Source organism: Sinorhizobium garamanticum (genome assembly GCF_029892065.1).
In the GTDB taxonomy this organism is placed as follows: domain Bacteria; phylum Pseudomonadota; class Alphaproteobacteria; order Rhizobiales; family Rhizobiaceae; genus Sinorhizobium; species Sinorhizobium garamanticum.
In genome coordinates this window covers 3,635,978-3,690,610 of record NZ_CP120373.1, presented here as the reverse complement: position 1 = coordinate 3,690,610, position 54,633 = coordinate 3,635,978, and the positions used below count along the sequence as shown (strand labels likewise).

Genomic DNA, 54,633 nt, shown 5'->3' with positions numbered 1-54,633 from the left:
CCCGAGCGCCGCATCGAGCCTGTCGACGATCTCATCGGTGCGCTCGGCGGGAATCGTCACCGTCTGTATCGGCTTTCGCCCGGCCGGCTTCTCCGTAAGCTTGGAGACATCCATGTCCCCGAATGCGGCGAGCACGAGCGTGCGCGGAATAGGTGTCGCCGTCATGACGAGCATGTGTGGGGAAATGCCTTTGGCGGTGAGCCGCAGTCGTTGGTGGACGCCGAAACGATGCTGTTCGTCGACGATGGCGAGCACGAGTTGATGATAGTTCACGGCCTCCTGGAACAGGGCGTGCGTTCCGATCACCATCTGCGTTTCGCCGGAAGCGATCCGTTCCAGGATCGCGTCGCGCTGCTTGCCCTTCGTGCGGCCGGTCAGGACATCGATCCCGATACCGGCCGGCGCGGCCATTTTCGAAAGCGTGGCATGATGCTGCCGGGCAAGGATTTCGGTTGGCGCCATCAGCACCGCTTGGCCGCCGGATTCGATCGCCGCGAGCATGGCCATCAGCGCCACCGCCGTCTTGCCGGAACCGACGTCGCCTTGCAGCAGGCGCAGCATGCGATCGCTGCCGGACATGTCGGCAAGTATGTCGCGGATCGCGGCCGACTGGCTCGCCGTGAGCGAGAAAGGCAGCGCACGGATGACCGGTTCACTCAGTTTGCCGGTCGGATGAACAGGGGTTCCGGCGACCTTGCGTAGCCGTTGGCGCACGAGCGAAAGCGATAACTGCCCCGCAAGGAATTCGTCATAAGCGAGCCGCCGCCGCGCTGGGGCCTGTGCGTCGATGTCTGTTTCATCCCGAGGCTCGTGCAGGCGGTGGAAGCTTTCCCTTGCGCTTTGAAAGCCTTGCTGACGGAGCAGCGCCTCGTCGAGCCACTCGGGCAGATCCGGCACGCGCGCCACCGCCGCCTCGATCGAGCGCCGCAACGTTCGCGGGGAGAGGCCGGCAGTCAGCCCGTAGACGGGCTCGACGAGCGGCAGATTTTCCGCCTCAGCGAGCCTGACCATATAGTCGGGATGCACCATCGACGCTCGGCCGTTGAACCAATCAACCTTGCCGCTGACGACAACGGTCTCATTGATCGGCAGTGCCTTTTCCAGCCAGTTTCCCTTGACGCGAAAGAAGGTGAGCGCCAGTTCGCCGGTGTCATCGTGCAGGAACACCCGGTAGGGTACGTTAGGTCTGCCGCGAGGCGATGGCTGGTGCCGGTCGACGCGGCCGGTGATGGTGACGACCGACCCTTGCGGCGCGTAGGCAATGCCCGGCTGCTGGCGCCGATCAATCAGCGAATGGGGCGGATGGAAGACAAGATCGATCACCCGGCAATCGTCGATCGTTTCGCGACCAAGCAGACGCGCATAGAGTTCACCGGTTTTCGGACCAATGCCGGGCAACGTATCGAGAGGCGAAAACAGCGGGTCGAGGAGAGCAGGGCGCATGATGATGAAATTGCGACGATAATTCCGGCTTTGGCAAGGCTGACAACCCGCCTTCCAGCGTTTATAGAGCCCAATGACCAAAACCCGCCGCGTCGGCAGCGGGCGGCAGGAAGGATTTTCCATGACCGGCATCACGCGTACCAGCGCCGATCTCGACCCGCGTCGGCGCAGAATCCTCTTTCGTTCCTGGCATCGCGGCATTCGCGAGATGGATTTGATTCTCGGGCAATTTGCCGAAACGGAGCTGGCGAGCCTGTCCGATGCAGAACTCGATGAACTGGAAACGATCATGCGCGAGGAAGATAACGATCTCGTGCGGTGGATCACCGGCGAACAGCCCCTGCCGGAGCGTTATGCGACGCCGTTGTTCAGCCGGATCGCCGCTTATCGCCCCGACTTCGACAAGCTTAGTCAGGAATAGATACAAGCATGATATCTGGCCTTGACCCGAAGAAGATCCTTTCCGCCACACAAGAGGTGACGATCGGCCCGGTGCCGTCCGGTGCCGAGGCACTGATACTTGCCGAGTTGGCGCGCGCGGGGAGCCCCGTCGCCTATATCCTTTCCGACGGGCAGCGGATTGCGGACCTTGAGCAGATTCTCGGCTTCGTGGCCCCGGACATTCCGGTACTGACTCTGCCGGGCTGGGATTGCCTGCCCTACGACCGCGTCTCCCCGAGCGCTGACACATCTGCGCGGAGGCTTGCTGCCTTGAGTGCGTTGATAGCGCACCGGGCGAAGCCGCATCCGGCGATCGTGCTTGTCACCGTCAATGCGGCCCTTCAGAAGATTTCTCCGCAGGATGTGATCGAAAGCCTCGCCTTTTCGGCAAGGCCAGGCAACCAGGTCCGCATGGACGATATTGCCGCGCGGCTGGAGCGAAACGGTTTCGAGCGCGTGCCGACGGTGCGCGAGGTCGGCGAGTTCGCCGTCCGAGGCGGCATTCTCGACGTCTATGTGCCCGGCAGCGGCGAACCATTGCGCCTGGATTTCTTCGGCGACACGCTTGAGACGATCCGCTCCTTCGATCCGGCGAGCCAGCGCACGACCGGTCAGGTGCGCTCGCTCGATCTCAACCCGATGAGCGAAGTGTCGCTGACGCCCGAGACCATCAGCCACTTCCGCAAGCAATACTTGTCACTCTTCGGTGCCACGACTCGGGACGATGCGCTTTATCAGGCAGTATCGGAAGGGCGCCGCTACGCCGGCATGGAGCATTGGCTGCCGCTCTTCTACGACGGCCTGGAGACGGTCTTCGATTACCTCGATGGTTTCCGTATCGTCACGGACCATCTGGTGCGCGAAGCGGCGGCGGAGCGCGCGAAGCTCATCCTCGACTATTATGACGCGCGCCTTGCCTCCGCATCGCCGGGCAAAAGTCAGATCTCCCAAGGCACGCCCTACAAGCCCGTGCCTCCGGAACTGCTTTACCTCAGCGCCAAGAGTTTTGGCGCGATGCTCTCTGAACTTAACGCCGTCCGCCTGTCGCCATTTAACGAGCACGAAGGTGAAGCGCGCCAAGTCGTCGCCATCGAGGCGCGACAGGGACTTCGCTGGGCAAAGGCGGCGGGCGAGGTCGAAAGTGACGGCGAACGCGCGAATGTCTTCGACCAAGCCGTGAAGCACATCGCCGAAAAGCGGGCGAGGGGCGCGAAGGTCGTCATTTCGGGGTGGACGGAGGGATCGCTCGATCGCCTTCTGCAGGTTCTCGCCGAGCACGGGCTTGCCAATATTCGTCCGATCAAGGCCTTGTCCGATGTGCGCTCGCTGAAGCCGGGCGAGGCCGCCTCTGCGGTCCTCAGTCTCGAAGCCGGCTTCGAGACCAGCGACCTCGTGGTTATCGGCGAGCAGGACATTCTTGGCGACCGGATGGTGCGCCGGTCGAAGCGTCGCAAGCGTGGTGCCGACTTCATCGCCGAGGTGACCGGCCTCGATGAGGGTAGCTATGTCGTCCATGCCGAACACGGTATCGGCCGTTTTGTGGGCTTGCGCACGATCGAGGCGGCCGGCGCGCCGCATGATTGTCTCGAACTTGTCTATGCAGAGAATGCCAAGCTCTTTCTGCCGGTCGAGAATATCGAGCTTCTGTCGCGCTATGGCTCCGAGGGCACGGATGCGATCCTTGACAAGCTCGGCGGCGTCGCATGGCAGGCGCGCAAGGCCAAGCTCAAGAAACGGCTGCTCGATATGGCGGGTGGCCTTATCCGCATTGCGGCCGAACGACATACCCGCCACGCGCCTGCTCTGGTGGCCCACGACGGGGTCTATGACGAGTTCGCCGCGCGCTTCCCGTACGATGAAACCGAAGATCAGATGAACTCGATCGACGCCGTGCGCGACGATCTTGGAAGCGGCCGTCCGATGGATCGCCTGGTTTGCGGTGATGTCGGCTTCGGTAAGACGGAAGTGGCGCTGCGCGCCGCCTTCATCGCCGCGATGAATGGTGTTCAAGTGGCCGTCGTCGTTCCGACGACGTTGCTTGCCCGGCAGCATTTCAGGACCTTCGCCGAGCGGTTCCGTGGCCTGCCGATCCGCATCCAGCAGGCCTCGCGGCTCGTTGGGTCAAAGGAACTCGCGTTAACGAAGAAGGAAGTGGCCGACGGCAAGACCGACATCGTCGTCGGCACGCATGCGCTGCTCGGCTCGTCGGTCAAGTTTGCCAATCTGGGGCTATTGATCATCGACGAGGAGCAGCACTTCGGCGTCAAGCACAAGGAGCGACTAAAAGAGCTGAAAACAGACGTGCATGTGCTGACGCTGTCGGCAACGCCTATTCCGCGCACGCTGCAGCTTGCCTTGACCGGCGTTCGCGAATTGTCGCTGATCACGACGCCGCCGGTCGACCGCATGGCGGTGCGCACCTTCATCTCGCCCTTCGACGCGCTGGTGATCCGCGAGACGCTGATGCGCGAGCACTATCGCGGCGGCCAAAGCTTCTATGTCTGCCCGCGCTTGAGCGACCTTTCGGAGATCCACGAATTCCTGCAATCCGATGTTCCGGAACTGAAGGTCGCGGTGGCACACGGCCAGATGCCGGCAACCGAGCTCGAGGATATCATGAACGCCTTCTACGAAGGGCGTTATGACGTGCTTCTCTCGACGACGATCGTCGAATCGGGCCTCGATGTGCCGACCGCCAATACCCTGATCGTGCACCGCGCCGACATGTTCGGACTCGCTCAGCTCTACCAGCTTCGCGGCCGGGTGGGTCGATCCAAGGTTCGCGCCTTTGCGCTCTTCACCTTGCCGGTCAACAAGACTTTGACAGGGCCGGCAGAGCGCCGCCTGAAAGTGTTGCAATCGCTCGACACGCTGGGTGCCGGCTTCCAGCTCGCCAGCCACGATCTCGACATCCGCGGCGCCGGCAACTTGCTCGGCGAGGAACAGTCCGGCCACATCAAGGAAGTGGGATTCGAGCTTTACCAGCAGATGTTGGAAGAGGCCGTCGCCGAGCTCAAGGGCGAGGAGGAAATCCACGACACCGGCTGGTCGCCGCAGATATCGGTCGGAACGCCGGTCATGATTCCGGAGGAGTATGTGCCGGATCTGAACCTGAGGCTCGGGCTTTACCGCCGCCTCGGCGAATTGACAGACCTCAAGGAGATCGACGGTTTCGGCGCGGAATTGATCGATCGCTTCGGGCCGCTGCCGACCGAGGTTCAGCACCTGCTGAAGATCGTCTACATCAAGTCGCTTTGCCGCACGGCAAATGTCGAAAAACTCGATGCCGGGCCGAAAGGCGTGGTTGTTCAGTTCCGCAACAAGGAGTTTCCGAACCCCGCGGCTCTCGTCGGTTACATCGCCAAACACGGAACGCTGGCGAAGATCCGCCCGGACCAGAGCATCTTCTTCCAACGCGAACTCGTGACGCCGGACAAGAGGCTTTCCGGCGCCGCAATGGTGATGACGCAGCTCGCCGGCCTCGCAAAGCCTGCCTGAAAACGAAGATGCCGCCGCGGTTTGCGCAGCGGCATCGTAATCGGGCCTGCGCGGGATGAGGAAAAGTGTGCGGTTTTCCGCCCGCATCCCGCGTCTTACCTTATTAGCGCGATCTAGTGCACAGGGCCGCTGGCTTTCATCTGCGCGATCTCGCGCAATGCATTCGTCAGCACATCGACCGATTGGGCGCCCATAACCGCATATTGCTGGTCGATGATGAAGCAGGGGACGCCACTGACGCCCATCTCACGGGCAACGTCGATTTCCTGCTTCACCGAATCCTTGTCCGCGTCGGAGGTGAGAAGGGCGGCGATGACCGGAACGTCGAGGCCTGCCTGCTCGGCAATCTCCAGAAGCACTGCGTGATCGCCGACATTTCGACCTTCTTCGAAATTGGCCTTGAACAGCAGGCGCACGACCTCCGCCTGGGTATGCTCGCCATTGGTTGCTGCCCAGCGGATCAGTCGATGGGCGTCGAGCGTGTTTGGGCTGATTTTCACGGCCTCGAAGTTGAACTCGATGCCATCTTCTCGGCCAAGCCCTTCGAGCGTCTTGTGGGCCCTGTCGACGGCGTCCTGGCCGCCGAGTTTTGCGGCAAGGTGTCGCTTGTGATCGACGCCTTCTGCCGGCAGGTCCGGGTTGAGCTGGTAGGGGCGCCATTGGATCATCACATGGACGTCGCCGGCGACATTGGCAACGGCTTGATCGAGGCGCCTCTTTCCGAGGTAACACCACGGGCAGACGACATCCGAGACGATATCGATTTTGACGGTTTCCATCGCTCCAGCCTTTCTTGCTTCCTAAACCTGCGACATAGGCCGGTACGGCGACAGTTTCAATGCGTTACCAAATGGGAACCTACTGCATGTTTCCTTAAATCGAATCCGATTCAAGGACAAAAACATGCAGCAATTCAAAGTGCGACGGCGACCTTTGTGCGTCTGAAAAGACGCACGGCGCTATGGTTACTGCGCGCGCTCGTCCCACCAGGTCGGCAGCTGATAGCCGTAAAGCGGAACCGTGGCCGGGCGACCGATATGCTTCCATCGCGCGACCCATTGGGCGTCGAGATGGTAGAGCGGCACCACATAGGCATTGGATACCAGCAGCCGGTCGTGGGAGCGGACCGCAGCTGTGAAGTCTTCCGTCGTCCGCGCCTGCAGGATGTTACTGATCAGCTTGTCGACATCCTTGTCGGCGACGCCGGCAAAATTCTCGCTCCCTTGCCTGTCCCGCGATTGCGATCCCCAGCGCCCGACTTGCTCAACGCCCGGAGAGAGCGAGGACGGGAATGACTTTATGATCACGTCGTAGTCGAAGGATTGGCTGCGCTGCTGGTACTGGGAATCGTCGACCGTGCGCACGGTTGCGACGATTCCCAGCGGCGCGAGGAACCGCGCGTAGGCGAGGGCGATCTTTTCCTGCCCGGCGTTCTGGCTCATGATCTCGAAGGCAAGCGGCGTGCCTTTGGCGTCGACCATCTTGCCGTCCTTGATGGCGTACCCGGCTTCGCGAAGCAGCGTCACCGCCTCGCGCAGCACATTGCGATCACGACCGGAGCCATCGGTCACGGGCAGACGATAGCTCCCATCGAGAATAGTCGGATTGATCCTCTCTCTAACGTCGCCCATGAGTCCAAGCTCACGGTCGTCTGCGGCGGCACCGAGAAACGAAAGCGACGAGTTCTGCCAGTAGCTCTGGGTTCGCGTGTAGGCACTATCGAAAAGATTCTTGTTCACCCATTCGAAGTCGAAAACGAGCGCGAGGCCCTGGCGCAGCTTGATGTTGTCGAACATCGGCCTGCGCGTGTTGAAGACGAAGCCGAGCATGCCGGAGGGGGTTCTCGGCGTGAAGCTGTCCTTGATCACGTCGCCGGAGCGCACTGCCGGAAAATCATAGCCGCGTGCCCATTTGGTTGCGCTGCCTTCCGGATAGACATCAACCTCGCCCTTCTTGAACGCCTCGAAGAGGGAGTTCTCCTGGAGGAAATACTCGACGGAGATCTCGTCGTAATTGTCGATGCCGATCTTTGAGGGCAGGTCCTTGCCCCAGTAGTCGGGATTCCGGCGATAGACGATGCGTTCGCCAGCCCTCACCTCGGCAACTCGATAGGGGCCGGAGCCGAGCGGCGGCTCCAGCGTGGTCCTGTCGAACGTGTCGACGTTGATCGCATGTTTCGGCAATACGGGTGAAAGCGCGAGCAGCATCGGGAATTCGCGGTCGACATCGTCGTTGAAGGTAAAACGGACACTGCGGTCGCCGACCTTCTCCATCTTCGAGACCTTGGAGAGGCGGTTGCTGAAGGGGGCACGCCCCTTGTCACGCATCAACTCGAAAGTGAACATGACGTCTTCGGCGGTCACGGGCCGGCCGTCGGCCCAGCGCGCCTTGGGGTTCAGGTTGAATTGGATGAAGGTGCGGTCGTCGTCCCACTCGACGGTTTCGGCGAGCAGTCCGTACATTGTGAACGGCTCGTCCTGGGAGCGCTGCATCAGCGATTCATAGACGAGGTTGCCGAAAGCCGGGTCCCACATCCCTCGCGCGGTTGTCCGCATGCTCTTCAGGATGAAGGGATTGAGACTGTCGAACGTGCCGACGACGCCATAGGAAATCTTTCCGCCCTTCTTCACGTTGGGGTTGACGTAAGGGAAGTGCTTGAAGTCGGCGGGCAGGGCAGGCTCGCCGTGCATGGAAATGGCATGCACCGGCGCGGCCAGGGCTCCATTGCCGAATGTGCTGGCGGCCACAAGCATGGCAAGGCCGGAAAGAACTGCGCGCAACTTCACCTCCCGAGGGATTTCTACAGGCCGATTCCCGTCAGGTTACCAATGCGTGCTCACATTTCCAACCTTCGCCGGAGCGGGGATCAGGAAAAGTGTGAAGCGGTTTTCCGCCCGGATCCGGCGCTGACTTCTGGAAAAGCTGTCCAGGGAGAAGAGGTTTTTCTGACCATTGGCCATCCCCTCTTTCCTGCGACTACAAGACGTGGATGTTATCGACTTCTATATCAAGGGTACCATTATCGATGACAATGGTGCATTCGAGCGATAGATCGGATCGCCCCTCTTCATGGGTCCAGAGATCGAACCGAACGGACCAAACTCGCGCGTCGGAATTTGTTAAGGCGATGGCATCAATGTCCAAGAACGCGTCATCAGGAGGCATGACCGGTGTCCGGCCGTACTCCTCAATTGCTTGTCGCATCTGCTCAGCAGATAGTCGAACACCTCTTGAGCGAGCCTCAACAGCAACGAAATCTCGAGCGACAAGCCATGCGACTACTTGCCTGAGAAGCGCAACGACGCGATAGTCCAATGTACTCAACGTCTGTTCCCCGAGGATGCGCGTTATCGTGTCCAGCGCAAGGCTTTGTACCCGATTCTTCGTTCTGCGATGCATCTTCCTTCACCCACCTGTCGTTGCGCAGCCATTGAGAGACTGTCAGCTGTCCCCAGAATCGATAAGCAAAAGTGTGAAGCGGTTTTCCGCTGGAATCTCGCTTCGATATCCAGGAAACGGCCGCCGTGATTCTTGATCAGCTCCATTCTGAAAAGATCGTGAAGCCTGGGTATTTCCGCCTTCGGCGGTTGCAAAAAATGCAACGAAACACTGGATAAACGCCGCGAGCCAATGTAACAGGTGTTTCCGGAAACGGGGCCATGCAAATGCCTCATTTGGCCAACAGGACAACGGCGGCTGACGATATTCACCATCGGAACAGTTTGTTCCGGAACCGGATTTCAGGAGACGGAATCACAATGATCTTCAAGTCGAACTTCACCAATCGCGCGGCAATGGCGGCGCTGGCGCTCTCTGTTGCAGCCGCCGGTGCGCCAAGCGCTGCTTTCGCGCAGGCAGGCAAGCCGCCGCAGGGTTGGTTCAAGGTTTGCACCAAGCAGGAAGATAACGACGTCTGCATCGTTCAGAACCTGCTCACCGCCAACAATGGTCAGCTTGTCACAGCTGTTGGCCTCATCACCGTCTCCGGTAAGATCAACCGCAAGGTTGTCCAGGTTTCCGTACCTTCCGCTCGGATGATTCCGCCGGGTGTTCAGATGCAGATCGATGGTGGCAAGGGTGTGAAGCTCGACTATGCGATCTGCATGCCCGATAAGTGTGTTGCCGAAGCACAGCTTTCCGATGCGCTGATTGCTAACCTGAAGAAGGGCAACGAAGTCGTCTTCACGTCGGTCAACTTCCAGCGCGCCCCGAACCCGATCAAGATGTCGCTGGAAGGTTTCACTGGCGTCTTTGACGGCGAGCCGATCGAACAGTCGCAGTTGGAAGAACGCCAGCGCCTGTTGCAGGAAGAAATGCAGAAGAAGGCGGAAGACGCCCGCAAGAAGCTCGAAGAGGCCCAGAAGGCCGCTAAGCAACAATAATCGCGCTCGTTTCTTGGATCAAAAGACGCCCGGTATTTGCCGGGCGTTTTTTTGTTGGGTGACCGGCGCAACAAAACGCTCCGGGACCGGGGTGCCGGAGCGTGCTCGTTGGCGATCGAGGAAACGCCCCAGCGCCCTTAGTGCTTGTAGGTGGCCTTCGGCTTGTAGTGCCCGACGGTTTCCTTCTCGAACAAGGCACTCACCTGGGGGTGGCGGATCGGTCTATCGCTCTCATCGGAAACGAGGTTCTGTTCGGAAACATATGCGACATATTCGGTGTCGTCGTTCTCGGCGAAGAGATGATAGAAGGGCTGGTCCTTGTTTGGCCGAATTTCCGGCGGGATGGCATTCCACCATTCGTCGGTGTTCGCATATTCCGGATCGACGTCGAAGATGACGCCGCGGAACGGAAAGACCCGGTGGCGAACCACCTGTCCGATCTCAAATTTCGCGCTTCTTTGTTTCATGACGCAACACATCCTTTCAGACAATAATCTGGGTTGCCGCGTGCCGAACATCAATAGGTCTGCGGTGAACCGTTCTTGGGGCACTGCTCATGAAAAAGGCGGGCTCTGAACGAGGCCCGCCTTCTTCCATTGTCGTAAGCGGACCGGACGTCTTTGCCGACCGGTCCATTTCTTTAGACCGAGTAGTACATGTCGTATTCGACCGGATGCGGCGTCATTTCGAAGCGCATGACCTCCTGCATCTTCAATTCGATGAACGAATCGATCTGGTCGTCGTCGAAGACGCCGCCGGCCGTCAAGAACTTGCGATCCTTGTCGAGGCTTTCAAGCGCTTCGCGCAGGCTGCCGCAAACGGTCGGGATCTTCTTGAGTTCCTTCGGCGGCAAGTCATAGAGGTCCTTGTCCATCGCCTTGCCCGGATGAAGCTTGTTCTTGATGCCGTCGAGGCCTGCCATCAGCATCGCCGCGAAAGCGAGGTAGGGGTTCGCGCTCGGGTCGGGGAAGCGGACTTCGACGCGCTTTGCCTTCGGGTTGCTGCCGAACGGAATGCGGCAGGAAGCCGAGCGGTTGCGGGCCGAATAGGCGAGCAGAACCGGCGCCTCATAGCCCGGAACGAGACGCTTGTAGGAGTTCGTCGAGGGGTTGGTGAAGGCATTGAGGGCTTTGGCGTGCTTGATGATGCCGCCGATGAAATAGAGGCAGGTTTCCGAAAGCCCGGCATATTCGTCGCCAGCGAAGGTCGGCTTGCCGTCCTTCCAGATCGAGAGGTGGACGTGCATGCCGGAACCGTTGTCGCCGAACACCGGCTTTGGCATGAAGGTCGCGGTCTTGCCGTAGGCGTTGGCAACCTGGTGCACAACGTATTTGTAGATCTGCATCTTGTCGGCGTTGCGAACAAGCGCATCGAACTTGACGCCAAGCTCGTGCTGCGCTGCGGCCACTTCGTGGTGATGCTTTTCAACCGTGACGCCCATTTCGGCAAGCACGGTCAGCATTTCGGAGCGCATGTCCTGGCAGCTATCGATCGGGGGTACCGGGAAGTAGCCGCCCTTGATGCGCGGACGGTGACCGAGGTTGCCGGTCTCGTAATCGGTATCGTCGTTGGACGGCAGTTCGGAGGAATCAAGCTTGAAGCCGGTGTTGTACGGGTCGGCCTTGTACTTCACGTCATCGAACACGAAGAATTCCGCTTCCGGACCAACGAAGACCGTATCGCCGATGCCGGAGGCCTTGAGATAGGCTTCCGCCTTCTTCGCGGTGCCGCGCGGGTCGCGATTGTAGGCCTCGCCCGAAACCGGATCGAGAATGTCGCAGAGGATGACCATGGTCGACTGGGCGAAGAACGGGTCCATGTGAGCCGTTTCCGGGTCAGGCATCAGCACCATGTCGGACTCGTTGATCGCCTTCCAGCCGGAAATCGAGGAGCCGTCGAACATGACGCCATCGGCGAACATATCTTCGTCGACGCAGACGACATCCATCGTCACGTGCTGCAGCTTGCCCTTCGGGTCGGTAAAGCGCAGGTCGACGAACTTGACGTCGTTGTCCTTGATTTGCTTCAGAACTTCACTCGCAGTCGTCATTTTTTGTAAGTCCCTGTTTTGAGATGACGAGGTTTGAAAAATTGGGGCCGGACGGCCCCACAGGATTTGATGGCGTGATTACGTGATTAGATGGCGTCGAGGCCAGTTTCGCCGGTGCGGATTCGGATGACTTCTTCCACGTTGGACACGAAAATCTTTCCATCACCGATGCGCCCGGTCTGCGCGGCATTGCGAATGGCCTCGATGACGGCCTCTGCGTTTTCGTCTGCCAGCACGACTTCGACTTTTACCTTCGGCAGGAAGTCCACGACATATTCGGCGCCTCGGTAAAGCTCCGTATGTCCCTTCTGTCGCCCGAAGCCCTTTGCTTCCGTGACGGTGATCCCCTGCAAGCCGACTTCCTGAAGGGCTTCCTTCACTTCGTCCAGCTTGAAGGGTTTTATGATCGCTTCGATCTTTTTCATGAGAAAATGTCTCTCCGCTTCTCCCTTTAAAGCAGGTTCATGCCCGCTCGGCCTCCAATATGCACGTAGCGTGCCAGTTTTGTCGCAGAATGAAACCCCGGATGGTGAATTTTCACAGCTTGATCGGAGACCGTGCGGGATTGCGCTCCGCCTCCTCGGTCATTTTGCCTATTTTTTATGAAAGATGACCATCTGATGCTGGCAAAATTGCTGCGACGGGCTCCATAAGCACGTTATTTAAGCACCAATAATGTGCAATTGCATAAAAAATGCTCATTTTGTTTGGTGGCGGACCTTCTTGCCTTGAGGCGTTCTGCGCGGTTAGATCTAGTTCATGCTTGACTCGCTCCGAGACGTTCTGGTGACTCCGGCCGAAATGACGGCGATCGACGATGCGGCCGCCGCTTCGGGCATCGATAGCTTCGCGTTGATGCGTTCAGCCGGAATGGCGGTGTCGGCGGCCGCATTGCGGCTCTTTCCGGAAGCGCTTCGTTTCGTCGTGCTTTGCGGGCCCGGCAACAACGGCGGTGATGGTTACGTCGCAGCTTCCGCACTCGTGGACGGAGGTGCCGACGTGGCGGTGTTCGCGCTCGGTAATCCGGAGACGCTGAAAGGCGACGCAGCGCGAGCACAAGGTGCTTGCCCACTGGCGGTGCAACCGCTTGCCGCCTACGAGCCTCAGCTTGGTGACGTTGTTATCGATGCCTTGTTCGGGGCAGGGCTTACGCGCGATCTTCCGGCACAGGCGCAAGGAACCATTGCGCGGGTGAGTGAGAGCCACGTACCGGTAATCGCCGTCGACCTGCCCTCGGGCGTCGACGGGCGCACGGGGGAGATCCGCGGTGCGAGCTTCACTGCGGTACACACCGTCACATTCATGGCTCGCAAACCCGGCCATCTGCTCATGCCCGGTCGCGTCCGCTGCGGCACCCTGGAGGTGTTCGACATCGGCATCCCGGCGCGGCTGGTCAGCGATGGGGCCGGTGACTTGCGGCTCAATACACCTACCATATGGGGCTCGCACGCCAGCACTCTTGATCCGGCTACGCACAAGTACAGACGGGGCCACCTCGGCGTGCTTTCGGGCGGTTCACTCTCGACAGGTGCGGCGCGCCTGTCGGCAACTGCAGGCCTTGCGGCAGGCGCCGGTCTGGTGACGCTGGCGTCACCAGCGGAAGCGCTCGCGGTTAATGCGTCCCACCTTACCGCAGTAATGCTCAGGGAAATTCAGGGCACGGACGACCTTGCGACTTGGCTCAAGGACAAGCGGGTGAACGCATTCGTGCTCGGGCCTGGCTTCGGCGTCGGCAAGAAGGCGAGGGGCTTTGCCCTGATGCTCTGCGATCGGGCGCTGGTCCTCGACGCCGATGGAATGACCTCCTTCGAGAAGGACCGAACGGAACTCTTTGAGCGTGCCGCCAGCGGGGGTCAGTTGGTGATGACCCCGCATGAGGGCGAGTTCGCGCGGTTGTTTCCCGAGATCGCCGCGGATGCGGCGCTGTCCAAGATTGAAAAGGCGCAAGCCGCCGCGAGAATGAGCCACGCAGTTGTCGTTTATAAAGGACCCGACACGGTCGTCGCCGCTCCATCGGGCCGCGTCGTCGTCAACGCCAATGCTCCGCCGTCCCTCGCCACAGCGGGATCGGGCGACGTCCTTGCCGGCATTATCGGCGCCCACTTGGCTCAAGGCATCCCGGCCTTCGAGGCCGCCGCCGCGGCGGTCTGGCGTCATGGGGAAGCCGGGACGCGCGCAGGTCGCAGCATGACGGCGGAGACGCTCGTCGAATGCATTCCGCCGCTTCCGTAACTACCGCCTATTTCCCCAAAATCGCAGCCGTTTGAGATAAAACCCACAGCAATTCAAAGCGCTGCAGCGTCCCTTGCGCGTCTGATAGGGTGCGCGGCGCTGCAGAAGCGAGAAGGAGCCTCAGCCGCGCGTGCCCTTGGCGATCGGCTCCTGATAGGTGAAGCCAAGGTCCCAGGGGAAATAGATCCAGGTGTCCTGGCTGACTTCCGTCACGAAAGTGTCGACGAGCGGGCGTCCCTTCGGCTTTGCATAGACGGCGGCGAAATGGGCCTTCGGCAGCATCGCGCGCACCTCGGCGGCGGTCTTGCCAGTGTCCGTCAGGTCATCGACGATCAGCACACCCTCGCCGCCATCCTTGGCGATTTCCGGGGAAATGCCCTTGAGGACCTTCATTTGGCCCTGCGTGTCATAGTCGTGATAGGAGGCGATGCAGACGGTCTCGATCATGCGGATGTTGAGTTCGCGGGAGATGATTGCAGCCGGAACGAGCCCTCCGCGGGTGATACAGACCATCGCACGCCATTCCTGTCCGTTGTCGGCCAGCCGCCACGCGAGCGCGCGGGCATCGCGGTGGAACTGATCCCAGGAGACTGGAAAGGCTTTATCAGGAAGGGACATGTGCGGGCTCCGGCTTCAAGTCGAATACTAGCTGAGAAGGGCTGCGGCGGACCAGGAGGTCGCACAGCGCGCTTCGTCACGATTTGGATATGCAATACTGAAAATGAAGCCCGGAGCGCAAGGGCCGGCAAGGCTTGTCCAGCAATCGCTGGCTTCCGGCGCTCGTCCGCTCGTCGAACACCGATGATCCGCTAGCGAGAACGAGCAATCGTCTCGATCATCGCTACGACATCGGCTTCGGCCGCGGCGAGCACCCCAGCCTCGCGAGCGCGGATGACGATATCGGTCGAGAAGTTCTTGCCGTCGAACTTGGGGTAGGAGCCAATGCTCGTTTCCGGATGTTTCTTCTGAACCTCTGCCAAAGGCCCGCCGATATCGCCTTCGCCATAGGGCGAACGGACTGTGCGTGAGAGGACCGGAGTGCCTGCCGGGAGGCTGGGCAGCAAGCTGTCAAGCATCGCCTGAAAGACCTGGGGCACGCCGGCCATCACGTAGACGTTGGCGATTCTGAAGCCGGGCGCCGTCGATACGGGATTGGAAATATGGGTGGCGCCAACCGGCATGCGTGCCATCCGTCTGCGCGCATCGGTAAACTCCATGCCGCGGCGTTCATACATGGCGCCAAGCAACGCCATTGCCTGCGGGTCGTGGATACACTCGACACCGAACGCCCTGGAGACGGCGTCGGCGGTGATGTCGTCGTGTGTCGGCCCGATCCCGCCGGACGTGAAGACATGGTCATAACGGCCGCGCAAGGCGTTGACGGCATCGACAATTGCCTCTTCGTCGTCCGCCACGATGCGAACCTCTCGCAGATCGATGCCGACCATGGTCAGCATGTCCGCCAGGTGGCCGATATTCTTGTCCTTCGTTCGACCGGACAGAAGCTCATCGCCAATGGCAAGCATGGCGGCGGTGACGATCGTGGCAGTGGTCATTGATGCTCCTGACTTGTTGGCGATCGTCCAGTCTGTCGACCGCGCATTTGCTGGCGACCACGTGCGTTTTGATAAATCCTGCCGCGGGTGACGATCAAGTGTAATTGCCTGACAGGAGCATCATGATGGCAAAAGTACTTGGTTCTCCACTATTCCGCCTATGGGCATATCGAAACGATGGCCTACGCCGTCGCGGAGGGCGCCAGATCGACCGCGCAGATGTTGCCGTAAAGCGCGTGCGCGAACTCGAAGCCGCCTGTTACCAGGGCGCGCATGTCGCGAAGATCGCCGCAAGGTTCGCGTCCTGATGTTTCCGTTATAGGCACCCTTCGGCGCGGTACGGCGAGGACTGCGCCTTGAAGTTTCGCGAAGGCTTCGAAAGGTGGTCAAAATCATCGCAAAAGTGGCCTAGCAGCGTCATTTTGTGCTAACATCGCGACCGTTCGGCATGCAAATGCCATTGATAAGGAGGAGCAGCAAGGACCGTGCGGCAACGGTCCGCCGGGGGCAGGAACTGTCCCGGGAAATCCAGGGGAGTGAAGAATGGCGCGAATCACTTATTCGATCGTTCCACACGACGGAGGCTGGGCATATAAAGCAGCCGACGCGTATTCAGAGCCCTTTCCCAGTCGCGAGATGGCACTGGCGGCCGCAAAGGCCGCAGCGGCCGAACAGCAAGTCGGCGGCGACGACGAGGAAATCAGCTTCCAGGATGAGAAGGGAAATTGGCATTTCGAACACGCCGATGGGGGAGATCGACCTGAAGCAACCGTCGAGGATGGCTGAAGATGCTTAAAGGGGCAGTTGAGTCCGAGCGTATTCGCCCCTGACGACGCCGTCCCCGTACGCGGCGACAACGCGACGGAGGATTTCCATGCATTATAGCGTTCAAATCTTCACCTGGACCGCCCGCTTGGGCGTTCATCAGGTCGGATCGGTTATCGAAGTTGACGCACCCAATCCGAAGGCAGCGGCGGTCTCGTTGCTTGGTTTGAGGTTGGACGACAACGGAAAATCGTCGAAACTGGCGGTCAGAGTGTGGCGAGGAGAAGACGCCTACAAGGCTGACTGCGATTGCTTTTACTACCACTGAGACCGGTCCGGAATCTCACCGCGAGATGTTGTGACGTGTCGCCTCGCGCAAGCTTGATATCCCCACCATTCGTGCCGAACGAATGACGGGATGTTTTGTGCGCGCCGCGCGGCTTCAATCGTCCGGCGTGCAGACCCTGAATCGATGGCCGTCAGGATCAAGAGCGACGAATGTTCGGCCGAAGACCGCCGTCATCAGTTTCTGCTCTATCGTCACACCCACTCGGCGCCAAGCGTCGTAAAGCCGCTCAACGGCGGCATCGTTCTCCACCATGAACGCGAGTTCGGTGCGGTTGCTTTCCCGGACGTGTGGAAATTTTCCGCGCTCGTCGACCACAGCCCCAAGCTGACGCCGCCATCAAATTCGAACGCGGCATAGGTGGGAAACAACGCCGACGGCTGGCGGCCAAGCAGACGCGAATAGAAGGCCGAGCTTTCCGCAGGATCCTGAACATACAAGAGAATGAGATTGGGCTTGAGCAAAATTGTCTCCTTTTTCCGACAGTAGGGGTTATAGGAGACGATGCTGTCAGTTTCTGTCAGCATCCTCGCGCGGAAGTAAAAACAATCGAAGCGAGGTGCGCGTACGAAACGTATTATCTCAGTTACGAAGCTGATGTCGCAACATATTGGTGTTCAATATTCTTTTAAGGACGTATCCGGTCCGTCGGTGCCCTGTGATTTCTTCCCCAGAAGGAGGGCCTTCCAAGCCACGCGTCGGCCAGGCGTTTCCTGATCATGTAGTTCGGCCTGGCGTTCTACGATGGCGCGGGCAAAAGCTTCCTTCATCGCATCGATGCGACGGCGCCTTTCCTCCGGTTCGTTGCGGCTGAGTGGAGCGGCCGTCATCACACGAAACTCCTGGCCTCTCGGGACCTGCGCACGAACAGGCGCCCAGCTGTGAGAAGATGAAGCTCATTGGTGGTTCCGGCCTGATAGGCCTCGATCAGCATTCTGCCGTACCTTTGCGCGGGCGCACTGTCGCGCGGCCACCGATGCTCGTAGCAGAGGCGATCGAATACACGCTGAAGCGTGTCCAGGTCTTCCGGAAACAAAGGCACGTCAGATGACGCTTGCAGTGGACGCACGCCAGTACCCTCGGTCAGCAATGCAAGGACAAAATTTCGAGGCAGCCTAGATTGCCAGCAAAGGGCGGTGATTGAACCCCTGGCGAATCAGGGGTTCGCGCAATTTTTCGCTCGGGATGGAGATCACTCCAACCTGTCGGTGACACAGCGCTACATGAAGCTGTCGCCCTCGGCTCTCGACGACGTGGCGGCGGCGCTTGAACCAACGGCAGCTCCGAAGCTGCGGGTCGTGAACGACGACTGATCGAATGAGGGGCCTCGGTGGGAAACTACCGAGGCTGGATCCTCGCAGCTGCCCAAGATCCAATGCAGTGGTCAAGGGTAACGCCTACGTGCGGCGCCGAGCCCTCATTCGTCGTAACAACCTAGGTGGATTTACCACGAAGGCTAGCACTACCGCTGTGACGACCGGTATATACGCGGGGGTGCCTGTAGCTGCACTAAACAGAGCGGCCAAGATCATCGCCAAACCGACATAGATGCCAAGGGACATCGGTCCCGAGATGATGCCCCATAGAAGATCAGCAAGATGCGCCTTCCACCTTATGTCCGAGAACGCCATCGTTTGAAGTCCACAGTTAGAGAGTGATGGTGCGGACGGCGGGGATCGAACCCGCACGGGCGTTGCCCGAGGCATTTTAAGTGCCTTGCGTCTACCGATTTCGCCACGTCCGCTCCGGGTTCCTCTTTAGCGAAATCCATAGGAAATACAACGGCCTTCCGTGTGACAAACCCGTGTGACAATCTATGTTACGCGGTGCCCCTGTGGCAGATCAGGTGATGCTAAATCGCTAGTCTTTTCAAGGCGCTGGCTTTTGGCGGAACCCGGATTTAGGGACTTAAAATCCGTCGCCTTATCAAAGGTTTACGGGTTCGATTCCCGTCGTCCGCACCAAGGCCCTTTGTGCAGCCGAGCCGTCAATCAGCCGGCGATTTTGCGCAACAGCGTTTCAAGCTGACCGAGGTCGGCGATTTCATGAAAACGCGGATGGTCTTCCGGTTTCTCGTGATATTCGAAGGACCAGGTGAGGGCGTGCGGGACATAGACGCCCCAACTGCCCGCTGCCAGCGCAGGGACGATGTCCGACTTCAGCGAATTGCCGACCATGAGGCTCCTCGACGGACCGTCGCCGTGTTGCGAGAATATCCTCTCATAGGTGGACATGGTCTTGTCGCTGACGATCTCGATGGCGGCGAAGAAGTCGCCAAGGCCGGAGGCGGCGAGCTTCCGTTCCTGATCGAAAAGGTCGCCCTTGGTGATCATGACGAGGCGAAAGCGTCCGGCGAGAGCCTCCAGCGTCTCCTGGACGTTTGGCAGCGGTTCGACCGGATGGCCAAGCATTTCCCGTCCGGCGGCGAGGATTTCGGCAATCACGGACGGCGGCAGGTTGCCGCCGGTTACTTCGAGCGCCGTCTCGATCATCGACAGGGTGAAGCCCTTGATGCCGAAGCCATAGAGGCCGAGATTGCGCTTTTCGGCCGCGAGCAATCTCGCAGGCAGCTCCTTCGGGTCGGTGTGGTCCTTCAGCAAATCGACGAAGCGCTCCTCTGTGAGGCGATAGAACTGTTCGTTCTGCCACAGCGTATCGTCGGCATCGAAACCGATTGTCGTAATTCTGTTCGGCATGGACCTATTGCGCGGCGATCTTGAAGGGCTGGTCGACAGTTGCGCTCTTGCCGCTGTTGATATCATTGAAATGGAAGCGCAGGACGTAGTCGCCGGCGGGGGCGCCAGTCACGTCGATCGTCAGGGTCGAGTAGATTTCCTGGTTGCGCTGGTAGCCCGTGAAGGTGAAATCGCCGAATGCCTTTTGGCTGGCAAGGATTTCGCCCTTTGGGTTGAGGATATCGAAATCCACCGTGAAACGCGTCTGGATCTTGCCCTTGACGCTCGCTTCCTTCCAGGTGAGCCCAACCGGCTCGACATAGGATACGATGGCTTCTCCGGCTTTGAAGGTGGGATCGGCTTTGGGCTCGTACATGGCGTAGCCCGCTGGCTCGGCCGTGACGAAGACCGCCTTGCCGATCGCGAAGGGAAGCGTTTGGGAAAAGTCGCTCACTGCCTGCCGCAGCGTCTCCCGGGCACCCGCCGCGTCTCCCGAGGTCGCCTGCTGTTCCGCTTTCGTGGCGGCATCGGAAAGTGGACCGGCCAGGGCGGCCGCATCGGTCGTCCCCACGATCGCGGCAGTCATTGTTGCAAGCAAGAGCAGGCGTTTCGGCATTGTATTCCTCCCCTGTGCCCATTGCCTCAAGACTTTCGGTATTTGCCACGCCAAGTCAAGGCATTGCCAAGTCGACGTAAATCAAGCCGCTCAGTGCTTCCAGAAGATCGGGGTCAGGATGACGAGAACGGTCAGGACTTCGAGGCGCCCGAGCAGCATCATCAGCGACAAAAGGTAGAGTTCCGGGTCCTCGAGCGTCGAGAAGTTGCCGGCCGGGCCGATAATGCTGCCGAGGCCGGGACCGACATTGGAAAGGCAGGTGATGACGGCGGAGACGGCCGTGACCAGGTCGTAGCCAAGCGCGCCCATCATCAGGCTGCCGAAAACCCAGAGCAGGATATAGGTTATGAAAAACAGGAAGATGGCGCGCTGCGTATCCGCATCGACGGTATTGTTGCCGTAGCGCACCGCATAGATCGCATTCGGATAGACGAGCCTGTTCAACCCGGAGCGGATCGCGTTGAAGAGCACGACAAAACGATAGGCCTTGATGCCGCCGGCAGTCGAGCCGGAACAACCGCCCATGAAGGTGGCGATAAACGCGGTCATGACGACGAACGGACCCCAAAGACTATAGTCTTCGCTCGCATAGCCGCTGGTCGAAAGGATCGAAGTGACATTGAAGAAAGAGTGTGCCAGCGCCAGATGAAATTCGACGCCGTTTGCAAGCCGATGATAGACGGCGACGGCCACCGAAAACGCGGTGAGATAGCCGAGAAAGACGGTGATTTGCGGATCGCGCAGCGCGTCGAGGCGCCCGCGGACGACGAGCACGATCAGGATGGAGAAGGGCAGGCTGCAAAGCGTCATGAAGAACGTACCGGTCCACAGCAGTGGAATGCTGCCGAAATAGGCAAATGACGCATCGTGGGTTGAAAAGCCGCCGGTGGCGACGGTCGACATTGCGTGATTGATCGCGTCGAAGCGGTTCATGCCGGTCATGCCGTAGCTGATCGCGCAGAGCAGTGTGATCGTCACATAGATGGCGAGGAAGGCGCGGCTGAAGCTTGCGATGCGGGCGAATGGCTTGTCGCCCGTGTCGGAGGACTCCATCTTGAAGAAGGACATGCCGCCGACGCGCAAGTAGGGAATGATGAAGAGGCCGAGAACGACGATCCCGATGCCGCCCAGCCAGCAAAGAAGTGAGCGCCAGAGCAGCAGTCCAGGTGGAGCATTGTCGAGCCCAACGATGACGGTCGAGCCAGTGGTCGTAACCGCGGAAACGGATTCGAAGAGCGCTTGAGCGAAATCAAGATCGAGCGAGGAGAGCCAGAGCGGGATTGCGCCGACGACCGAGAAGACGAACCAGAGCAGATTGACCAGAAGGAAGCCGAATTTTTTCGAGAACGGTGGAGGTCCCGCCCGGGTCGCCATGAAGGTCGCCGCAGAGAGACCACCAGTTAGGAAGGCCGTTACGGCGAAGATCTCCCAGTCCGCATGTCCGTAGTAGAGGTCGACGAGAGCAGGGATCAACATCGCGCCGGAAAGGTAGAGACCGAGGATTGCCGCGATGTGGACAGCGTGCCGAAACAGGGTTGCATTCAAGCTTCGATTTCCCGGAAACAGTTGTCGAACAGGCCGGTGGCCGCCCGCTGGCATAGTGGCTTGCCCGATCGATTCGTGTCAAATCGATGGCCTCACACGAGGCAATGTGCGATAGCGTCAGGCATCGGCAAACGCAACGGATGACCCTAAATTATGAAGCAGGAAGTTGAAAATGCGGCGCTCGCACTCCGTGAAATCTTTCCGGCAACGCCGCTGCAACTCAACGATCACCTCAGTGCCCGCTACGGCGCGACGGTCTATCTGAAGCGTGAGGATCTTTCGCCCGTGCGCTCCTACAAAATCCGCGGCGCCTTCAATTTCTTCCGCAAGGCTCTTGCCGCCGGGGCCGCGGGAAAGACCTTCGTTTGTGCCTCGGCTGGAAACCATGCGCAGGGTTTTGCTTTTGTCTGCCGTCACTTCGGCGTTCCGGGCGTCGTCTTTATGCCGGTGACGACGCCGCAGCAGAAGATAGACAAGACACGCATGTTTGGTGGCGAGTTCATTACGATCCGCCTCTTCGGCGACATTTTCGACCAGTGCTATCAGGCGGCGCGCGACCATGTCGAAGCGATTGCCGGCGTCATGGTGCCGCCCTTCGATCATGCAGACATAATCGAAGGGCAGGCGACCGTAGCCGCCGAAATTGCCCAGCAACTACCGGGAGGCGTCATTCCCGATCTTGTCGCCCTGCCCGTGGGCGGTGGTGGCCTGTCCGCCGGTGTCACCGGCTATCTCGCCGACACGCTTTCGACGGATCGTTTCGTATTTTGCGAGCCGGCGGGAGCGCCAAGCCTGAAGCGGAGCCTCGAGACCGGCAGCGTGGTTACACTCGACCAGGTGGACAACTTCGTCGATGGTGCGGCTGTCGCGCGCGTTGGCGACCTGAACTTCGCTGCGCTGGCGGCCTTTGCGCCGGAGCAGGTGATGTTGCTGCCGGAGAACGCGATTTGCTTGACGATCATCGACATGCTGAACGTCGAGGGTGTGGTTCTGGAGCCCGCCGGTGCTCTTTCCATAACAGCGCTGGAGATCCTCGGTCGCGAACGGCTGAAAGGCAAAACAGTGGTTGCCGTCGTATCCGGAGGCAACTTCGACTTCGAGCGCCTCCCCGATGTAAAGGAGCGGGCGATGCGGCATGCCGGGCTCAAGAAATATTTCATCCTGCGCATGGCCCAGCGCCCCGGCGCGCTACGCGATTTCCTCAACCTGCTCGGCGACGAAGACGATATTGCGCGGTTCGAGTATTTGAAGAAGTCGGCGCGCAACTTCGGCTCCGTCCTCATCGGCATAGAGACCAAGCACGCAGAGAACTTCCCGGCCCTGAAGGCGCGCTTCGATGCGGCCGGCCTGCGCTATCAGGACATTACCGAGAACGAGATTCTCGCCAATCTCGTCATTTGATCTCAGCATCGAGCAGGTGGACGGGATTGCACGCACTTAGCCTTTGACAGCGTCGGCGGCCGCGGCTAACCATGAGTCATGGCATCGTTTTTCTCGAAATTGTTCGGCTTCTCCGGTGGCTCCAAAGAAGAAGCGGCGCAGGCCGTTGGCAAGACGGAATCCTATGGGGATTGCTTGATCCGCGCGACTCCCATGCGGGAGGGGCCGCAATATCGCCTGGCAGGCAGCATCGAAAAGACAATGCCCGATGCCACCGTGAAGGTGCGCACCTTCATTCGCGCCGATCTTTTCGCGTCCGAACAGGACGCCATCGATGCGGCTCTGCGAAAGGGTCGACAGATCGTCGACGAGCAACGCTCCTCACTCTTTGAGGACGACTCGCCATCCCGGCCGGTTTAGAGCCACGTCGCATAGGTTCGGCCGCTCATCGATGAATATTCTCGCATAACGTTGGGTGAGTGAGCTTTTCTCAGAGATTGAATGAGCTCCCTCCCATCGACAAGATAATCAGCGCGAGTACAGACGGGCTACGACGATGGGCCCGCATTCGGCCCACCTACGCGCCGCATCTTGGAGCCCTTCATGGTTAAATGGAAACAGTTCTGTTGGCTCAAACGGAGTCGACCGGCCGGCGCGCGGCGTAGCCAAAGCATACGGCCAAGCCGGCCGGCCGATCAGGCGGCCCGTGTCAGCCAACCCGAAGGGCCGGGCATCTTTCCGCCAGGCTCAGAGGCGATCGGCTCGGACGTACATCCGGGTACGCCCCTTCGCCAATCGCCTCTGCCCTGACGAAAACCTGCTCCGGCAGAACTGCTTCCATTTAACCCTGAAGGGCTCTAGAGCCTGATACGGAATCGGGCGAAGCCCTCCGCGCCTTCGCCGGCTTCTTCGATCGCAACAGCTTTCACCTGCGGCAGGAACCGTCTTGCCTTTGGGCTGCTGTCGAAAAGCACGCTCGTGTCCTTGAGCGGCACGAATCTCCAGTTCGCATCGGCCGACGGGTTGATCGTTCCCTGTTCGACGATGTAGCGGACGATGACATCGCGGTTGGTGTCTGGCGCGACGAGGATCACCTTGTCGGAAGCGATGTCCGGGAAGTTGCCACCACCGCCAGCGCGATAGTTGTTGGTCGCCACCACGAACTTTTGCGCGGGGTCGATCGGCTTGCCGTCAAATTGCAGGTTCTGGATGCGCTTTGCCGCGGCGCTCACCAGATTGCCGTCCTTGTCGAACTTCGCCGGTTGTGAGAGGTCGATCTCATAGGTGACGCCGTCGATCACGTCGAAATTATAGGACGGGAAGCCCGCGTTGATCAGCTCCGCGTCGACGGATCCGGGCGCAACCTGATTGAAGATGCCGGCCGACATCTCGAGCCAATTGGCCACCTGGTCCCCTGTGATGACAACGGCCTGTACCGTGTTCGGATAGAGGTAGAGATCTGCAACGTTCTTGATGGCAATGTCGCCCGCTGGGACATCGGTATAGTAGTCGGCGCCTCCGCGACCGCCGGCCTTGAAGGGGGCGGCCGCGGACAAAACCGGTAAGTACTTGTGCTCCGTGTCCTTGAGCATGTCGCGGATGTACCAGGTCTGCGCCTGACTGACGATCTGGACCGACGGGTCGTCGGCAACAAGAGAGAAGTAGGAATAGAGCGGTGCCGAGGTTTTGCCGACGGGGGTGCGAACATAGGCGAGCGTCGCCTCGTGGTCCTTTGCTGCAGCTGCCAGGACCTCCGGCTTGTCGCCGACTTCGGCGATCACCTTCTTCTCCTCCCGCCGATAGATGGGGCGAGCCTCACTCGTCGAACTGACTACCCGCCACGCACTACCATCACGCTCGAGGAGTAGGTCTATCAGACCGAGATGCGAGCCCCAGAAGCCGCCCATCACGCCCGGCTTGCCGGAGATCAGTCCTTTCGTATTGTCGACACCGGCAAGGCCCTCGAATTTCGGTCCGGGAAAGTCGAGGTGGCTGTGACCGGTCACGATGGCGTCGATGCCGTCGACGGCAGCCAGAGGCACCGACGCGTTCTCGAGGTTTTCGGCATAGTTTTGCTGTCCGATCCCAGAGTGGGAAAGCGCGACGACGATGTCGGCGCCTTCCTCGCGCATCTGTGGCACCCAGGCTTCCGCCGCCTTGACGATATCGCGTGCGTTCGCCTTGCCCTCAAGATTCTTCGCGTCCCACGTCATGATCTGCGGTGGAACGAACCCGATCAGGCCGATGCGAATCGCATGTTCTTGGCCCGCGCCGTCCTTCACTTTGCGGTCGAGAATGACATAGGGCTTGAGGAAGAGCGCATCCTGACGTGCGTTCGCCGCAAGGGCGCCCTTGGTCAGGTTGGCGCAGACAATCGGAAAATTGGCGCCGTTCAGCACGTTGAACATGAAGTCCAGGCCGTAGTTGAACTCGTGATTGCCGAGCGTCCCGCAATCATAGCCAAGCACGTTCATCGCAGCGATGATCGGGTGCAGATCGCCTTCCTTCATGCCGCGCTCGTAGGCGATGTAGTCCCCCATCGGGTTTCCTTGAAGGAAGTCGCCGTTATCCACGAGGACGGAGTTGGTTGCCTCCGCTCGGATCGCATCGATGATGGAAGCAGTGCGGGCGAAGCCCACGGTGTCGTTTGGCTTGTCGCCGTAATAGTCGTAGGGGAATACATGGACGTGCAGGTCCGTCGTTTCCATGATTCGCAGGTGTGCCTGGTTGGCCGTGGCGCGCGCGGAAAAGGGATGAAGTATCGCCAGTGCAGAAGAGGCGGCGAGCCCGCCAAGCAGCGAACGGCGCGAAATGGCGTGAAGAGCGGTCATTGACGGCATCGCTGTCTCCATGTTGAAAAACTCTCCGCGGACGCGGTGGCAAGCCTGCAGTAACGTCTTGGAATACTGGGGACTATGGCCGAAGGAACCTGCAAGGCAAAGCGGCGGAATCTTGCCTATTTGACGCCGCCCCAGTACGGAATGGGTAAAGTTTTCTTCAAGGTTTAATTCTAAGAGACTGGCGAACAAAAACGGAAATCTCGGGTGCATGCCAAACGCCAATCTCATTCTCTTCATCGGCGAGGCACTGATCTACGTGGTGGCAATGATCTGGTTGCTGCATCTGCGTGGGCGCCTGGGCCTTGGCGTTTTCGTGGCGGCGCTCGGCGTGATGCATTTCATCGAAACCTATCTCGCCGCCGTCTTCTACGTTCAGCTGCCGTTCGGAGTGATCTCCCCAGGCTCTGCCGTGTTCTTTTCCGGCAAGCTCATGATGATCCTCCTCCTCTATGTGAAGGAGGATGCGGCGACGGTTCGTCAGCCTATCTACGGATTGCTTGCGGGGAACTTTCTGACAGTAGTCCTGAGCCTGCTGCTCAGGTTGCATGACACCGTATCCGTCGTTCCCAATCGTGTCGCCGACATTGCCTTCATCGATGAGATGGGATGGCTGATGGTCTGGGGTACGACGCTTCTGTATTTCGATTCTCTCATCATCATTCTGCTCTACGAGAGGCTCGGCCGTTGGTTCCGCCGGTTTGTTACGGCTCGGTTCCTGATCTGCGGCGTCGTGGTCCTGACCCTCGATCAGCTGGGATTCTATGCGGCGCTGCATTGGGTGAACGATGCGCCGGCGGATGTGTTCTGGGGCGGCTGGATGGCGAAGATGCTGGCGGCGCCGTTCTACGCGGTTGCCATAGGCGTCTACCTCAACGCATCGCGCCACCCGTTTCTGGCGATGTCCGATCGGCCGCTTGGCGATGTCTTCAATGATCTGACGTTTCGCGAGCGCTACGAGGATCTGCTGTCGCGCTCCGGTCAGGACACGTTGACCGGTGCACTCGATCGAAGCCGCTTCGAGGCCGAGGGCCAGCAGATGCTGCGCGATGCTGCCGCGAAGAATGCTCCCGTCAGCCTGATGATCATCGATGTCGATCACTTCAAGAGCGTCAATGATCGCTTCGGGCACATCGAGGGCGATCATGTGCTGCAGAATCTGGTCGCAACGGTGAAGGCGACAATCAGGCCGACGGATCGCCTGTTCCGCTACGGCGGCGAAGAATTCGTCGTACTGTGCCCTGGGCTCGCCTATCCGGACGCGCTTTCACGCGCCGAAGACATACGGCTCGCGGTCTACGGCCGCGTGACGACGCCGAACGGCGATCCGGTGACCGCCAGCATCGGTCTGTCATCGGCATTCGGAGACGGAAACGGCATTCGCGAGTTGTTGTCGCAGGCGGACTTGCGTCTCTATGCTGCCAAGAGCGGTGGCCGCAACCGAGTGGTCGGACGATAGTCGGCGCAGCGAGCGGCGCCGAAGATCTTCAGATGCCGACATTCGGCCGGTCGATAATCTCGCGAAGCGAGAAGCTGGAATTGATCTTCACGACATGCGGCAGGGCCGACAGCCAGTCCCGGTGAATCCGCTCGTAATCCTCCAGATCCTTGGCCGCCACGCGCAGGATGTAGTCGTATTCTCCCGACATCAGATAACAGACCAGCACATTGGGGCAGAGTTTTACGGCAGCCTCGAACTCGGCAAGCGTTTTGGCGAACTGGCCGGACAGCGAGATGTGCACGATGACCATGATCTTGTAGTCGAGCGCCTTGTGCGCGATGCGGGCATGGTAGCCGCTGATCGTGCCCGATTTTTCGAGGATGTCGACGCGCCGGGAGCAGGCGGAGGGGGAAAGGCCGACCTTCGCAGCGAGATCCGCATTGGATATCCTGCCGTTCTGCTGAAGTATGCGCAGAATCGCATGATCAATGGTGTCGAGCGCGCTCATTCGGGATTTCCTTCATCATTTCGCTTAAGTGCGCAATAATATTCGAAAGTAATGCGCTGTCAGGCATCTCTTTGCAAGGACATTCGCGGGACCATCTGTTTTGCTGGGCTCGTCATCAATGCGGCGCAAAGCCCACAGACAGGAGAGGAACGCTAGATGCGTGTCGGTTGCCCGAAGGAAATCAAAAACCATGAATACCGTGTAGGTCTGACGCCCGGTTCGGTACGGGAATATGTTGCCCATGGTCACGAGGTGATCGTCGAAACCAAGGCCGGGGCAGGGATCGGGGCAGACGACGACGCTTATCGCGCTGCAGGAGCGCGGATCGTTTCGACGGCCAAGGAAGTGTTCGAAAAGTCGGACATGATCGTCAAGGTCAAAGAACCGCAGCCTTCCGAATGGACCCAACTGCGGGAAGGCCAAATTCTCTACACATATTTGCATCTGGCGCCGGATCCCGAGCAGACGAGGGGATTGCTCAAGTCGGGCGTTACGGCGGTCGCCTACGAAACGGTTACGGATGAACGCGGTGGACTGCCGCTGCTTGCGCCGATGTCGGAGGTCGCCGGACGGCTTGCCATCCAGGCGGGCGCGACGTCGCTTCAGAAGGCGAACGGCGGCCGTGGCATCCTCCTCGGCGGAGTGCCGGGCGTGCTGCCGGCCAAGGTCGCGATCATCGGCGGTGGTGTTGTCGGCCTGCACGCCGCAAAGATGGCCGTCGGTCTTGGTGCGGACGTTTCGATCCTCGACCGTTCCATCCCGCGCCTGCGTCAGCTCGACGATATCTTCCACGGTCGCGTTCACACCCGCTTCTCGACGATCGATGCGCTCGAGGAGGAAGTCTTTTCCGCCGATCTGGTAATCGGCGCGGTGCTGATCCCAGGGGCTGCCGCTCCCAAGCTCGTCACGCGCGAAATGCTTTCCGGCATGAAAAAGGGCGCAGTCATCGTCGATGTCGCGATCGACCAGGGCGGTTGCTTCGAGACTTCGCACGCGACGACGCATTCCGATCCGACGTACGAGGTGGACGGCGTCGTGCATTATTGCGTCGCGAATATGCCGGGCGCGGTGCCGGTGACTTCGGCACAGGCGTTGAACAACGCCACGCTCTACTACGGCCTGCAACTCGCCGATCGTGGCCTCAAGGCGATCGCCGAGGACCGCCACCTGCGTGCCGGCCTGAACGTCCACAAGGGCCGCGTGACGAACGGGCCTGTGGCAGAGGCCCTCGGCTATGATGCCTACGCGCCCGAGGCTGTTCTCAACGTCGCCTGACACGATCACCTTGCTTGGCCCGGCGTCCAAGGCGCCGGGCCTGATCCTCATAGTCGCGCGGCGCCGCAGGTTCAGGCAATCTCGATACGGCACTGGTAACAGTTGTACTTGGCTGAACGCACGTGCACGTAGGCAACGTCCGTCCGAGCCAACAGTTCTTCGGCGCGCTCTGGCAGCCTTTCCACCGCAACGACGCCACCGGTTCCGTAGACGATGCGATCGTCGTTCCCGTATCCCCGCAACAGATACTCCTTGCTGGATGTGAGGATCGGCGGCAGCGCGTATTCGTCGTATGCGGGGCATTCGTCGGCGTGCAGGAAGATCGGTCCAGTCTCTGCGTAAGCTTGCACGGACGCGAACGGTCGATAAGCGAGGACAAGATACGACTTGCCACTATCGACGTTGCGCAGACAATGCCGGCAGGGAACGCCGGCGCCATCCGAAATACGCTGCTCAGGTTGGTTCCCATAGGCATCAAGACCACCACCGCGCAGTCGTTTTGCGTCGTCGTCGGGCATGGGGATGTAGTGTAGAGCCATGGCGGTTCTCCTCGTCAAAAGCAATCTTGGAGAAGATGGATGCGCCGTTTCGGGCCGTACCGACACCCGAAACTTGCCTATCGCATGTTCTAAGTCGGAGCCGATTTATCGAAAGAACGTGCAGGAATTCAAAGTGCTGCGGCGCCGTGCGCCTGAAGACACGCACGGCGCTTTATGAGTCAAAGTTTTTTTGCCAAGGCAAGCAACTCGGCGTCACTCAACGGTTCGACAATTGCCTCCCGCGTCGCAACCGGTGAAAAACCAAACTGCTGATAAAGCTGAAGGGCGCGCGGGTGGTCGAGATTGTTCGTCGTCACCTTGACCTTGCGCGGGTTCATCGCCCAGGCCGCCAGCAACGTCTGCAGCAGGAACCATTTGCCGAGACCGAGACCGAGCGCGTGTTCCATAAGGCCGAAATGGGTAAGTTCGATGACCTCGTTTTCGCGTTCGTGCAGTTCGAAGAAGCCGGCTGGTGCACCGTCGACATAGAGAACGGTGACTGTCGTCCCCTTGTTGTGGAGTACGTCTGCCAGTTCCTCGTCGCTCATTCGCAGGCGCTCCGTCCAATGCCAGCGCTTGCCGACGCGAAGGTAAAGGAAGCGGTAATAGGCGAGCGGGATGTCCGATACACGCAATACGGCCGTGTGGATATTGACGGGTATCGGCAGGCTTTGTTTCGGCGGCGACGTCATCTCGAGTTCGGTCACGTGCGCCGTGATCGCTGCAGGTTTCGATCCTTGCATGGCATTCACTCTCTGCCGGTCACTACAGGCGTGTCGGGCCGTCCGCCCCATTCCGACCAAGAGCCATCATAGAGCGTATTGTCCGTGTGCCCCAGCGATTGAAGGGCAAGGGTTATGATTGCCGCGGTGATGCCGGACCCGCAAGTGGTGACGACCGGCTGCGTCAGGTCGACGCCAGCATCGCTAAAGGTTTGGCGCAAGCTGTCGAGGCTCTTGAGCTTGCCTCCTTCAGAAAAGACGCCGGACGGCAGACTCTTGGCTCCAGGCATATGCCCCGAGCGCATGCCGGCCCGCGGCTCCGGTTCCTCGCCGGTGAAGCGGCCCGCGCCGCGCGCATCGGCAATCTGCGCGAGCCTGTTTCCTACAACATCCTTCATGCGCTCGAAGGAGGTGACGGCGGCCGCATTGAACGTGGCGTTGAAGACGCGTGGCGTCGGATTAGGGATTTCTCTGGTCGTCGGCCGTCCCTCCGCCTTCCAGCCATCCATCCCGCCATCGAGAACGAAGACGTCCTTTGCGCCCATGATCCGGAACATCCACCAAACGCGCGGCGCGGTGAAGATGCCGGGCCCGTCGTAAACGACGATTGTATCGTTCTCATTGATGCCCATAGCGCCGACGGCTTGAGCGAAGGCTTGCGGCGAGGGTAGGGTGTGCGGCAGTCCGCTTGATTGATCGGCGATCGCATCCTGATCGAAGAAAATGGCACCGGGAATGTGCGCGGCCTCGTATTCCGACTTCGGATCCCGGTTCTGTGCCGGCAGATACCAGGCAGCGTCCAGGATCTTCACGGAAGGATCGGCAAGGCGCTGCTGGAGCCAGTCCGCAGAAACGACAAAAGCGCTCCCGTTCTCATTGTTGTTGTTCATTGTCGTCACTCCTAGACTCAAACAGCCGCACGATCTTCCGGCGTTCCGAAGCGTATCCGAAAACGCCGATTCTCCTTGCCCTTCTTTTCGATCTTGGCGATGTGAATCGCGCCCACCTCCTGGGTTTCGGACACGTGCGTGCCGCCGCAGGGCTGGCTGTCGATGGCCGAGTCTTTTCCGATGCAGACGAGGCTCACCCTGCCAAGACCCATGGGCGGACGGACATTCTTCGATTTGACGATGCCCGGGTTGGCGGCGAGTTCTTCGTCCGTGATCCATTGCACGTAGACGGGGTGGTTCTCGTCGACGAGTTTCATGAGCGCAGCCGTCACTTGGTCCTTGTCGATTGTTTCGCTCATGTCGAAGTCGACGCGGCTTTCGTCCTCCCCAACGGCGGCGCCGGTGATCGGGAAGGGGCAAACGACGGAAAGCAGGTGGCAGGCGGTGTGCATGCGCATCAATCGGTATCGGCGCGGCCAGTCGATGTGGAGGATGAGCTTTTCGCCGATCGCCGGCGAAGGCTGACCCTCCGCCGCGACGTGTATGATGACGTCCTTGGTGTCGCCGTGCCGGGTGCTTGCGATCGCGATTCGGCTTCCGTCTCCGCGTTCGAGAAAGCCGGTATCGCCCGGCTGTCCGCCGGAGGTGGCGTAGAAGCACGTCTGATCAAGCTCGATCCCGCCATCATCGAGAATTCCGATCACGCTTGCCTCGCAGGTCGAGAGGTAGAAATCTTCACGGAAAAGGGCGGTAACGGTCTTGGTCATCGCAAATTTTATCCGACGGGTTCGTATGGCACGGTGATGCTCGAAGTCGTCTTCAGCCAGTTTGGCACCGGCAGGCCCTTGGACGTCAGAAAGTCCGGGTTGAAGAGCTTCGACTGATAGCGGTTACCATAGTCGCAGAGAATCGTCACGATCGTGTGGCCTGGGCCGAGATCCTTGGCGAGCCGCACCGCGCCGGCAATGTTGATGCCGGTAGAGCCCCCGACGCAGATCCCTTCCTTTTCGATCAGGTCGAAGACGTAGGGCACGGCTTCCGAATCGGGAATCTGGTAGGCGAAGTCCGGCGTGAAACCTTCAAGGTTGGCGGTGATACGGCCCTGACCAATGCCCTCGGTAATCGAACTCCCGCTCGCCTTGAGCTCGCCATGTGCATAGTAATTGTAAAGTGCGGCGCCTTCCGGATCGGCAATACCGATCTTGACCGCGGGATTTTTGGCGCGCAACCCTTGAGCCACGCCGGCGAGCGTGCCTCCAGAGCCCACGGCGCAGATGAAACCGTCGACCTTGCCGTCTGTGTCACGCCAGATTTCCGGCGCGGTCGTTTCCAGGTGCGCGTCGCGGTTCGCGACATTATCGAACTGGTTCGCCCAGATCGCGCCGTTCGGTTCCGTCTTTGCAAGTTCGGCGGCGAGCCGGCCCGAAATCTTCACGTAGTTGTTGGGATTCTTGTACGGCACCGCCGGAACTTCCACCAGTTCGGCACCCATTAGGCGCAACGCGTCCTTCTTTTCCTGGCTTTGCGTTTCGGGAATGACAATGACCGTACGGTATCCGAGCGCGCTGCCGACGACGGCAAGGCCGATTCCGGTGTTGCCCGCGGTGCCTTCTACGATGACGCCGCCGGGCTTCAACTGCCCGGATTTTTCCGCCTGGCGAATAATCCACAGGGCAGCTCGGTCCTTCACCGATTGCCCCGGATTGAGAAATTCCGCTTTGCCGAGGATGGTGCAGCCGGTGGCTTCGGAAACGGCCTGGAGCCGGATCAACGGCGTGTTGCCAATCGCTTCGAGCACGGACGGAAGAACGGTCATTTTGAAAACCTCACGCTGGACGGAACGGACGCCGGGTCTGAGCCCAGCATAATCCCTGATGAACGGCGATCCGATAAACATTTGGTTTACAGGCAAGATCGCCGAAATATTGGCGTGTTTTCGGCTCAGCCTGTGCACTAGGCAAGAAATAGCGTTTCGCAGCTAACCTGTCCCGGGCAAAATTCGTCTCGGTGGTCAAAAGGACGATCGAAGGTGCGAAATCTGACCAGGCGTTGCCGTCGGAGAGGCATTAAACCCGGGCAGGGGGAGACAGCCACGGGTTTTGGAAGGGGAAGCCCTTCCCGATGGACGCGAGGACGAAATGACGACTGCATTTACAGCCCGACCCGACCATGGACTGGTGTGGATAACGGGAGCGAGTTCGGGCATCGGGCGCGCCGTCGCCCTCAGGCTGGTTGAGGAGGGCTATTCGGTCGTCGTGACGGCACGTAGTCACGAGAGGCTAGTGGCGCTTCAACATGAGGCATCAGGCCCCGGCAGGATTGTCGTTCTCGATGGGGACGTCACGGATCCGAGCGACATGGAGCGCTTGCTGGCGGCTATCGAATACGATCACGGCCGGGTGGCTCTGGCCTTGCTCAATGCGGGCGTAGTGATTCCGGTGCGCGGCGACGATCTTAGCCGGGAAGCCTTCGACAAGAGCTTTGCCGTCAATCTTCATGGCGTCGTCAATTGCCTCGTGCCCGTTGTCGAGCACATGAAGGCGAACGGGCATGGCCAGATCGCTATCGTGTCGTCGGCGGCGGGCTACAGCGGCCTGCCGATGGGCGCCGCATATGGGGCGACCAAGGCGGGGCTCATCAATATGGCCGAGAGCTTGAAATTCGACCTCGATCGTATCGGCATCCGCCTGCAGTTGATCTGTCCAGGCTTCGTCGACACGGCCGCTTCGGCCAGAGGCAAGTTCCCGCGACCGGCTCTGGTGAGCGTAGAGGAAGCGGCGGAGCGCATTTGTCTCGGCCTGAAATCAGGGCGCTTCGAGATCACGTTCCCTAAACGCCTTACCTATGCGGCTAAACTGGCGCGTTTCCTGCCGTACAGCGCCTACTTTGCGCTTCTCAACTGGCTGGTGCCTGGGCGTGTGCCCGCGAGCACGGCGAAAAAAGCGCAATCCAGTACGAAGGGCCGGCCACGTCAGGCCGTGTGAAGCACGAGAACCGCACCGAAGACGAGCGACAGGCCGAGCCAGCCGACAGGTTTCAGCTTCTGACCGAAGAAGAGACGTCCGCAGATGGCGGTGCCGAAGATGCCGGTGGCGCCAAGCACTGCATAGGCGATGGCAAGTTCCATCCCCTTGACCGCCTCCGCGAGCAGTGCAAAGGCCGCGAGTACCAGGAGAATCGAAAGCACGCCCCAGCCGCGCCGCGCAAAGCCGTTCGACTTCGTGGAAGCCAGATTGGCAGCGACGTCAAGGACGCCGGCCATAACCGCGAAAGCGAAATAGAAGCTGTCGGCACTCGTCGGGCTGCTTCTCCCGCCGCTTCCTCCTCCTGTGCCTCACCGGCGTTGACGAGCAGTATCCCGACAACGGCCATCGACAGACCGAGCATCTCGCGGCCGCTCAGCGCATGGCCAAAGACGAACACGGAGACGAGCGTGATGAGAGCGACACCGGACCCTTCCCAGATGGCATAGGCGACGCCGACGGAGATTGTCTTCACGGCTTTGGCAAGGAACACGTATGAGAGCGCAATCGAAGCATACATGATCGCATGTCCGGCATAGGAGCCGGAGGCAGCCTTCATCGCCGTGAGGCCGGCGACCTCTGTCGCGATCGCGAGAGTCAGGAAAAGCCATGCAACACGCATGAGGAACCTTCAGAGACCACATCGACAAACAAAAAGAGCCATTCGGGCGTTTACCGCGAATGGCTCTTTTGAAACTGGCTCCCCGGGCCGGATTCGAACCGGCGACCTATCGATTAACAGTCGAGTGCTCTACCGCTGAGCTACCAGGGATCATCTGCACCGCAGAAGTGAGGCTGCTAATACAAATGCTTTTTCGATTTGCCAAGCGCTTTTTCAAAAAAAATTGACAACGTCGGTTGCGAGGCTGTGGAGAAGGCCCCAATTGTGGGGTGGAGCATGAAAGAGGAATAATGACGAACGGCAGGAAAGAACGGCATTTCGGCATCGATCCGCAGACACGCCAGATCGTGCTCGGGAAATGGCGCATTAACTTGCCGGACTCGCCGGTACTGCGAATCCTGGTTGGTACGCTTCTCATCGTGGGCGGCGTCTTAGGTTTTCTGCCGGTGCTCGGTTTCTGGATGATTCCTCTGGGGTTGCTTGTGCTTTCTCACGACATACCGGCGATCCGCCGCCGCCGCCGCAAGTTGGCGATTTGGTGGGCGCGTTGGCGCGGCCAGCAAAATTCCTCCGGCAAGTCCTGAGCGGGGCGCGCGAGGCGGCAGAAGCCGATGCCTGAGGGAGCGAGGGAGGCCGACGAATCGACTGCCGTGCTGCGATGTTTGTCGGCGCAGGGTCGCACGAGCTCGCTGATGGCACCGTAGGCACGCAAAGCTGCCGTTAGAATCGAAAAAATTCCGGGCTGGATTGCAGTTGGGGATCGCTGGGGAGAACGGCGAATGACTACGAGCGTTCCACCTTTTTCGAAAGCTTCCCCCTTGCGCTCCTCATAGATTCGTTCTAAACGCCGGCCATCGCTTGATCGATCGAGCGCGAGAGGCCTCGTGGCGGAGTGGTGACGCAGAGGACTGCAAATCCTTGTACCCCGGTTCAATTCCGGGCGAGGCCTCCAAAAGAAATCAAATGCTTAACATTTCTGCTTCAAGCAGATTTCGAGAATTGCCTAGGCCTCCGCTCAAGGCAATGACCTGGGCAGTGGGCCTCTACCTCGCCAGTTTCGCACTCTTCCCAACGAAGGTCCCGAAGCGGGTTGGAAGGGACACCAGAACTGGCTCTGGTACCCTCAGTGCCCCAACCGCCGACATGGATGTCGCCAGCGTGCGCTCACAGCAACATGTCGAGAAGCGCAGCGCACAAGAATCCTAAGACCTTTGCCAATGTCGGGTAGGACTAAGGTCCATGGATCGGGGTGGGCGGCGCCCTTAAACTCCACTGATATCATTTACAATGAGCTTTTACTTTGAAGCGCGGTTTGTAGACTCGCCGGTCTATGCCGAAGAGCAGGGCCGGCTTTTTCTTCTATTCCAAGGCTTCCCTCGTTCTACTGCATGTTTCCCTAAATCGTAGCCGATTGGGGATGAGGATATGCGGGAATTTACACTGCTATAGCATCCGTTGCGCGTCTGATAAGACGCGCGGCGCCGTGGATAAGACCTTTCGTGGGAAGCCGGCAGGTCACGTCTGCAGCTCTGAAAGAAACAATATCCTGTTCGAGCAGCACGGCTAAATGCGCACTGGCTCCCGCAAACCAGGCTCGAATTTCCGCTCAGACCGCCAAACTAGTGATAGCGGCGAATAAGGCCGACGAGCTTGCCTTGGATCTTGACGCGGTCCGGTCCGAATATCCGCGTTTCATAGGCAGGGTTGGCCGCTTCGAGCGCAATGGAGGCGCCCTTTCTGCGGAATCGTTTGAGCGTTGCCTCTTCGTCATCGACTAGTGCAACGACGATGTCGCCGGGATTCGCCGTGTTTGTATTCCGAATGATCACGGTATCGCCATCGAAGATACCCGCTTCGATCATCGAGTCGCCCTTGATTTCGAGCGCGTAGTGTTCGCCGCTGCCGATCATGTCGGCCGGGATGGAAATATCGTGCGTGTTGTTCTGGATCGCGGAAATCGGGACACCGGCCGCAATTCGTCCCATGACCGGCACCGAAATCATTGCAGTGTCGCTCGGTGGCGCCGATTTCGTCGTGGCGGCGGGCGCTACAGGTGGCTTGCCCAGGCTGCCTTCTATGACACTTGGCGAGAAGCCACGCCGAGGCTGCGGGCTCGCCATATAGGCCTCAGGCAGCTTGATGACTTCGAGCGCGCGCGCCCGGTTGGGAAGGCGTCGAATGAAGCCGCGCTCTTCAAGTGCGGTAATCAACCGATGGATGCCCGACTTGGAAGCGAGGTCCAGTGCGTCTTTCATCTCGTCGAAGGACGGCGGCACCCCGGATTCCTTCATTCGCTCGTGAATGAACAGAAGCAATTCCTGTTGCTTGCGGGTTAGCATGGCGCGTCACTCCAGAATCGCGAAACAAATCAAGAACAGACACTATCTGTTCCATATGTGTTCCGCAAGTACCTAAAATTCCGTGAATTTCTCTCGCCATCGCGAATTTCTCGAGGGAGGCCCTCGGTCGCTCCGCCGACCGCCGCGTCGCGAGCCACGGAAGGGGCAGGATCGCGCCTTTCTGGCCGGTCTTATGTCTCCGTCAGGCTGATCGGCGCGGTCATCGAGCATGACTGCAGGCCATCAGATCTCCTTCGTCATCCGGCCGGGGAACATTGGGCTCCAGCCGTTCAATGGTATTGTGAGTGATGCGGCGCCGAACAGCGTCAGCGGCCTCATCCAGGGCAAGGTCTTCCTGGTAGAGGTCGGGGAATACACGATCGGCATCGATGGCGATCAAAACCTGCTTGTTCGCACGCATCCCTCGATCGGCATCAGCCGTGGCGACCGCGTTCGCGCATCATTCCCCGAGAACAAAGTGTCCGCAATCTGCGACTGAGTTACTGCATGATTCCTTAAATCGGAATCGATTTAAGGACAAAATCATGCAGCAATTCAAAGTGCTACAGCGACCTTTGCGCGTCCGATTGGACGCGCGGCGCAGTGTGTCTTCAATTGCTCGCTAGATCGTGCGGATCATCTGCCAGATCTGCTCCGGATCCCTGACGCCGGTCTGGTAAAGCTTGATGATCCTTTGGGCGACTTCCTCAGCCTCATCGCTCCCCATCGTCAGGTTGCGTTCTTCGAGCGCCTTGTGCAGCACGCCCTCCAGGATCGCGACTTCACCGGGAAGGATAGGATAATCTCGGAAGTTATTGAAAGGGTTCATGGCCGATCTCCTCTTTGGGGCAAATCTGCCGGTGGGAACAGTCTACGCGTTTTTTCAGAGGGTGCGAACGGGAAACGGTCGCTTTACTACAGCGCCGCGCGCGTCTTATCAGACGCGCGAACGACGCTGTAGCATTTTGAATCGCTGCACGCTTTTATCCTTGGATCGGCCACCTTTTAGGAAACGTCCAGGCGGGCCCTTGGGCATATCGCGTTATCGCAATGGCGGTTGACGCGACCGGGGTTCTCGAAGCGCAAACAGCCGCGCCACGAAACGAAAGGCCCGCGCCGCCAACGTTATAAAGCCCGCACCTCGCCTCCGCGCCCGCCTCAGGGCGGCGCGGAGGCGTATGGCGGGATTCGACGACTCCCCCGAGGCTGACTGTGCCCGATGACCCCTAGTTGCTCGAAGCTGGATGAGGCAACATCTTCGGCGGCTCTTCCAGGAGAGTATAAGGTCCTTCAGGGCACTTGACGTCCGGGTTCACCGGGTGGAACAGGCCGAGAGGGTTCGGCTTGAAGATCCACGCATGCAGGTCGTAATGGTGGAGCTGCGCCGGCAGAAGCGGTTCATGCCCCTCCATGGGGCCGTCGAAGGGATGCCCGAAGAGCTCGGGATTCGGCTTGACGCCCGTGGCGAGCGGGATCAGCCATTCGACAGCAACGAGCTCCAGCTTGTCGCCATTTGGCTCATACAACAGCAATGTCGGCTTCATTGGATCGGGCTTCGGACCGATCAGCGCCGGATTCAGAAAGTGCACCCCCATCGTGCCCGTCGCATACGTGACGCATCCCAATGTCGAGAAATAGCCGTCACGCACCGCGGCAACGGGGTCCTTATATTTCTCAAGCGCTGTTTTCAGCTTCTCCAGCTCGGGCGGAAGCGCGTCGCTTGCATTCACCAGCGGTGCGGACATGACAGAAGCGCCCGCCGCGAGACAAACTGTCCGCAGCAAACGCAGTACCGAAGACATACGCATGGCTCGGTCCTCCCTCGCTCAACTCGCCTCCCGCGAGGAGCATGGCCGGCATGATACAGCGGGCGAGATCGCCATGCTATCGCGAAAGGGGTAGGGGATGCGCGCGATTGGGGCAATCGGAACAGGCGCGGGCTGGCTAATCCGGCGCTGCAATACGCGCCTAAGACCTTTGGCGACATTGCGCCGGACTAAGGTCCCATAGATCGAAGATGGCGACACCCTAGGTTTCTGGGGGTTGTCGGCAACGCACTCACAAGAACCTAGTTGTTTCAGAAGCGATTTAGGGCGGGGCCTGTTGTCCGCAAAGCAAAGGCCCCGCCTGTGTTGGGTGTCGGCAAGGACGCCATAAACAACAAGAAAGGCCGGCTGGACCGGCCTTTCTTCGTCACCCCATGCCGTTGCCAGTACATCCGTGGTCAACGGCACGAGGGACGCTCTAAAACTGAATCTAAGCGCCGATTATGACAGTGGCAAGTCGGGGTTTCGACACCTAACAGCTAGGACCAACCGCGACCTTCTAGAGGCGATCGGATTTGCGGATCTAACACCACTGGATGCCTGACACCCCATGCCTGACGCGCCGGCCGGTTGCCATTGGCAAAGTCCCCGATAGTCGAGCGCGCAGCCGTTCATCGGAGGTTCAGGCACGGTGGCTCAATCTGATAGCCAGAGAGGAGGAGTTGACTATGAAAAAGCTCTTATCCGTCCTCACAGCCGCGGTCCTGGCTGCGTCTTTCGCGTTACCGCTAAGCGCCGCGCCGATCTTCGTGCCGAAACCCGACCAAGTACAGGCCGGCCCTGTCGAACAGGTCAGACACTGGCGCCATCGTCATTGGCGCGCCGATCGCCATTGGAACCGGCGGTACGCATGGCGTTCCTGCCGTTACTACGGCAGGTGCTACCCCCGCCATTACCGGTACTACGGCTATCGTGATTATCACCGCTACCAACGGCGGCCTGGAGTCAGCATCTATTTTAACTTCTAGCCGGTAGCGCCCGCAGGGTAGGGGGAAGTCGCAATAATCGCGCCTCAAGCGGTGAAACGTGTCACCCTCAACACGGCCGCCACGCTCGAAGGGGCGGCGGGTTACGATGCGGCGGGTTACGATACGGCCGCTTCTCGTGAAAAAATCTTGGAAATCACAATGATTTCAATGTGAATGGCGGAGGAGGTGGGATTCGAACCCACGGTACGCTTTCACGCACGCCGGTTTTCAAGACCGGTGCCTTAAACCGCTCGGCCACTCCTCCAGTCGATTGAAAAGATTGAGAAATCCAGCGGTTGTTGACTACCTGAAAACAGCAACTGCTACCGCTTGCTACCCAATCACTCGACGGCTGGCTTTTTAGCAGCTTTGATCGCCGCGTCAACGTGCTCGGCGGTGTTCGCTTGCATCCCCGACATTACGTGCGAATAGAGGTCCAGCGTGATGCCGATGCGTTTCGCGGAGGCGAGCAGTGAAGTCGCATTTGCGATCATCGGAAGAAGCCATGATAAAACTAAAAGCTGTTTAGTTTGCCCTAAATTCTACGCAAGGACAGGCGCGCGGCGCTCTGATATTCTGGCGCATCTGGCGGGAGGTGTGCCATGCCAAATCCCAATGCGATTGTTTCGACCCGCATTGAATTCGATCCTCCGCTCGACCGGCCCGTTGCCGAGCTGCTGCGCGAGGGGCTTTGGGTCGAGCTCGAAGGAGGGCGCCGCGCCAGGCTTGACTCGGGCGATGCCCGATCGAGCGGCTTTGTGCAGGTGCTCGACGGGCTCGCCAGGCGCAAGGCGCCGGTCTATCTGGAGATCGATCCTAACAGCGCGGCGATCACACGGCTGCTGATCCCGCATGTGACGCGCCCGATGAGCATGCTTCCGAGCGACCAGGGCTATGAGGTCATGCTCGATAGGTCGCACGCTCGTCATGCACTGAGGCGCGACAATCCCGATTTCGCGACGCTCGAGCCGTTGCTGCGCGCCGCGCTCGACTCGGGGCAGTTGCTGATCGTCACCGAGGATGATGCACACAACATCATTGATATCCGCGCCTACACGCCCGGCCCCGATGACAGGCCGCTGCCGCCTTGGCCCAAACCCGATTCGCTGCCGTTCGAATGGCCGTGGTGGAAGCGTCTGCTCGACTGGATCTGGCGCTGGCCATTCTGGCCCTGGTGGTGGTTTCGCTGCGTTTCGAAAGCGACCGCCCAGCAGATTTTCGATGCGATGAGCGCGACAACTTGCCCGCCGCTCACGGTGCCAGCGCCCTGCATCCCTTTTCTCTATCCCGATGACGGCTGCTGGGGCCGCGCGCACGAGATGTGCCGGCTTATGATCAATATGGGACGCAAGCCGCGCAAGGTGTGGATACAGGGCAGCCTGCACGTTGCCACCAAGAACAATCCTAACTGTTTCGTGAACTGGGGTTGGCATGTCGCGCCGACGCTATGCGTGCGCCGAGGCTGGTTCTGGACGCAGCAGATGGTGATCGATCCCGCGCTCTTCACCACGCCCGTCACGCAGGCGACGTGGAAGGGGGTTCAGGGCGATCCGAGCGCCATGTTGACGCCGAGCGATGCGTCGATCTTCTATCTCTGGGGCAACGTGACCGACCCCACCTATGTCGAGACCAACCAGGTGCTCGCCGATTATCGTCTCCAACTCCAGAACCGCGCGATCCAGCACGGCCCGCCGCCCTATGCGAATTGCCCGTAGCGGAGCCACGAACATGAAAAGAGGCTGCAGGGCCATTTGGCCGGCAACCACTTGGCATGGTCGGCGGTCGAAAGTCGCAGACACTCGCCTTCCACAGTCGACGAGACAGTTACACCAGCATTGACGCCGGGTTGAACGTCAAATCTCGCAGTCTTTGCAAAGATTTAACGTGCCCGGCGCTCGAGAAAATTTCTTGTCTCCCGGGAAGAGGCCGAGGACTCAACGTGGCCGGCTCGCGCATGGGTTTAAACGGTTTGTAAACCATAGCGGAAGATTTTTGCCGCGCTTCCGGCGTCCTGTTCGCAATTTTGCCGTCTTGCTGACATGATTAATCGACTGTCTCGTTTCGAGACGCTGAGCTTTCCGCGGGGGCTAGAGCGGAATGTTTTCGAAAAACGTCTTTGCGAACGCTATTGGGGACAGATGATATTTAGTAGAGATGCGGCACTTCTTTCGAGGGGGCTACGTGTTGCTGCGGTTCCGTTGCTTTGCGCGACGCTGGCCGCCTGTGGTTCGGCGTCGAGCGTCAAGACAAGCAAGGCGCGGAGCAAGGAATACTTTGCCGAGTCTGTCTATGGCGTCAAAGCGAGCCCGCGGGTCGCGAACGGACGGAACATCCCGAAGGGTGGCGGGCGCTACCAGGTTGGCAAGGCCTACCAGGTCAAGGGCAAGTGGTATCAGCCGAAGGAGGATTTCGGCTACAATAAGCTTGGCGTGGCTTCCTGGTATGGCTCCGCCTTTCACGGGCGACTGACGGCGAACGGCGAGGTCTACGACAAGTATCACTTGTCTGCCGCGCATCCGACTTTCCCGCTGCCCAGCTATGCCCGCGTCACCAATCTGGAAAATGGTACATCGGTCATCGTTCGCGTGAACGACCGCGGCCCGTACGAGTACGGCCGCATCATCGATGTCTCATCGAAGACAGCCGATATGCTGGACATCAAGGGCAAGGGCAGTGCCAAGGTGCGTGTGCAATACGTCGGTCGCGCGCCGCTCGAAGGCAACGATATGCCCTATTTGATGGCCTCCTACGTCAAGAAGGGTGACCGTAGCCCCGGCGTGATGCCGGAAGGACAGATCGCGACGGGTGTCATGGTTGCGTCGAACGAGCCGTTCCGCAACCAGGTGCCGGACCTAGCCAGCGTGCCGGTTCCTCAGAGGTCGATGCTGAATACGGGCGTTCCGGTGACGGCGCTCGCCGAACCAGCGCCGCAGGTCGCCATGCCGCAATCTTTCGGCGAATTTGTCACGCTCCCGGAGATCGGGCCGATCCCTACCGTGCGCCCGGAACTGATCCCGATGCCTGACGGAAACATGGCCTATGCCGCCGCCTATGTGGAAGTTCGCGTCAGCGACAAGGCTTCTCCGTTCGAGGCGATCATGGTGGATTCGAACCCTCTGACGGCCGATTCTATCGTCGCCTATGCAAGGCGCCAGAACAGGGATGGTGTTTAGCGCTAACTTCGGTTGAAGAGGCTTGTGCGCACTGCTATGCCCATGAAGAAGCCGGAGTTTCTCATGCGCATAAAGTTGCTCGCGGTCGTGGCCTCTCTGGTGGTGACCGTCTCGACAAACGCGGTCGCCCAGACGCCCGCATTCGATACCAAGGCGAAGCAGATCTATCTCGTCGATGGGGAGACCGGCACCGTGCTCTTCGCGCGCGGCGAAGACGAACCCGTGCCGCCGGCATCGCTTGCCAAGCTCATGGCGATGGAGGTGGTCTTCGAGGCATTGGACAAGGGCGAGCTCAGCCCCGAGACGACCTACGAGGTCTCCGAACACGCCTGGCGGACCGGAGGCGCACCGTCCGGCACCTCCACGATGTTTGCCGCCATCAAGTCGAGGATCCGCGTTGCGGATCTCATTCAAGGCGCGACCGTGCAATTGGCGAATGATGCCTGCATCATCCTCGCGGAGGGCATGACCGGCAGCGAGGCTGCTTTTGCCAAGCGCATGACGGCGCGGGCGCGCGAACTCGGCATGCCCATTGCCACTTTCAACAACGCCACCGGTCTTCCGGATCCTGCCAATAAGGTGACGATGCGGGAACTGGTGACGCTGGCGCGGCATCTGCGCGAGGCTCATCCGAATTACTACCGGCTCTATTCCCAAGCCGAATTCGAGTGGAACAAGATCCTTCAACGCAATCGCAACCCGCTGATTGCTGCCAATGTCGGCGTCGATGGGCTGGCTACGGGATTTGCGGAAGGTTTCGGCTTCTCGCTCGCGGCTTCGATGCAGCGCGGCGACCGTCGCGTCTATCTTGCCATGGGTGGACTCGAAAGCGACAAGGAACGCACGGAAGAAAGCCGCAGGGTACTCGACTGGGCGATGACGGCCTTTGAGAAACGGCGCATTTTCGCCGATGGTGAGGCGATCGGCGAAGCGAGCGTCTATGGCGGTGCGGCATCGCGTGTCGCCCTTGTCGCGGGAGGTCCGATCGATGTGCTTCTCCCGGTCAACAATGCTGAACGGCTGACCGCGCGCATCGTTTACAGGTGGCCGCTTACTGCGCCGGTCGCCGCCGGTCAGCAGGTCGGCGTCGTCAAACTTTGGAATGGCGAGCGCTTGATGCTGGAGGTGCCGGTGAGGACCGGCAGCGCTGTCGAGGTCGGTACGCTCACCAGCCGCGCGATCGACGCGCTTCAGGAGCTTCTCTTCTTCTGGCTGTAACAAATGCGCGCGCGCCCGTTCCTTCCGGCGAACCAATCGGCTAAACAGGGCCGATAGTTACAGCGCCGCGCGTTTCATCAGACGCGCAGCGGACGCTGTAGCACTCTGAATTTCTGCATGTTTTTATCCTTAAAGCGGCTACGGTTTAGGGAAACATGCAGGCGGTCGATTTGGGAACGCATGTCGCTGACGAAGGGTTTGTTTGTAACGTTTGAGGGCGGGGAAGGGGCCGGCAAGTCGACCCAGATGCGCCTGCTGGCTGATTCGCTGCGCGCGCGTGGCTACGATGTGCTGACCACGCGAGAGCCCGGGGGCTCCGTCGGTGCGGAGGCAGTCCGCCACGTGCTGCTCTCGGGAGCAGCCGAGTCTTTCGGCATTCGCATGGAGGCGATTCTCTTTGCGGCCGCGCGCAGCGATCACGTCGAAGAGGTGATCCGGCCGGCGCTCCAGAAGGGAACCATAGTCCTGTGTGATCGCTTCATGGATTCCTCGCGGGTTTACCAGGGCATCACCGGCAATCTCGAACCAGCCTTCGTGGAAACCCTTGAGCGCGTAGCCGTCAACGGTGTGATTCCGGACCGAACGATCATTTTCGACCTGCCTGCCACCGTTGGGCTCGAACGCGCGCGTCGCCGCGCTGCCAGCGGCAGTCCCGATCGTTTCGAGAAGGAACAGCTGGAAACGCACGAGAAACGACGCGAAGCCTTCCTCGACATCGCGGAAGCCGACCCTCGGCGTTGTCGTGTCATCGATGCGGCACGGCCGCCGGACGTCATAGCCGCCGAGGTGCGCGAGATCGTGGACGCCTTGCTGCCGGACGGTGACGAACCACGGTCGTCAAACGCGGAAGTTGCGTCATGACGATGGAACGTCCGGGTGTGCTGGAAGGGGCTGTGGCCCCTGTGGAAAACAGCAAGCTGTTCGGCCATCCTCAGGCAGAAGAGTTTCTGGCCCAGAGCTACAAGTCCGGCAAAGGGCACCATGCAATTCTCATCGAGGGGCCGGAGGGCATCGGCAAGGCGACGCTTGCCTTCCGCTTCGCGAACCACATCCTGAACAATCCCGAGCCGGCAACGGCGCCCGATCATCTCGCCGATCCGGATCCCGCTTCGATCGTCACTCGGCAGCTTGCTTCCGGCGCCTCGCATAACCTGCTTCATCTTACCCGCCCCGTGGACGAAAAAACGGGCAGGGCAAAAGGGGCAATCACCGTGGACGAGGTGCGCCGTGCCGGAAAGTTCTTCGGCCAAACCTCCGGCACGGGGAACTGGCGCATTGTCATCATCGATCCGGCGGACGATCTCAACCGCAATGCAGCCAATGCCATCCTCAAGATACTTGAGGAGCCGCCGCGTCGTTCGCTTTTCCTCGTACTCACGCACGCACCCGGAAAACTGCTGCCGACCATCCGCTCGCGCTGCCTTCCGTTGCGGCTGAAGCCGCTGGACCACGAGGCCATGCGCCAGGCGATTGCCCATCTCGGCTTCGATATGATGGGGCCGAATGTCGAGCGGATACTCGCCGCGGCAAACGGCAGCGTCTCCGAGGCGCTAAAGCTTATCAATTACGGCGGCCTCGATATCGCCTCCGCCTTCGAAGACATCCTGGCGGGGCAGGGACCTGCGGTCCGCCGGCAGATGCACAAGCTCGCGGACATTCTGGCAGCAAGGGACAGTGAAACGATCTTCGATTTCTTCTCGTCCCTGTTGACTGGGCGCGTGATGCAGCAGGCGCGGGACGCGGCGCTTGCCGGCGATATCGGCCGAGCCGAGCGCCTTGCGAGCCTCTCCAGTAGTTTCGCGGAGCGTCTCACGGTGAGCGACGCCTACAATCTCGATCGCAAGCAGACGATCCTGTCGCTGCTCGATGACCTCAGAGACGCTCTATAGGTCCGGAGCGAACTTCCATTTTCGCTCTATCGCCGCAACCAGGTCTAACTCATTGTGGTGGGCGAAAAGGAGCACATGGCCGAGGAGGTCCGCGGTTTCATCGGCGAGCGATTGGCGCAGTTCCTCCGGTGACATCGTACGAGTGCGGCCCCTGCCGCTGACCTTGTTCCAGGCCTGCGTCAGTTCACCCACTTCTTCCTGCAGTTTCAGGATGTACCAATCCGGGTCGCGCTCGATGCCATGTTCGGCTGCATAAGCGGCCGAGGCCGCTTCGAATTTTCGTTTGAGCTCGCCGAACACGTCACTTCCCTCCGTTTGTTTATGTTTTGTTCCGTTGGTCGTTTGTGTCAATGCGATTTGCCGTTCGATCGCCGCCGCCATTGGCCGAGAGGGGGCTTTTTCTGGGCGCGGCGGTTCCCTACCTGAAGGCGATGCGCTAATAGCTGCCAATAGTCCCTGACCCGAGATATATCGAAGCCAATCATGAGAGATACTTCCCCCTTCTACATCACGACCGCGATTTCCTATCCGAACGGCAGGCCGCATATCGGCCACGCCTATGAGTTGATCGCGACGGATGCGATGGCGCGCTATCAGCGACTGGACGGGCGCGAGGTCTTCTTCCTGACCGGCACGGACGAGCACGGCCAGAAGATGCAGCAGACCGCGAAGAAGGAAGGCATTTCCGCGCAGGAGCTCGCCGATCGCAACTCGGCCGAATTCAAGAAGATGGCCGTGCTTCTCAACGCCTCCAACGACGATTTCATCCGCACCACCGAAAAGCGCCATCACGAGGCGTCGCAGGCGATTTGGATCCGCATGGGAGAGGCGGGCGATCTCTATAAGGATTCCTATGTCGGATGGTACTCCGTCCGCGACGAGGCCTATTATCAGGAAAGCGAGACAGAGCTGCGCGACGACGGCGTGCGCTATGGACCGCAAGGCACTCCGGTCGAGTGGGTGGAGGAGGAGAGCTACTTCTTCCGCCTCTCCGCCTATCAGGAAAAGCTCCTCAAGCACTACGAAGAGAACCCGGATTTCATCGGGCCGGCCGAGCGGCGAAACGAGGTCATTTCGTTCGTTAAGTCGGGGCTTAAGGATCTCTCAGTTTCGCGTACGACCTTTGATTGGGGCATCAAGGTGCCGAACGATCCGGCCCACGTCATGTATGTCTGGGTGGACGCGCTGACGAACTACCTCACCGCGACGGGGTATCTCACCGATCCGACAGGCCCGCGCGCAAAATTCTGGCCGGCGAATATCCATGTCATCGGCAAGGACATCATCCGCTTCCATGCCGTCTACTGGCCGGCCTTCCTGATGTCGGCCGGCCTGCAGCTGCCGAAGCGCGTCTTTGCTCACGGCTTCCTGCTCAACAAAGGCGAGAAGATGTCGAAGTCGCTCGGCAACGTCGTGGATCCGTTCAATTTGGTCGAACACTTCGGGCTCGACCAGATTCGTTACTTTTTCCTGCGAGAGGTTTCCTTTGGCCAGGACGGCAGCTACAGCGAGGAGGGGATAGCGACACGCATCAACTCCGACCTTGCCAACGGCATCGGCAACCTTGCCAGCCGCTCGCTGTCGATGATCGTGAAGAACTGCGACGGCCAGATACCAGTCTGCGGGCCACTGACAGACGAGGACAAGGCAATGTTGGCCTCTGCCGATGCCCTGCTCGAGACGACGCGCGACGATATGGGCAAGCAGCTCATCCACCGTGCGCTCGCCGCAATCATAGCTGTTGTTTCCGAGACCGACCGCTATTTCGCGGGGCAGGAGCCCTGGGCTTTGAAGAAAACGGACCCGGAGCGGATGGCGACGGTGCTTTACGTCACCGCCGAAGTGGTCCGTCAGATCGCGATCCTGCTGCAGCCTTTCATGCCGGAATCGGCTGGCAAGCTTCTCGACCTCGTCGCCGTACCGGCCGACAAGCGTGATTTTGCTCATCTCGGCGAAGCCGGACGTCTTGTCTCCGGAACGCCGCTCGAGGCACCAAAGCCGGTCTTCCCGCGCTACGTGGCGCCGGAAGTATAAGTGAGTCAGACGAATGCTGATCGACACCCATTGCCATCTGGACTTTCCGGACTTCGGGGCCGAGCGCGACGCGATCATCGAACGCGCCGCCGCGGCCGGTGTTGCGCAGATGGTGACGATTTCGACGCGTGTAAAGCGGTTCGATACGATCCTTGCGATCGCCGAAGCCTATCCGAATGTGTTTTGTTCCGTTGGTACGCATCCGCACAACGCGGACGAGGAACTTGATATCACCACGGAAGATCTCGTTCGCCTCTCGTCGCATCCGAAAGTGGTTGCGATCGGCGAGGCGGGGCTCGACTATTTCTACGACAACGCACCGCGCGACGTGCAGGCTGAAGGGCTGCGCCGCCACATCGCGGCCGCGCGCGAGACAGGGCTGCCGCTCGTCATCCATAGCCGTTCGGCGGACGAAGACATGGCGGCGATCCTGACCGAAGAAAGCGGGAAGGGGGCCTTCCCTTTCCTACTCCATTGCTTCTCGTCGGGTCCTGATCTCGCGCGGGTTGGCGTCGAGCTCGGCGGCTATATATCCTTTTCCGGCATCCTGACCTTTCCGAAGTCGCAGGAGATCAGGGATATCGCGAAGACGATCCCGCACGACCGGATGATCGTCGAGACGGATGCACCGTATCTGGCGCCAAAACCGTTCCGCGGCAAGCGCAACGAGCCGGCCTTTGTTGCGCATACCGCAGAAGTGCTGGCGGAAACGATCGGCGTTTCACCCGCGGAAATTGCCGAGATTACGACCGACAACGCCTTGCGCATCTTCTCGAAAATGCCGAGGCTCTGACGTGGCATTTCGGCGGGCTTTCACCATTCTCGGATGCGGTTCCTCGCCAGGGGTACCGCGTATTACCGGCGATTGGGGGGCCTGCGATCCATCAAATCCGCGCAACCGGCGTATGCGCGCGGCGCTGCTCATCGAGCAGTTCGCGCCGGACGGCGGCAAGACGACCGTCGTTGTCGATACCGGCCCGGATTTCCGCGCTCAGATGGTTGCCGCCGATGTTCGCCACATCGACGCCGTGCTTTACACGCACGCTCACGCCGATCATCTGCACGGGATCGACGACCTTCGTGGCTTCGTGATCGAAAATCGCAGGTGCGTGCCGATCTGGGCGGACGCGTTCACGATGAGCGCAATCCGCGAGAGATTTCGCTATTGCGTGGAATCGCCGCCAGGAAGCGGTTATCCGCCGATCGTCGAGCCGAACCTCATCACCGAAGATCTGTCGCCAGTTACCGTTCACGGCGCTGGCGGGCCGATTTCGTTCACGCCGTTGATGCAATTTCACGGCAATACCCATTCGCTCGGCTTTCGAGTTGGCGACTTTGCCTATTGCAGCGATGTGAGCGATTTTCCGCCAGAAACGGTCGAGAAGCTGCACGAGCTCGATCTGCTGGTCCTCGACACGCTGCAGTATAAATTCCATCCAAGTCATCTGTCGTTGGTGCAGTCGCTTGGGTGGATCGCAAGGCTTCAGCCGAAGCGTGCCGTGCTGACGCACATGCACGTGCCGCTGGACTATGAAACGCTGCAGAACGAAACGCCGGATCACGTCGAGCCGGCCTACGACATGATGCGCCTCGAGTTCGACGTCACAATGCCGTCCGCTGAAGAAGCGTAACATCCGACGTTAGCATGCGGCTCCAAAGCGTTGATTTCGCGGGATTCGGTGGACTCGAGGCTGTGTGGTCGAGTTCCATAATCTATCTTATGCGATAATCATATGCAGCCGGGTACATTCTATTTCCAAGTGCGACATGCCAATAAAAACAAAGGCTTCGCCCTGGAGATTTTTGGATGTCGCAGTGCTATTTGCAGCTCACCCTTCCCGATCGCCGACGCGTGCATCAGCTTCTCGAACGCAAGGTGCCGATTGCTGAGATCGCCCGCCAACTCGGTCGGCATCGATCGACGATCTATCGTGAACTGAAGCGCAATACCTTTCATGATGCCGAGTTTCCGGAATACAGCGGCTATTACAGCGGTATCGCCAACGACATCTCGAAGGAGCGTCGGCGACGGCTGCGCAAGCTCAGCCGCCACGCGCAATTACGCGAACTGGTCATCGAGCAGCTGAAGGCACTTTGGTCGCCGGAGCAGATCGCCGGCCGTCTGCTTGCCGATGGTGTGAGCGCCGTCCGCGTCTGCACCGAGACGATCTATCGCTTCATCTATAGCAAGGAAGATTATGCGCTGGAGCTCTATCAGCATCTGCCGGAAGGCCGTCGTAAGCGCCGCCCACGCCGCTCCCGCAAACCCCGTGACGGCTCGATCCCGTTGGACTGCAGGATCAGCCAACGCCCTGATTTCATTGCCGATCGCTCTCAGTTCGGCCACTGGGAGGGTGATCTCCTGATCTTCCGGCGCGACCTTGGTGAAGCCAATGTCACCTCGCTGGTCGAGCGCAAGAGCCGCTACACGGTGATGATCAAGAATGGCAGCCGTCACTCTCGTCCGCTCATCGACAAGATCATCGATGCCTTCTCACCGCTACCCGCCTTTGCCCGGCAGAGCTTCACCTTCGACCGTGGTACCGAGTTTCGCGGTTTCAAGGCTTTGGAAGATGGACTCGGCGCCAGGAGCTGGTTTTGCGATCCGAATTCACCGTGGCAGAAAGGCGCGGTCGAGAACACCAACAAGCGCATCCGTCGCTTTGTGCCGAGCGATACGGACCTGTCCGCCGTCAGCCAGCCGCAACTGGTCGCCCTCGCCCACCATCTCAATTCACTGCCCAGGAAGTGCCTTGGTTACCGCACGCCCGCCGAGGTCTTCATGGCCCATTTGCGCGATTGCGGGTAATCCCCTACCCTCCACTCGTCATTGTTGCACTTGGATTAGATTCTCCACCGCAAAGTTAAAGTGTCCTGTTCCTGCAAAGTAAGAATGTCACTCTCGCCGCGTTTTCAATGACGTGGGAGATTGCGGATGGGATTGATTGCGATGAGCGAGCGCGATCTGCAGCGGATCGAGGTTTTGTCGAAGGTGGTCGACGGCCGCATGACGATGGTTTCGGCGGCGCATGTCCTGGGCTTGAGCACGCGTCAGGTTCGCCGGCTCTTGGAGCGGATCCGGACGGATGGTGCGGCATCGATCCGGCACAGAACGATCGGCCGACCGTCGAACAACCGGATCAGCGACGGCGTGCGTGACTATACCGTAGCGATCGTGCGCGAGCGCTATGCCGATTTCGGCCCGACGCTGGCCGCCGAGAAGCTCGCCGAGCGCGACGGCCTGACGGTGTCGCGCGAGACCTTGCGCAAATGGATGTCGGAGGCCGGCCTGTGGCTGTCGCGCAAGCAGCGCCGCACGTTCCACCAGCCGCGGCTGCGCCGCGAGGCCTATGGCGAGCTGGTGCAGATCGATGGCAGCGAGCATCGCTGGTTCGAGGATCGCGGTGACCCATGTTCGCTGCTGGTGTTCATCGACGATGCGACCGGCAAGCTGATGCAGTTGCGCTTCGTACGATCGGAAAGCGCGTTTACGTATTTCGAGGCGCTGGAGCTCTATCTGCAGGCGCATGGTGCTCCGGTCGCCTTCTATTCCGACAAGCATTCGGTGTTCCGGGTGTCGAAGAAAGACGCCAAGGGCGGCCAGGGCATGACCCAGTTCGGGCGTGCGCTTTGCGAGCTAAACATCGAGATTCTTTGCGCAAACTCGAGCCAAGCCAAGGGTCGGGTCGAGCGGATGAACCGGACGCTACAGGACCGTTTGATTAAGGATCTGCGCCTGGAGGGCATCTGCGGCATGGACGACGGCAACGCTTTCCTGCCTCGGTTCATGGAGCGCTATAACCGGCAATTTGCCATTGCCCCTGCCCGACCTGATGATCTGCATCGGTCGCTGAATCTTGCCCAGGATCGGCTGCGCGACGTCCTGTGCAAACGTGAGCAGCGTTATGTCGGTGCCCAGTTGACGTTCTCCTACGAGCGCCAGCGGATCATGCTGGAAGAGACGGAGGTGACGCGCGGACTGGTCGGTCGCTATGTCGAGACCTACGCCCTTGCCGATGGCCGGCTGGATGTGCGCTGGAAGGGGCATTCCCTGCCCTACCGGGTGTTCGACAAGGACCAGCGGGTGACGCATGCGGCGATCACCGAGAACAAGCGGCTTTCCGATGTGCTGGCCTACATCAAGGAGCGACAGGATCAGTTGCCGGCGCCGAAGGTGAAGACCAACAACCAGAAGAATCGCTACACGCCGCGGGGTCGAAAGCCGGGCAAGCGGACGGATTTCATGAACGATCCAGCGGTCATTGCTCGGCGTCGACAGGCGCTTTCCCAGCAAAGTGCGGTTGAGCAAGGGCAACCCTACCCGGCACAGTTCAATGGAGAATAAACTCGGATTGCATGTTGGCGTCCAGCTTTAAACAGGCAGTCCACAAGGGTGTCTTGTGGTAGGTTCCGTCCTGCCAAATGGTCAGTCCCTCGCGCTCTTCGTGCAGCAATCCCAGCCAGCACAGCGGGCGAATAACGTCGTAGCGGAACGCCGACCTTTCCTCCCAGGCTTCGACAGTCATTTCTACTGGCTCCGGATACGACTCGCTCGGGTATAGCTCGTTCACCAGGTCGTTCAGCGAACAACCCGTATTTGCTTTCATATTGATAAGATTGAGAAAGACGTGCCACCAACGCATCCGATTGCGGACGGCCTCCTGCGTCTGCCCGTAGTGGATATAAGCATAAAGATAATCCGTGGCGATCAGATCGAAGAAGGCCTGCGGTCTCGCCAGAAAGTCCTGGCCGCGTTGGGTTGGCACCAGTACGCCCTTTCGCCGCCGCAGAAGCCGTAAATGCTTGAGCATGTCACGGACGACCAAAAGCGGCGGCATATCGGCTTCATTGAGAACCTTGTTGACGCTGTATAAATCCTCCGACGTATAGCCCGGCCAATCGAAGTGAACAGCGGCCCAGTGGACGAACTTGCGGTTCATCGCCCCCGACGCGGTCAGACCGATACCTCCTTGGCTATCGGCGTAGGAAACAGTCATGGCCATGCCGCGAAGCAGCGGCGACAGGGCCACTACATCGACGTCGGCAGACAGCTCAATTTGTGGAAGCATTAGGTGATCCTGGCAGAACCAACCGGAGTGTCGATCCGATTCAGATCATTCCTCAGGAGCGCGAAGATTGAAACCCTCAAAGCTAAAGCCGATGGGTGTCCCTCACCCGCCCCCTCCCTTCCCTTGCAACCCGGCCCAGCCGGTCCGGTCGGGGGCTTGCCTCAGCGCAAGTGGGACATGCCGAGTGTCGCATTTCTAAATGGCTGAAGACGCGCCCAAAGTGACATTTCTACTTTGCGCCGGAGCGGACATTTCAACCTGGCCGCCACATCATATCTGCGGGGGTACATTCGATTTCCAAGTGCGGCATGGCAATAAAAATGATTGCCTCGCCTTGCATGTCGCGCTGTTGGTCGCAGCCCACCCCATCCCGTTCGTCGACAACTTCGTCAGCTCGTGGAGCGCAAGCTCTCCCGTTGCTCCCGTAGGTGAGATCGTGCGAAAGCTCGACCGCCATCGTACGCGATCTGTCGCGGTCGGCGTCGTATCCCGATCCGCTCGAAGCTGATCCGGCTGCTGCTGTGCGCTGTCGTTGACGATCAGCGACGTTTGCCGCAGCCTCTCGCGGCCCGACACGGCGCAGATCTCCTTAAGCCGACGGTTCGTGTTTTCGTTCGCCAGAGTTCTTGCCGGCTCGCCCTTTTTAGATGCTGGTCTACCAACGTAAGACATCCTTGAAAACGCCACGAACCGTGCCGATTCGACGTAAGTTGGCGGACATGAGCGCCTGGGATCTGCGCTGCACCGATCGAAAGTCGTTCGCAATCGCGGCATCACAAAGTTATGATGGCCGCAGGCTTAGCTTAGAATTATTGTGTACTGTATTGAAATAATACGTATATGAGTAAAACAGAAAATAATGATGTTGGAGTCTAGTGGTCGCAAGCCGCTTACCGACGTTAGCATGAAGCCTCTCCTTGGTGACAAAGAAGCGGATGGAGGCCTGTGATGGTCAGGATCGTTCTTCTTGCACTTTGTCTCACGCTTTTGATTGGACCGGGCTCCGCCCTCGCTGATGAACCTGTCGAGACGGTGCAATCCATCATCCGCGCTCAAATCAAGGCTTTCCTGGAAGACGATGCGGATACAGCCTATTCCTTCGCCTCGCCGGCTATCAGGACAAAATTTCCGGACAAGATCATCTTTTTCGACATGGTCAAGCGCAGCTATCAGCACCTCTACCGCCCCGGCAACTTCGCCTTCGGCCGCTCGAAGGTAGTCGGCGAAGAGGTGTTCCAGGAAGTCCTGATTTCGGGATCGGACGGCAAGGACTGGACGGCGATCTACGATCTCGTTCACCAGCCGGATGGCACCTACAAGATCAATGGAGT

At 59.7% G+C, this 54,633-nt stretch carries 56 protein-coding genes, 4 tRNA genes and 2 pseudogenes (2 of these 62 only partly in view); 28 read left to right on the top strand and 34 right to left on the bottom strand.

What is annotated here, in order from left to right; translation table 11 throughout:
* Window positions 1–1,443, bottom strand: the 5' portion of a protein-coding gene (recG, locus tag PZN02_RS17385) for an ATP-dependent DNA helicase RecG (RefSeq protein ID WP_280659180.1). The gene continues 663 nt to the left of window position 1, outside the view; only the first 1,443 of its 2,106 coding nucleotides appear in the window; it begins with the start codon at window positions 1,441–1,443; the stop codon falls past the left edge of the window.
* Between the two features lie 121 nt (window positions 1,444–1,564).
* On the opposite strand from recG, the gene PZN02_RS17380 reads away from it, so the two are divergent.
* Window positions 1,565–1,864 carry an FAD assembly factor SdhE gene (locus PZN02_RS17380; protein WP_280661533.1) on the top strand — a complete coding sequence of 100 codons (300 nt, stop codon included), beginning with the start codon at window positions 1,565–1,567 and terminating at the stop codon, window positions 1,862–1,864.
* 8 nt (window positions 1,865–1,872) lie between these two features.
* On the top strand, window positions 1,873–5,382 hold the full coding sequence (gene mfd / locus PZN02_RS17375; protein WP_280659179.1) for a transcription-repair coupling factor: 3,510 nt from the start codon (window positions 1,873–1,875) through the stop codon (window positions 5,380–5,382).
* 113 nt (window positions 5,383–5,495) lie between these two features.
* On the opposite strand, the gene PZN02_RS17370 is transcribed toward mfd, so the two are convergent.
* From PZN02_RS17370 to PZN02_RS17355, 4 genes are all read right to left on the bottom strand, one after another.
* Window positions 5,496–6,161: a DsbA family oxidoreductase gene (locus tag PZN02_RS17370; RefSeq protein WP_280659178.1), complete on the bottom strand. Its 666-nt coding sequence runs from the start codon at window positions 6,159–6,161 to the stop codon at window positions 5,496–5,498.
* A gap of 186 nt (window positions 6,162–6,347) precedes the next feature.
* Window positions 6,348–8,135 (bottom strand): extracellular solute-binding protein, encoded by a 1,788-nt coding sequence (locus tag PZN02_RS17365; RefSeq protein ID WP_280661532.1) that lies wholly within the window; start codon window positions 8,133–8,135, stop codon window positions 6,348–6,350.
* Window positions 8,136–8,204: 69 nt separating this feature from the next.
* Window positions 8,205–8,342: a hypothetical protein gene (locus PZN02_RS17360; protein WP_280659177.1), complete on the bottom strand. Its 138-nt coding sequence runs from the start codon at window positions 8,340–8,342 to the stop codon at window positions 8,205–8,207.
* A gap of 16 nt (window positions 8,343–8,358) precedes the next feature.
* Window positions 8,359–8,781, bottom strand: a complete 423-nt coding sequence (locus PZN02_RS17355; RefSeq protein WP_280659176.1) for a DUF7668 domain-containing protein — start codon at window positions 8,779–8,781, stop codon at window positions 8,359–8,361.
* Window positions 8,782–9,140: 359 nt separating this feature from the next.
* Between PZN02_RS17355 and PZN02_RS17350 the strand changes: the two genes are divergently transcribed.
* On the top strand, window positions 9,141–9,764 hold the full coding sequence (locus tag PZN02_RS17350; protein ID WP_280659175.1) for an invasion associated locus B family protein: 624 nt from the start codon (window positions 9,141–9,143) through the stop codon (window positions 9,762–9,764).
* A 137-nt stretch (window positions 9,765–9,901) separates the two neighbouring features.
* Here the strand turns inward: PZN02_RS17350 and hspQ are convergent, their stop codons facing one another.
* The 3 genes from hspQ to PZN02_RS17335 form a co-directional block, all read right to left on the bottom strand.
* Window positions 9,902–10,231, bottom strand: a complete 330-nt coding sequence (gene hspQ / locus PZN02_RS17345; protein ID WP_280659174.1) for a heat shock protein HspQ — start codon at window positions 10,229–10,231, stop codon at window positions 9,902–9,904.
* A 173-nt stretch (window positions 10,232–10,404) separates the two neighbouring features.
* A complete protein-coding gene (gene glnA / locus PZN02_RS17340) occupies window positions 10,405–11,814 on the bottom strand; it encodes a type I glutamate--ammonia ligase (protein ID WP_153436440.1) in 1,410 nt (469 codons plus the stop codon).
* 86 nt (window positions 11,815–11,900) lie between these two features.
* Window positions 11,901–12,239: a P-II family nitrogen regulator gene (locus tag PZN02_RS17335; protein ID WP_003528058.1), complete on the bottom strand. Its 339-nt coding sequence runs from the start codon at window positions 12,237–12,239 to the stop codon at window positions 11,901–11,903.
* A gap of 334 nt (window positions 12,240–12,573) precedes the next feature.
* On the opposite strand from PZN02_RS17335, the gene PZN02_RS17330 reads away from it, so the two are divergent.
* Window positions 12,574–14,046: an NAD(P)H-hydrate dehydratase gene (locus PZN02_RS17330; RefSeq protein WP_280659173.1), complete on the top strand. Its 1,473-nt coding sequence runs from the start codon at window positions 12,574–12,576 to the stop codon at window positions 14,044–14,046.
* 120 nt (window positions 14,047–14,166) lie between these two features.
* Here the strand turns inward: PZN02_RS17330 and gpt are convergent, their stop codons facing one another.
* Together gpt and PZN02_RS17320 are read right to left on the bottom strand one after the other, a co-directional pair.
* On the bottom strand, window positions 14,167–14,664 hold the full coding sequence (gene gpt / locus PZN02_RS17325) for a xanthine phosphoribosyltransferase (protein WP_280659172.1): 498 nt from the start codon (window positions 14,662–14,664) through the stop codon (window positions 14,167–14,169).
* A 191-nt stretch (window positions 14,665–14,855) separates the two neighbouring features.
* On the bottom strand, window positions 14,856–15,602 hold the full coding sequence (locus PZN02_RS17320) for a competence/damage-inducible protein A (RefSeq protein WP_280659171.1): 747 nt from the start codon (window positions 15,600–15,602) through the stop codon (window positions 14,856–14,858).
* Window positions 15,603–15,779: 177 nt separating this feature from the next.
* On the opposite strand from PZN02_RS17320, the pseudogene PZN02_RS32235 reads away from it, so the two are divergent.
* From PZN02_RS32235 to PZN02_RS17305, 3 genes and pseudogenes are all read left to right on the top strand, one after another.
* Window positions 15,780–15,850, top strand: a pseudogene (locus PZN02_RS32235) (NAD(P)H:quinone oxidoreductase); the annotation flags it as partial.
* 295 nt (window positions 15,851–16,145) lie between these two features.
* A complete protein-coding gene (locus PZN02_RS17310) occupies window positions 16,146–16,388 on the top strand; it encodes a DUF2188 domain-containing protein (RefSeq protein ID WP_136507022.1) in 243 nt (80 codons plus the stop codon).
* Window positions 16,389–16,476: 88 nt separating this feature from the next.
* Complete coding sequence (locus PZN02_RS17305) at window positions 16,477–16,695, top strand: hypothetical protein (protein ID WP_180941222.1); 219 nt, start codon at window positions 16,477–16,479, stop codon at window positions 16,693–16,695.
* 114 nt (window positions 16,696–16,809) lie between these two features.
* Here PZN02_RS17305 and PZN02_RS17300 read toward each other — a convergent pair whose 3' ends face one another.
* The 3 genes from PZN02_RS17300 to PZN02_RS32150 all read right to left on the bottom strand — a co-directional run bounded on the left by PZN02_RS17300 (window position 16,810) and on the right by PZN02_RS32150 (window position 17,782).
* Complete coding sequence (locus tag PZN02_RS17300) at window positions 16,810–16,968, bottom strand: VOC family protein (protein WP_280661531.1); 159 nt, start codon at window positions 16,966–16,968, stop codon at window positions 16,810–16,812.
* A gap of 362 nt (window positions 16,969–17,330) precedes the next feature.
* A complete protein-coding gene (locus PZN02_RS17295; RefSeq protein ID WP_425336256.1) occupies window positions 17,331–17,546 on the bottom strand; it encodes a hypothetical protein in 216 nt (71 codons plus the stop codon).
* Window positions 17,543–17,782: a hypothetical protein gene (locus PZN02_RS32150; protein WP_342394704.1), complete on the bottom strand. Its 240-nt coding sequence runs from the start codon at window positions 17,780–17,782 to the stop codon at window positions 17,543–17,545. The genes PZN02_RS17295 and PZN02_RS32150 overlap by 4 nt, the downstream gene beginning before the upstream one ends.
* A 67-nt stretch (window positions 17,783–17,849) precedes the next feature.
* Between PZN02_RS32150 and PZN02_RS17290 the strand changes: the two genes are divergently transcribed.
* Complete coding sequence (locus PZN02_RS17290) at window positions 17,850–18,026, top strand: hypothetical protein (RefSeq protein ID WP_280659170.1); 177 nt, start codon at window positions 17,850–17,852, stop codon at window positions 18,024–18,026.
* Between the two features lie 345 nt (window positions 18,027–18,371).
* On the opposite strand, the gene PZN02_RS17285 is transcribed toward PZN02_RS17290, so the two are convergent.
* The 4 genes from PZN02_RS17285 to PZN02_RS17270 form a co-directional block, all read right to left on the bottom strand.
* A tRNA-Leu gene (locus tag PZN02_RS17285) sits at window positions 18,372–18,457 on the bottom strand.
* A gap of 247 nt (window positions 18,458–18,704) precedes the next feature.
* The gene (locus PZN02_RS17280; RefSeq protein WP_280659169.1) at window positions 18,705–19,409 is read right to left on the bottom strand and encodes an HAD family hydrolase; all 705 of its coding nucleotides are present in this window, start codon (window positions 19,407–19,409) and stop codon (window positions 18,705–18,707) included.
* A gap of 4 nt (window positions 19,410–19,413) precedes the next feature.
* Complete coding sequence (locus PZN02_RS17275; protein ID WP_280659168.1) at window positions 19,414–20,004, bottom strand: hypothetical protein; 591 nt, start codon at window positions 20,002–20,004, stop codon at window positions 19,414–19,416.
* Window positions 20,005–20,094: 90 nt separating this feature from the next.
* Complete coding sequence (locus PZN02_RS17270) at window positions 20,095–21,549, bottom strand: TrkH family potassium uptake protein (RefSeq protein WP_280659167.1); 1,455 nt, start codon at window positions 21,547–21,549, stop codon at window positions 20,095–20,097.
* A 153-nt stretch (window positions 21,550–21,702) separates the two neighbouring features.
* Between PZN02_RS17270 and ilvA the strand changes: the two genes are divergently transcribed.
* Entirely contained in the window at window positions 21,703–22,950 is a 1,248-nt protein-coding gene (gene ilvA / locus PZN02_RS17265; protein ID WP_280659166.1) for a threonine ammonia-lyase, read from the top strand.
* A gap of 78 nt (window positions 22,951–23,028) precedes the next feature.
* Window positions 23,029–23,349: an HlyU family transcriptional regulator gene (locus PZN02_RS17260; RefSeq protein ID WP_280659165.1), complete on the top strand. Its 321-nt coding sequence runs from the start codon at window positions 23,029–23,031 to the stop codon at window positions 23,347–23,349.
* Window positions 23,350–23,786: 437 nt separating this feature from the next.
* On the opposite strand, the gene PZN02_RS17255 is transcribed toward PZN02_RS17260, so the two are convergent.
* Entirely contained in the window at window positions 23,787–25,760 is a 1,974-nt protein-coding gene (locus tag PZN02_RS17255) for a bifunctional 2',3'-cyclic-nucleotide 2'-phosphodiesterase/3'-nucleotidase (RefSeq protein ID WP_280661529.1), read from the bottom strand.
* Between the two features lie 217 nt (window positions 25,761–25,977).
* On the opposite strand from PZN02_RS17255, the gene PZN02_RS17250 reads away from it, so the two are divergent.
* Window positions 25,978–27,225, top strand: a complete 1,248-nt coding sequence (locus PZN02_RS17250; RefSeq protein ID WP_280659164.1) for a GGDEF domain-containing protein — start codon at window positions 25,978–25,980, stop codon at window positions 27,223–27,225.
* 28 nt (window positions 27,226–27,253) lie between these two features.
* On the opposite strand, the gene PZN02_RS17245 is transcribed toward PZN02_RS17250, so the two are convergent.
* The gene (locus PZN02_RS17245) at window positions 27,254–27,715 is read right to left on the bottom strand and encodes an Lrp/AsnC family transcriptional regulator (RefSeq protein WP_280659163.1); all 462 of its coding nucleotides are present in this window, start codon (window positions 27,713–27,715) and stop codon (window positions 27,254–27,256) included.
* A gap of 156 nt (window positions 27,716–27,871) precedes the next feature.
* Between PZN02_RS17245 and ald the strand changes: the two genes are divergently transcribed.
* Window positions 27,872–28,990 (top strand): alanine dehydrogenase, encoded by a 1,119-nt coding sequence (gene ald / locus PZN02_RS17240; protein WP_280659162.1) that lies wholly within the window; start codon window positions 27,872–27,874, stop codon window positions 28,988–28,990.
* 71 nt (window positions 28,991–29,061) lie between these two features.
* On the opposite strand, the gene PZN02_RS17235 is transcribed toward ald, so the two are convergent.
* The 5 genes from PZN02_RS17235 to PZN02_RS17215 all read right to left on the bottom strand — a co-directional run bounded on the left by PZN02_RS17235 (window position 29,062) and on the right by PZN02_RS17215 (window position 32,957).
* Window positions 29,062–29,529: a DUF1203 domain-containing protein gene (locus PZN02_RS17235; RefSeq protein WP_280659161.1), complete on the bottom strand. Its 468-nt coding sequence runs from the start codon at window positions 29,527–29,529 to the stop codon at window positions 29,062–29,064.
* Window positions 29,530–29,708: 179 nt separating this feature from the next.
* Window positions 29,709–30,272 (bottom strand): GNAT family N-acetyltransferase, encoded by a 564-nt coding sequence (locus PZN02_RS17230; protein ID WP_280659160.1) that lies wholly within the window; start codon window positions 30,270–30,272, stop codon window positions 29,709–29,711.
* Between the two features lie 5 nt (window positions 30,273–30,277).
* Window positions 30,278–31,141, bottom strand: a complete 864-nt coding sequence (sseA, locus tag PZN02_RS17225) for a 3-mercaptopyruvate sulfurtransferase (RefSeq protein ID WP_280659159.1) — start codon at window positions 31,139–31,141, stop codon at window positions 30,278–30,280.
* Between the two features lie 17 nt (window positions 31,142–31,158).
* On the bottom strand, window positions 31,159–31,908 hold the full coding sequence (locus tag PZN02_RS17220; protein WP_280659158.1) for an alanyl-tRNA editing protein: 750 nt from the start codon (window positions 31,906–31,908) through the stop codon (window positions 31,159–31,161).
* Between the two features lie 8 nt (window positions 31,909–31,916).
* Entirely contained in the window at window positions 31,917–32,957 is a 1,041-nt protein-coding gene (locus PZN02_RS17215) for a cysteine synthase A (RefSeq protein ID WP_280659157.1), read from the bottom strand.
* 322 nt (window positions 32,958–33,279) lie between these two features.
* Here PZN02_RS17215 and PZN02_RS17210 point away from each other — a divergent pair, with 322 nt between their 5' ends.
* The gene (locus tag PZN02_RS17210) at window positions 33,280–34,125 is read left to right on the top strand and encodes an SDR family NAD(P)-dependent oxidoreductase (RefSeq protein WP_280659156.1); all 846 of its coding nucleotides are present in this window, start codon (window positions 33,280–33,282) and stop codon (window positions 34,123–34,125) included.
* On the opposite strand, the gene PZN02_RS17205 is transcribed toward PZN02_RS17210, so the two are convergent.
* From PZN02_RS17205 to PZN02_RS17195, 3 genes and pseudogenes are all read right to left on the bottom strand, one after another.
* Entirely contained in the window at window positions 34,113–34,403 is a 291-nt protein-coding gene (locus PZN02_RS17205) for an SMR family transporter (protein ID WP_280659155.1), read from the bottom strand. The two genes, PZN02_RS17210 and PZN02_RS17205, sit on opposite strands and share 13 nt — an antisense overlap.
* A 47-nt stretch (window positions 34,404–34,450) precedes the next feature.
* Window positions 34,451–34,786: pseudogene (locus PZN02_RS17200) on the bottom strand (SMR family transporter); the annotation flags it as partial.
* 75 nt (window positions 34,787–34,861) lie between these two features.
* Window positions 34,862–34,936 (bottom strand) — tRNA-Asn (locus PZN02_RS17195).
* A gap of 140 nt (window positions 34,937–35,076) precedes the next feature.
* Between PZN02_RS17195 and PZN02_RS17190 the strand changes: the two genes are divergently transcribed.
* Both PZN02_RS17190 and PZN02_RS17185 read left to right on the top strand, forming a co-directional pair.
* A complete protein-coding gene (locus PZN02_RS17190; protein ID WP_280659154.1) occupies window positions 35,077–35,370 on the top strand; it encodes a hypothetical protein in 294 nt (97 codons plus the stop codon).
* A 294-nt stretch (window positions 35,371–35,664) separates the two neighbouring features.
* A tRNA-Cys gene (locus PZN02_RS17185) sits at window positions 35,665–35,738 on the top strand.
* Window positions 35,739–36,405: 667 nt separating this feature from the next.
* Here the strand turns inward: PZN02_RS17185 and lexA are convergent.
* Window positions 36,406–37,125, bottom strand: a complete 720-nt coding sequence (lexA, locus tag PZN02_RS17180) for a transcriptional repressor LexA (protein ID WP_280659153.1) — start codon at window positions 37,123–37,125, stop codon at window positions 36,406–36,408.
* A 229-nt stretch (window positions 37,126–37,354) separates the two neighbouring features.
* Here lexA and PZN02_RS17175 point away from each other — a divergent pair, with 229 nt between their 5' ends.
* Complete coding sequence (locus tag PZN02_RS17175) at window positions 37,355–37,624, top strand: TOBE domain-containing protein (RefSeq protein WP_280659152.1); 270 nt, start codon at window positions 37,355–37,357, stop codon at window positions 37,622–37,624.
* A gap of 123 nt (window positions 37,625–37,747) precedes the next feature.
* On the opposite strand, the gene PZN02_RS17170 is transcribed toward PZN02_RS17175, so the two are convergent.
* Window positions 37,748–37,954, bottom strand: a complete 207-nt coding sequence (locus tag PZN02_RS17170) for a hypothetical protein (RefSeq protein WP_280659151.1) — start codon at window positions 37,952–37,954, stop codon at window positions 37,748–37,750.
* A 397-nt stretch (window positions 37,955–38,351) separates the two neighbouring features.
* A complete protein-coding gene (locus PZN02_RS17165; RefSeq protein ID WP_280659150.1) occupies window positions 38,352–38,870 on the bottom strand; it encodes a hypothetical protein in 519 nt (172 codons plus the stop codon).
* A 749-nt stretch (window positions 38,871–39,619) separates the two neighbouring features.
* Between PZN02_RS17165 and PZN02_RS17160 the strand changes: the two genes are divergently transcribed.
* The gene (locus tag PZN02_RS17160) at window positions 39,620–39,919 is read left to right on the top strand and encodes a hypothetical protein (protein WP_280659149.1); all 300 of its coding nucleotides are present in this window, start codon (window positions 39,620–39,622) and stop codon (window positions 39,917–39,919) included.
* 175 nt (window positions 39,920–40,094) lie between these two features.
* Here PZN02_RS17160 and PZN02_RS17155 read toward each other — a convergent pair.
* Both PZN02_RS17155 and PZN02_RS17150 read right to left on the bottom strand, forming a co-directional pair.
* Window positions 40,095–40,184: transfer RNA gene (locus PZN02_RS17155), tRNA-Ser, on the bottom strand.
* A gap of 76 nt (window positions 40,185–40,260) precedes the next feature.
* Window positions 40,261–40,413, bottom strand: coding sequence for a hypothetical protein (locus PZN02_RS17150; RefSeq protein ID WP_280659148.1), 153 nt, complete (start codon window positions 40,411–40,413; stop codon window positions 40,261–40,263).
* Window positions 40,414–40,521: 108 nt separating this feature from the next.
* Between PZN02_RS17150 and PZN02_RS17145 the strand changes: the two genes are divergently transcribed.
* The 5 genes from PZN02_RS17145 to PZN02_RS17125 all read left to right on the top strand — a co-directional run bounded on the left by PZN02_RS17145 (window position 40,522) and on the right by PZN02_RS17125 (window position 46,199).
* Window positions 40,522–41,634: a protein-glutamine glutaminase family protein gene (locus PZN02_RS17145; RefSeq protein WP_280659147.1), complete on the top strand. Its 1,113-nt coding sequence runs from the start codon at window positions 40,522–40,524 to the stop codon at window positions 41,632–41,634.
* A 423-nt stretch (window positions 41,635–42,057) separates the two neighbouring features.
* On the top strand, window positions 42,058–43,092 hold the full coding sequence (locus tag PZN02_RS17140; protein ID WP_280659146.1) for a septal ring lytic transglycosylase RlpA family protein: 1,035 nt from the start codon (window positions 42,058–42,060) through the stop codon (window positions 43,090–43,092).
* Between the two features lie 63 nt (window positions 43,093–43,155).
* Complete coding sequence (locus PZN02_RS17135; protein WP_280659145.1) at window positions 43,156–44,310, top strand: D-alanyl-D-alanine carboxypeptidase family protein; 1,155 nt, start codon at window positions 43,156–43,158, stop codon at window positions 44,308–44,310.
* 180 nt (window positions 44,311–44,490) lie between these two features.
* A complete protein-coding gene (gene tmk / locus PZN02_RS17130) occupies window positions 44,491–45,171 on the top strand; it encodes a dTMP kinase (protein WP_280659144.1) in 681 nt (226 codons plus the stop codon).
* A complete protein-coding gene (locus PZN02_RS17125; RefSeq protein ID WP_280659143.1) occupies window positions 45,168–46,199 on the top strand; it encodes a DNA polymerase III subunit delta' in 1,032 nt (343 codons plus the stop codon). Before tmk ends, PZN02_RS17125 begins: the two co-directional genes overlap by 4 nt.
* Here the strand turns inward: PZN02_RS17125 and PZN02_RS17120 are convergent.
* Window positions 46,194–46,499, bottom strand: coding sequence for a nucleoside triphosphate pyrophosphohydrolase family protein (locus tag PZN02_RS17120; RefSeq protein WP_280661528.1), 306 nt, complete (start codon window positions 46,497–46,499; stop codon window positions 46,194–46,196). The genes PZN02_RS17125 and PZN02_RS17120 overlap by 6 nt on opposite strands.
* A gap of 183 nt (window positions 46,500–46,682) precedes the next feature.
* On the opposite strand from PZN02_RS17120, the gene metG reads away from it, so the two are divergent.
* The 5 genes from metG to PZN02_RS17095 all read left to right on the top strand — a co-directional run bounded on the left by metG (window position 46,683) and on the right by PZN02_RS17095 (window position 52,578).
* Window positions 46,683–48,233: a methionine--tRNA ligase gene (metG, locus tag PZN02_RS17115; protein WP_280659142.1), complete on the top strand. Its 1,551-nt coding sequence runs from the start codon at window positions 46,683–46,685 to the stop codon at window positions 48,231–48,233.
* Between the two features lie 13 nt (window positions 48,234–48,246).
* On the top strand, window positions 48,247–49,026 hold the full coding sequence (locus PZN02_RS17110) for a TatD family hydrolase (RefSeq protein ID WP_280659141.1): 780 nt from the start codon (window positions 48,247–48,249) through the stop codon (window positions 49,024–49,026).
* Window position 49,027: 1 nt separating this feature from the next.
* A complete protein-coding gene (locus PZN02_RS17105; RefSeq protein WP_280659140.1) occupies window positions 49,028–49,864 on the top strand; it encodes an MBL fold metallo-hydrolase in 837 nt (278 codons plus the stop codon).
* A gap of 176 nt (window positions 49,865–50,040) precedes the next feature.
* Entirely contained in the window at window positions 50,041–51,042 is a 1,002-nt protein-coding gene (locus PZN02_RS17100; protein WP_013851102.1) for an IS30 family transposase, read from the top strand.
* 126 nt (window positions 51,043–51,168) lie between these two features.
* Window positions 51,169–52,578, top strand: a complete 1,410-nt coding sequence (locus PZN02_RS17095; RefSeq protein ID WP_280659139.1) for an ISNCY family transposase — start codon at window positions 51,169–51,171, stop codon at window positions 52,576–52,578.
* On the opposite strand, the gene PZN02_RS17090 is transcribed toward PZN02_RS17095, so the two are convergent.
* Window positions 52,565–53,302 (bottom strand): hypothetical protein, encoded by a 738-nt coding sequence (locus tag PZN02_RS17090; RefSeq protein WP_280659138.1) that lies wholly within the window; start codon window positions 53,300–53,302, stop codon window positions 52,565–52,567. The genes PZN02_RS17095 and PZN02_RS17090 overlap by 14 nt on opposite strands.
* A gap of 948 nt (window positions 53,303–54,250) precedes the next feature.
* Between PZN02_RS17090 and PZN02_RS17085 the strand changes: the two genes are divergently transcribed.
* A protein-coding gene (locus tag PZN02_RS17085) for a DUF4864 domain-containing protein (protein ID WP_280659137.1) crosses the window boundary here: on the top strand, window positions 54,251–54,633 show its 5' portion. Its footprint extends 37 nt past the window's final position; 383 of the gene's 420 nt are visible here — the first part of the coding sequence; its start codon is at window positions 54,251–54,253; its stop codon lies beyond the right edge, outside the window.

What these genes read in the sequence shown, in the direction of transcription:
- PZN02_RS17305 (WP_180941222.1), top strand. Translation starts at nt 16,477, where the DNA reads ATGCATTATAGCGTTCAAATCTTCACCTGGACCGCCCGCTTGGGCGTT.
- PZN02_RS17125 (WP_280659143.1), top strand. Translation starts at nt 45,168, where the DNA reads ATGACGATGGAACGTCCGGGTGTGCTGGAAGGGGCTGTGGCCCCTGTG.
- PZN02_RS17320 (WP_280659171.1), bottom strand. Translation starts at nt 15,602, where the DNA reads ATGACCACTGCCACGATCGTCACCGCCGCCATGCTTGCCATTGGCGAT.
- PZN02_RS17330 (WP_280659173.1), top strand. Translation starts at nt 12,574, where the DNA reads ATGCTTGACTCGCTCCGAGACGTTCTGGTGACTCCGGCCGAAATGACG.
- PZN02_RS17205 (WP_280659155.1), bottom strand. Translation starts at nt 34,403, where the DNA reads ATGGCCGGCGTCCTTGACGTCGCTGCCAATCTGGCTTCCACGAAGTCG.
- PZN02_RS17190 (WP_280659154.1), top strand. Translation starts at nt 35,077, where the DNA reads ATGACGAACGGCAGGAAAGAACGGCATTTCGGCATCGATCCGCAGACA.
- PZN02_RS17100 (WP_013851102.1), top strand. Translation starts at nt 50,041, where the DNA reads ATGTCGCAGTGCTATTTGCAGCTCACCCTTCCCGATCGCCGACGCGTG.
- PZN02_RS17110 (WP_280659141.1), top strand. Translation starts at nt 48,247, where the DNA reads ATGCTGATCGACACCCATTGCCATCTGGACTTTCCGGACTTCGGGGCC.
- PZN02_RS17090 (WP_280659138.1), bottom strand. Translation starts at nt 53,302, where the DNA reads ATGCTTCCACAAATTGAGCTGTCTGCCGACGTCGATGTAGTGGCCCTG.
- PZN02_RS17275 (WP_280659168.1), bottom strand. Translation starts at nt 20,004, where the DNA reads ATGCCGAAACGCCTGCTCTTGCTTGCAACAATGACTGCCGCGATCGTG.
- PZN02_RS17215 (WP_280659157.1), bottom strand. Translation starts at nt 32,957, where the DNA reads ATGACCGTTCTTCCGTCCGTGCTCGAAGCGATTGGCAACACGCCGTTG.
- PZN02_RS17140 (WP_280659146.1), top strand. Translation starts at nt 42,058, where the DNA reads ATGATATTTAGTAGAGATGCGGCACTTCTTTCGAGGGGGCTACGTGTT.
- ilvA (WP_280659166.1), top strand. Translation starts at nt 21,703, where the DNA reads ATGAAGCAGGAAGTTGAAAATGCGGCGCTCGCACTCCGTGAAATCTTT.
- PZN02_RS17135 (WP_280659145.1), top strand. Translation starts at nt 43,156, where the DNA reads ATGCGCATAAAGTTGCTCGCGGTCGTGGCCTCTCTGGTGGTGACCGTC.
- PZN02_RS17170 (WP_280659151.1), bottom strand. Translation starts at nt 37,954, where the DNA reads ATGAACCCTTTCAATAACTTCCGAGATTATCCTATCCTTCCCGGTGAA.
- PZN02_RS17370 (WP_280659178.1), bottom strand. Translation starts at nt 6,161, where the DNA reads ATGGAAACCGTCAAAATCGATATCGTCTCGGATGTCGTCTGCCCGTGG.
- PZN02_RS17160 (WP_280659149.1), top strand. Translation starts at nt 39,620, where the DNA reads ATGAAAAAGCTCTTATCCGTCCTCACAGCCGCGGTCCTGGCTGCGTCT.
- tmk (WP_280659144.1), top strand. Translation starts at nt 44,491, where the DNA reads ATGTCGCTGACGAAGGGTTTGTTTGTAACGTTTGAGGGCGGGGAAGGG.
- PZN02_RS17220 (WP_280659158.1), bottom strand. Translation starts at nt 31,908, where the DNA reads ATGACCAAGACCGTTACCGCCCTTTTCCGTGAAGATTTCTACCTCTCG.
- glnA (WP_153436440.1), bottom strand. Translation starts at nt 11,814, where the DNA reads ATGACGACTGCGAGTGAAGTTCTGAAGCAAATCAAGGACAACGACGTC.
- PZN02_RS17365 (WP_280661532.1), bottom strand. Translation starts at nt 8,135, where the DNA reads ATGCTTGTGGCCGCCAGCACATTCGGCAATGGAGCCCTGGCCGCGCCG.
- PZN02_RS17150 (WP_280659148.1), bottom strand. Translation starts at nt 40,413, where the DNA reads ATGATCGCAAATGCGACTTCACTGCTCGCCTCCGCGAAACGCATCGGC.
- PZN02_RS17280 (WP_280659169.1), bottom strand. Translation starts at nt 19,409, where the DNA reads ATGCCGAACAGAATTACGACAATCGGTTTCGATGCCGACGATACGCTG.
- PZN02_RS17230 (WP_280659160.1), bottom strand. Translation starts at nt 30,272, where the DNA reads ATGCAAGGATCGAAACCTGCAGCGATCACGGCGCACGTGACCGAACTC.
- PZN02_RS17300 (WP_280661531.1), bottom strand. Translation starts at nt 16,968, where the DNA reads ATGGTGGAGAACGATGCCGCCGTTGAGCGGCTTTACGACGCTTGGCGC.
- hspQ (WP_280659174.1), bottom strand. Translation starts at nt 10,231, where the DNA reads ATGAAACAAAGAAGCGCGAAATTTGAGATCGGACAGGTGGTTCGCCAC.
- PZN02_RS17360 (WP_280659177.1), bottom strand. Translation starts at nt 8,342, where the DNA reads ATGGCCAATGGTCAGAAAAACCTCTTCTCCCTGGACAGCTTTTCCAGA.
- gpt (WP_280659172.1), bottom strand. Translation starts at nt 14,664, where the DNA reads ATGTCCCTTCCTGATAAAGCCTTTCCAGTCTCCTGGGATCAGTTCCAC.
- lexA (WP_280659153.1), bottom strand. Translation starts at nt 37,125, where the DNA reads ATGCTAACCCGCAAGCAACAGGAATTGCTTCTGTTCATTCACGAGCGA.
- PZN02_RS17165 (WP_280659150.1), bottom strand. Translation starts at nt 38,870, where the DNA reads ATGTCCGCACCGCTGGTGAATGCAAGCGACGCGCTTCCGCCCGAGCTG.
- PZN02_RS17355 (WP_280659176.1), bottom strand. Translation starts at nt 8,781, where the DNA reads ATGCATCGCAGAACGAAGAATCGGGTACAAAGCCTTGCGCTGGACACG.
- PZN02_RS17255 (WP_280661529.1), bottom strand. Translation starts at nt 25,760, where the DNA reads ATGACCGCTCTTCACGCCATTTCGCGCCGTTCGCTGCTTGGCGGGCTC.
- mfd (WP_280659179.1), top strand. Translation starts at nt 1,873, where the DNA reads ATGATATCTGGCCTTGACCCGAAGAAGATCCTTTCCGCCACACAAGAG.
- PZN02_RS17380 (WP_280661533.1), top strand. Translation starts at nt 1,565, where the DNA reads ATGACCGGCATCACGCGTACCAGCGCCGATCTCGACCCGCGTCGGCGC.
- metG (WP_280659142.1), top strand. Translation starts at nt 46,683, where the DNA reads ATGAGAGATACTTCCCCCTTCTACATCACGACCGCGATTTCCTATCCG.
- PZN02_RS17260 (WP_280659165.1), top strand. Translation starts at nt 23,029, where the DNA reads ATGGCATCGTTTTTCTCGAAATTGTTCGGCTTCTCCGGTGGCTCCAAA.
- sseA (WP_280659159.1), bottom strand. Translation starts at nt 31,141, where the DNA reads ATGAACAACAACAATGAGAACGGGAGCGCTTTTGTCGTTTCTGCGGAC.
- PZN02_RS17145 (WP_280659147.1), top strand. Translation starts at nt 40,522, where the DNA reads ATGCCAAATCCCAATGCGATTGTTTCGACCCGCATTGAATTCGATCCT.
- PZN02_RS17350 (WP_280659175.1), top strand. Translation starts at nt 9,141, where the DNA reads ATGATCTTCAAGTCGAACTTCACCAATCGCGCGGCAATGGCGGCGCTG.
- PZN02_RS17235 (WP_280659161.1), bottom strand. Translation starts at nt 29,529, where the DNA reads ATGGCTCTACACTACATCCCCATGCCCGACGACGACGCAAAACGACTG.
- PZN02_RS17250 (WP_280659164.1), top strand. Translation starts at nt 25,978, where the DNA reads ATGCCAAACGCCAATCTCATTCTCTTCATCGGCGAGGCACTGATCTAC.
- PZN02_RS17310 (WP_136507022.1), top strand. Translation starts at nt 16,146, where the DNA reads ATGGCGCGAATCACTTATTCGATCGTTCCACACGACGGAGGCTGGGCA.
- PZN02_RS17245 (WP_280659163.1), bottom strand. Translation starts at nt 27,715, where the DNA reads ATGAGCGCGCTCGACACCATTGATCATGCGATTCTGCGCATACTTCAG.
- PZN02_RS17175 (WP_280659152.1), top strand. Translation starts at nt 37,355, where the DNA reads ATGACTGCAGGCCATCAGATCTCCTTCGTCATCCGGCCGGGGAACATT.
- PZN02_RS17210 (WP_280659156.1), top strand. Translation starts at nt 33,280, where the DNA reads ATGACGACTGCATTTACAGCCCGACCCGACCATGGACTGGTGTGGATA.
- PZN02_RS17095 (WP_280659139.1), top strand. Translation starts at nt 51,169, where the DNA reads ATGGGATTGATTGCGATGAGCGAGCGCGATCTGCAGCGGATCGAGGTT.
- ald (WP_280659162.1), top strand. Translation starts at nt 27,872, where the DNA reads ATGCGTGTCGGTTGCCCGAAGGAAATCAAAAACCATGAATACCGTGTA.
- PZN02_RS17335 (WP_003528058.1), bottom strand. Translation starts at nt 12,239, where the DNA reads ATGAAAAAGATCGAAGCGATCATAAAACCCTTCAAGCTGGACGAAGTG.